Below are 53,527 nucleotides of genomic sequence, written 5' to 3' on the forward strand. Positions count from 1 at the left end.
GGCTGCTCGCCGAGACCCTCCCGCTGGACGCCGAGCGCCGGGAGGAGTCCGCGCTCTGGCTGTCCTTCGTCACCGCCGCCCGCACCCGGCCCGAGCTGCGGCCCCGCGCCGCCGAGCTGCAGGCCGGCCTCGACGACCTGGTCCGGCGCGTCCTCGTCGAGTCCGAGCGCTCCGGCCGCCTGGCCCCCGGGCTCGACCTCGCCGTCGAGACCCGCCGGCTCTCCGCCCTGCTGGACGGACTCACCCTCCAGGCCGTCCAGCACCCCGACCTGGTCGGGCCGGACGAGCTGCGCGCCGTGCTGCGCCGCCACCTCGACACCCTGGCCGCGCCGGCCTGCTGACACCGCGCCGACACGCCCGGCACAATGGCGCGATGACCCTCACCACCGCCGCGGCGGACCAGGTCCTCGCCGACCACTTCGCGCCCTGGGTGCAGGCCCTGGGCCTGTCGACCGTCGAGGCCGGCGAGCGCCACGCCGTCCTGCGGCTGCCCTGGTCCGACCGGCTCGCCCGCGAGGGCGGCGCCCTGTCCGGCCAGGCGCTGATGGCCGCCGCCGACACGGTTTGCGTGATCGCCGTCGCATCGGCCCGCGGCGGCTTCGGCCCGATGACCACCGTCCAGCAGTCCACCAGCTTCCAGCGCGCGGTCCTCGACCGGGACGTCCTGGTGCACGCCCGGATCACCAAGCTCGGCCGCCGGATCGCCTTCCTCGACGTCGCCCTCGCCCCCGAGGGCGACGAGGACCCCGCCGCCCACGCCACCGCCGTCTACGCCCTGGGGTGAGCCGGCCGGCCCCCGGCCTCCTCGTCCCGCCCCGGCCGCCCGACCGGCGCGGCCGCGGCCCCCGCCCGGTGCGGCGCCGGGGGCGGGGGCCGCGTGGGCACGGCGGGTTCAGCCCTGGGCCGCCCCCGCGGGCGCCTCCTCCGCACAGACCGCCGAGACGAACTCGGCGACCCGCGCCTGCGGCAGGCCGCGCGCGATGTCCGCCTCGCTGATCATGCCGACCAGCTTGTGCTCCGGGTGATTGATCACCGGCAGCCGGCGCACCTGGTACTGCTCCATCACCCGCAGCACCTGCTCGCAGTCCTCGTCCGCCTCCACCGTCATCGGCCGCCCCTGCGCCAGGTCGCCCGCCGTCACCGACGCCGGGTCACGGCCCTCGGCGACGCAGCGCAGCACGATGTCGCGGTCGGTCACGATGCCCACCAGCTTGTCGCCCGGCCCGCAGATGGGCAGCGCGCCCACATGCCGTTCCCGCATGATCCGGGCTGCGGCCGCGAGCGTCTCGTGCTCGCGGACGCACTCCGCGCCCGGGTGCATGATGTCGCTGGCTCTGGTCATGGTCCGCCTCCTGACCTGGCTTCCCTTCCCCTCGTCCATCCTGGTCCGGGCGGGGGGCCGACGCCACCGGGGCCCGGTCCGCTCACTCCCCCCCGGCCGGTCCGGTCCGGCCGTCGCGCTCCGGCCGGCCGTCCGGCGACTCCGGACGGTCCACCGGCAAGTGCTCCAACACCTCTTCCAGGGGCGGCAGTTCGTGCTTGGTATGGTCCGGTTCCAGCTCCTCCTCCGGGACCTCGCCGCTCTCCACCGCCTCCTCCGCGGCCTTCGCCCCGGCCGCGGCCGCCGCGGCCGTCAGCAGGTTCCGCTGCTGGACCTCCGTCGCGCTGTCCAGGAAGCGCAGCAGCTCCACCGGGAAGGGCAGCACCAGCGTCGAGTTCTTCTCCGCGGCCACCTCCACCACGGTCTGCAGCAGCCGCAGTTGGAGCGCGGCCGGGGTCGCGCTCATCACCGCCGCGGCCTCCGACAGCCGCTCCGAGGCCTGGTACTCGCCGTCCGCCGTGATGATCCGGGCCCGCCGCTCCCGCTCGGCCTCCGCCTGCCGGGCGATCGAGCGCTTCATCGACTCCGGCAGCGCGACGTCCTTGATCTCCACCCGGTCGATCTCGATGCCCCAGCCCAGCGCCGGGCTGTCGATCATCAACTCCAGCCCCTGGTTGATCGGTTCCCGGTTGGCCAGCAGGTCGTCCAGCTCGCTCTTGCCGATGATCGAGCGCAGCGAGGTCTGCGCGACCTGGGAGATCGCGAAGTTGTAGTCCTGGACGTTGACGGTGGCCTTCACCGGGTCCAGCACCCGGAAGTAGACCACCGCGTCCACCCGCACGGTCACGTTGTCCCGGGTGATGCCCTCCTGCGCCGGGATCGGCATCGTCACGATCTGCACGTTCACCTTGCGCAGCCGGTCCGCGATCGGCAGCAGCGCCACCAGCCCGGGATCGCGCACCTCGTCGCGCACCTTCCCGAAGCGGAACACCACGCCCTTCTGGAACTGCTGGACGACCCTGATGCTCATGCCCGCCCAGATCGCCCCCAGGCCGACGAGCCCTCCGACGGCACCCAGCACCGCATCGACGATCATCGCGGCCTCCTCGCGGCCTGCGCGCACACCGGCGCGTCCGGCCGCCGCCGACCCGGACCGGCCGGGGACCGCCGGAGCAACTGGTTCCACGCTACGCCTGCCCGGCCCGCCCCGGAACGTCCCCCGGCCCCCCGGGGCCCCGGCTGGTTAGGATCGGGGCCATGCCGACCGTGGCCGTGCCCTCCCCCTCCGACGAGCCCGCCGACGAACCCGCGGACGCAGCCGCGGACGGGCCCGCCGACGACCCCGACGACCCCCGCCACCCCGCCGCGGCCGCCGCCCGGGCCGGCGGAACCGCCGCGCTGGACCGCGTCGTCACCGGCTGCCGCGCCTGCCCCCGCCTGGTCGAGTGGCGCGAGGAGACCGCCCGGACCAAGCGCCGCGCCTACCTGGACTGGGACTACTGGGCCCGCCCCATCCCCGGCTTCGGCCCGCCGGACGCCCCGCTCGTCCTGGTCGGCCTCGCCCCCGCCGCCCACGGCGCCAACCGCACCGGCCGGATCTTCACCGGCGACCCCTCCGGCGACCTGCTCTACGCCTCCCTGTACGAGCTCGGGCTCGCCAACCGCCCCGAGTCCGTCCGCCACGGCGACGGCCTGGAGCTGTTCGGCGTGCGGATCACCGACCCGGTCCGCTGCGCCCCGCCCGACAACCGGCCCAGCACCGCCGAGCGCGACACCTGCCGGCCCTGGATAACCCGGGAACTGGAGCTGATGCGCCCCACGGTGCGCACCGTCGTCGCCCTCGGCGGCTTCGCCTGGCAGGCGATGCTGCCGGTGATCGCGGACGCCGGCTGGCAGGTCCCCCGTCCCCGCCCCGCCTTCGGCCACGCCGCCCTGGCCGCCTTCCCGGCCCGCGACGGCGGCCCGGAGCTGCGGATGTACGGCTGCTACCACGTGAGCCCGCGCAACACGAACACCGGCCGGCTGACCACCGCGATGCTCCGGGAGCTGCTGCGCGAGGCGGCCCGCTCGGCGGGACTCGACCCCCGCTGAGGCCCCGGTCAATCGAACCGGGCGAGCTTCCGTCCGGCCGCCCGCCGCCAGACGTCCGGCAGCCGTCGCCGGGCGGCCTCCGCGACGGCCAGCCGGCCGCCGTACAGGACGCCGTAGCCGAACGGCTCGCCGCCGTCGGCCGCGTGGGCGGCGAGGGTGCCCGCGGCGACCACGGCGTCCTGGTGTTCGCCCAGCACCTCCTGGACGGCCTTCATCCGCCGGACGTAGCGCTCGGCCCGGGCGCCGACCGCCGGGACGGCGGTCTCACCGGCGTAGCGGGCGCGCTTGGCCGCCTTGCGGGCCTGGTGGAGGGCGTGGTCCCGCTGCTCGGGGCCGGCGGCGAGGGCGGTGCGGACGCGTTCGGCGGTGCGGCGCTGCTCGCGGGCGGCGATCCGGGAGAGCTCCGGGCCGGCGTCGCGGGCGGCGCGCGGGCGCAGCGGCGGGTCGGCGAGCAGGACGGCAAGGGCCTCGCCGAGCGCCCGGCGGCGGGGGCTGTCGACGGCGGCGACCACCTCGGACCGGACCTCCCGGTACTCGGCCCGGCCCCACCGCTCCAGCGCGGCGGCGACCCGCCCCGGCTCGCAGGCGGCGGGCAGCCGGCGGGCCTCGGCGGCCAGCCGCTCGGCCAGCACCTCGTGGTCGCGGGCCCTGCCGAGCGCGCCGGCGAGCCAGCGCAGCTCGACCACCAGGTCCTCGGTGGCGCCGGGCACGAACAGCCGCCGGAAGGACCGCAGGGCGCTGCGCAGCCGCCGGCAGGCGACCCGCATCCGGTGCACGGCGTCCGGCTCGTCCGCCCGGACGGCGTCGTCCAGGCCGGCCAGCAGCACGGCCTGCGCCTCGATGCGGGCCATCAGCACCTGCCCGACCGTGGTCCCGGGTTTCGCCATCGGCGCTCGCTCCCCTCGTCGGGTCAGCGGGAACGCCTTCCAGGCTAGTCCGCGCACCGCCGCTGCCGCCCCCGCAGCGCTCGTCGGAAGCGGCCGGGCCGGCGGGCTCGCGGGCGACCTCGCAGGCTACTGAACGCGCGTCAGCCGGGCCAGGGACCTACGGGCCCTCGTGCCGGATGCGGGCGCCATGGCATACTCCGGAGCGTGACGACCTCCTCCAGTGCGACCAGGGCCCTGCGGGCCGCGGTGTTCACCGCGCTCGCCGTGCCGATGGCCGCGTTGGGCCAGGTGGTCATCACCGGCCGCCCGCTGCCGCTGTCGCTGGTGGCCACGGCCGGTGCCGTCGTCTTCCTGGTCGCGGCCGTGCTGGCCGGCGGGGAGCGGCGGCTGCTGCACATCTCCGGCGTGATGGTGCCGGTCGAGCTGCTGCTCAACACCACCTTCAACCTGGGCCAGGCTGGCTGTTCGCCGGTGCTGACCGGTCAGGTGCCCGCCCGCGGCGTGAACCTGCTGGTCTGTGGCGGCGGTTCGGTGGACGGCTCGCTGCTGAGCGGCCCGTTGGGCCACGCCGGGCAGTTGGCCCCCGCCGCGACCCAGCTGCTGCTCCTGCTGGTGCACCTGGTGATCGCCCTGGCCGCGTCGGCCTGGCTGCGGATGGGCGACGCCGCCCTGTCCTCCCTGGCCCGGGCGCTGCGCGCGCTGCGCGAGTCGCTGGCCGGCCCGCTGCGCGCCCTGGTCGTCCTGCTGCTCCCGGCTCCGGTGCGCCCGGTGCTGCGGGTGCCGCTGCCGGTGTCGGACCGTCCGCGGCCGCGCCGCGAGGACGTGGTGCTGAGCCCGGCGCCCCGGCGCGGCCCGCCCGCCCTCGCGCCTGCCTGCTGATCGCCCCTCCCGCTCGATCCTCCCGCGTGCCCGGCCGGACGGCCCGGTGCGCCCGCAGGCAGTGCGCACGACTCCCGCGTTCCCCGAACCCGCCGCACCAGGTGCGGCTTCCCGCGCGCACCCGCGCGCCGCGTACAGGAGTTGACTTCCCCATGGCTCAGGCCCCCAGCAAGCAGCAGGCCAAGCGCATCAGTGCCCGTGAGCGGATCCAGGAGGCGCAGCGCCGCGAGCAGCAGGCCGCCAAGCGCCGGCAGCGGATCGTGGTGACGGTCTCGGCCGTCGTCGTCCTGGCCCTCGCGGGCGGCGTCGCCCTCGCGGTCAACTCGGCCTCGGGCAAGGACGACAAGGCCTCCTCCGCCGCCGCCTCGGCGCCGCTGGTCGTGCCGGCCAACGCCTCCGGCCCGGACGGCACGGTGGTCACCTACGGCAAGGCCGACGCGCCGCACACCATGGCGATCTACGAGGACTTCCGCTGCCCGGTCTGCAAGCACTTCGAGGCGGCGAACGGCGAGACCGTCAGGAAGCTCACCGAGGACGGCCGGATCAAGGTGGAATTCCACCTGGCGGCGTTCCTGGACAAGAACCTCGGCGGCAAGGGTTCGCGCACCGCGCTGGCCGCCGTCGGCGCCGCGCTGAACGAGGGCGTGGACCAGTTCAAGGCGTTCCACGACGTGCTGTACGCCAACCAGCCGGACGAGCGCGAGGACGGCTTCGGCGACGTCGACCACCTCCTGGACCTGGCCGGCCAGGTGCCCGGTCTGAAGACGGACGCCTTCGTGAAGGCGGTGACCGACCGGACCTACGCCCCGTGGGCGGCCAAGGTCTCCGACGCGTTCAACGACAGCGGGGTGACCGGCACTCCGACCGTCAAGGTGGACGGCAAGCAGATCACCCTGTTCGCCGGCAACGCCGTGGTCCCGCCGGAGCAGTTCACCGCGCAGGTGAAGCAGGCGGCCGGCCTCCAGTAGGCCGCGTCCCGCACCCGTACCGGCACCACCCGGCCCGGCCGATCCCCGGCCGGGCCGGCTCCTCCAAGCCAGCCACCGGAGTGTGCTGCCATGACCGCCGCTACCCCCGTGCACCTGTCCCGCTCCGCCCCCGACGACGACGGCACCGGCCGGGCCCCGGTCGGCGCGAGCCGCGCCCTCGCCCTCCTGCTGTTCCTCGGCGGGCTGGTCGGGCTGGCCGCCTCGGCCGTCCTGACCTTCGACAAGCTCCGCATCCTGGAGAACCCCTCCTACGTCCCCAGCTGCAACATCAACCCGGTGATCAGCTGCGGCTCGGTGATGCGCACCGAGCAGGCCGAGGTCTTCGGCTTCCCGAACCCGCTGCTCGGGCTGGCCGCCTTCGGCGCGCTGACGGCGATCGGCGCGGGGCTGCTCGCCGGGGCCGCCTACCGGCGCTGGTTCTGGCTGGGGCTGAACGCGGGCACCGCGCTGGGCGTGGTGTTCGCGCACTGGCTGGTCTACCAGGCGCTGTACGACATCGGCGCGCTCTGCCCGTACTGCATGGTGGTGTGGGCGACGGTGGTCTCGCTGTTCTGGTACACCACGCTGCACAACCTGCGCTCGGGCGTCGTCCCGGTGGGCCCGCGGCTGCGGGTGGTCGTCCGGGAGGCGGCGCGGTACCACTGGGCGCTGCCGGTGCTGTGGGCCGCGGTGATCGCGCTGATGGTCCTCAACCGGTTCTGGTACTACTGGAGCACCCTCCTCTGACCTCCCGTCATCCGACGTACCCGGGCGAGTGCAGCAGTGCGGCGGCGCCGGTCCGCCGGGCCTCCAGGGCCCCGGTGAGCCGGCGCGCCGCACCCGGCTGCAGCAGGACGGCCGCCTGGGCCGGGGTGAAGTACCCGTGGTCGGCGACCTCCTCGGCCTGCGCCCGGACCACCGCCCCGGCCGCGACCGTCCCGCCGTCGAACATGAACTGCACGGCGGGGTGGGCGTGTTCGCCCTGGTCGGGGATCGCGTCGCGCCACTCCACCACCAGCAGCCGCAGCGGCCCGGCCGACAGGCCGGTCTCCTCGTACAGTTCGCGGGCCGCGCACTCGGCGGGCCCCTCCCCCGGGTCCATCCCGCCGCCGGGGAACTGCCACTGGTCGCGGTAACTGGCCTTCAGCAGCAGGATCCTGCCCGCCTCGTCGGTCAGCAGCACGCTGCACCCGACGTAGGCGCGCACCATGCCGGCGAGCCACTCCTCCTCCGAGAGTGCCCAGGTGTCCGTCATCGCGCCTCCTCCGCCGACCGCCGCCTCGGGGACAATCTGCCGCGGTCGCGGCCCGCGAAACGGCGGTTCGCGCCGAATCCACCCGAAGGAGTGCCGGGGGCCTATCCGAAGACGGCCCGCCGGAAGGCGTTGCGCAGCTCGGTCAGCCGCTGGACGCCCCGGTCGTAGTGCACCTTGTTGGTGAGCAGCAGCGCCCAGCGGCCGAGCCGCCGGGAGACCCAGAAGCCGGTGCCGGTGAAGCCGTAGTGGACGAAGGTGCCCTCGGCCGGGTCGGTGCCGGGGGCGCACAGCCAGGACAGGCCGCGGGCGGGGGCGAGGCCGCCGGTCTGCTCGCGCAGCGACTCCCCGATCCACGCGCCGCCCCAGGGCAGTGCGGGCGGCGGGGCGAGCAGCGCGGTGAGGAAGCGGGCGAGGTCGCGGGCGGTGGAGAAGGCCCCGGCGTTGCCGGAGACGCCGCCGAGCAGCCGGGCGGACGGGTCGTGGACGACGCCGCGCAGGTGGCCGCCGACGCCCTCGTCGTACTCGGTGGGCGCGGCCCGGCCGGCGGACGCGGCGTCGAGCGGGCCGTACCGGGTGTCGGCCATGCCGAGCGGCCGCCAGGCCCAGCGCGCGGCGAGCTCGTCCAGCGGGGCGCCGCCGAGGTCCTCGACCAGGTGGGTGAGCAGCACGGCGGCCCGGTCGGTGTACTCGACGGCCGTGCCCGGCGGGCGGTGCAGCGGGGCGGCGAGGACCCCGGCCCGGATCGCCGCGGGGTCGCGCCCGTAGAGCTCCTCGAAGCGGGTGTACGGGAGCATCCCGGCGGTGTGGGCGAGGAGTTGACGGGCCGTCACCTCGCCGGCGGGGAGGCCTGCGGCCGGCCGCCACCAGCGGCCGAGCGGCTCGTCCAGGGGCAGTCGGCCGGTCTGCCGCAGCACCCCGGCGCAGGGCCAGAGCGCGACGACCTTGGTGAGGCTGGCGAGGTCGTACGGGGTGTCCGGCCCGGGCCGCAGCCGCGCGTACGGCCCCTGCCCGAGCACGCCGTGGCTGCCGCCGCCGAGCGTGCCGTCGGCCTCGCCGACGGCCCAGACGGCGCCCGCCCCGAGGGTGCGCGCGCCGTCCCCGACGAGCCGGTCCAACTCCCCGCCGGGCGCGGCCAGGGTGGGGAGCCGGTCGGCTCCGGGTGCGCCGGGTCCGGCTTGCCGGTGACTCATCCGTCTCCCCCTTCGGGCCGACGGGAGCCTTCCCCGCGCGAGCGCGGGTCAGACCGCCGGAGCCAGTTCCTTGCCGAGGCAGATGCTCTGCGGGTGGTCCTTGTAGATGCCGAACTTCCGGATCGGGGCGTAGCCCTCGGACCGGTACAGCGCGACGGCCTCGGGCTGCTCGGTGCCGGTCTCCAGGACGACGCGGGTGCGCCCGGCCTCGGCCGCGGTCCGCTCCAGGCGGCCCAGCACCGCCCGGGCCAGGCCGCGGCCCCGGGCCTCGGGGACCACGAACATCCGCTTCAGCTCGACGTCACCGTCGCGCAGGTCGTCCGGGCCGGCCTGCTTGGCCCGCCAGCCGCCGCAGGCGACCGGCCGGCCGTCCAGGTAGGCGATCATGAACAGGCCGGCCGGCGCCTCGAAGTCCTCCGGGTGCATGACGGTCTCGTCCGGGTCGCCGTAGCGGCGCACGTACTCCTGCTGGACCTCCGCCGAGAGCGCCTGGGCGTCGGGGTGGGCGTAGCCGGTGATGCGGAACTCGACGGTGCCGGTTTCCTGGGCGGTGCTGGTGCTCATGTCGGAAGAGCCTACGGTCCCCGTTCAGCGGGCCTCGAACCGGGCGACCAGGTCGTCCTTGCCGAACATCCGGGCGGTGTCCACGGCGCTCGGGGCGCCGGCCCGCGGGTCGGCGCCGCCGGCCAGCAGCACGTCGAGCACGTCCGTGGCGCCCTTGAAGACGGCGCCGGCCAGCGGGGTCTGGCCGTGGTCGTTGACGAGGTTCGGGTCGGCGCCGTGCCGGAGCAGCTCCGCGACGGTGGCGGCGTGGCCGTGGTAGGCGGCGAGCATGATCAGGGTGTCGCCGCGGCCGTTGGTGAGGTCGGCCGGGGCGCCGGCGTCCAGGTAGCCGGACAGGGTGTCGGTCTCCCCGGCCCGGGCGGCGTCGAAGAGCTTCCCGGCGAGCGCGACCACCTCGGCGTCGGGGGCGTCGGCGGGCTGCTGGCTGGCGGCGTCGGTCATGGTGGGCGGCCTTTCCGGTCGGTCGTCGGGCGGTCTCGCGGCTGCGCCCAGGGCACGGTAGCGGCCGGCGCCGGAACGGGCCAGCGGGCCTCCGGAATCCGGATGACGGCCCGCGCCCGCGACGACACGCGGCCGCGCGCGCCGCGCAGCCATTCGAGGGAACTTCCCGGACCCCCCGGAAACTTCCCGCCCGCCGAGCGGGAATGCCTCGGCCCACCGAATCCCGCGACGCCAGGCCCCACCCCGGCCGGCGCGCCGACGCCACCCGGCCGACGGAACGGTCTCGAACGGCAGAACCACCCATTTGCGCCGTTCCATCATCTATTACTTTTTGTCACGATTAATGCGCTTACCGTAACACCCCTGCTTGTCCCCACCTTCCTGAGGAGCGGAACATGATCCTCTCGATTTCCGGCATCGTCCTGTTCGGCACCATCGCCTTCCTCTTCTTCCGCCGGGACGGACTGAAGGTCTCCCACGCCATCGTCTGCGCCCTGCTGGGCTTCTACATCGCCGGCTCCTCGATCGCACCGAGCATCACCGCGGGCGGCGCCAGCCTCGCCAGCCTGCTCAGCGGCATCAGGTTCTAGGTCCTGACTCCCACCCCCACCCCTCCCCGTACCGGCCCGGGCGCGGATCCCACCGCCCCCGGGCCCCGTCGTACCCCACCTCCGCCCCCTCCCGTCCCACCGCCCGGGGAGTCAAGGAATGCCGCTCCACCGCCACCTCAGCAAGGGCCGCGCGATCGCCCGGACCGCCGGGGACCACGCCTCCGACATGTTCGCCCCGCTCTCCGTCATCGGCCGCGGCCTGCGCCACCACGTCGACTGGGCCAGGTCCCGCTGGCAGGACACCCCGAAGGAGCGCCGCGGCCCGACGCTGTTCCTCACCGCCGCCCTGCTGATCGGCGTCTACCTGCTGCCGCACGGGCTGCTCTTCGCTCTGATCGCCCTGATGGCCAGCGCCGCCTGGGCCGGCCGGGCCCCCCGGGCGGCGCCCGCGCAGCCCGCCCCGGACGTCGCCGACGTCAAGCTCGGCGCCCTCTACGCGGCGCTCACCCCGTACCTGTGCGGGCCCGAGGACGCCAACCCGCTGTACCACTTCGAGGGCGGCTACAAGAACGCCTTCAGCGACTGGGAGTTCGACGGCGAGGGCCGGCTGTCCCGGCTGGAACTGACCTACCCCGCCTACTTCACCGACACCGAGCCGGCCGCCCGGGCCCGGATCGAGCAGGTGGTGCAGGGCAAGGCCGGCCGGGCCCGCGAGTACCGCTTCGACTGGGACGAGGAGTCCAACCGGCTGCGGATCGCCGCGCTCGCCCCGCTGCCCACCGACATCGTCGCCCAGCGCTTCGTGGCGGCCCCCGGCGAGGTCGTGCTGGGCTTCACCGACGAGGGCGGCACCGCCCGGACCATCCCGGTCACCCGGGGCGGCACGACCGTCCAGCAGCCGCCGGTGGTCTGGCGCACCGGCCCGCGCTCCGCCGAGCCGCACCTGCTGGTGCTCGGCGTCACCGGCTACGGCACCTCCAGCCTGCTGCGCTCGATCGCGCTCCAGGCCCTGCCGTACGGCGACCTGGTGGTGGTCGACGGCGCGGGCACCGGGGAGCACGCCTGCCTGGTCAACCGGCCCGGCGTGCACACCGTGGAGACCAGCCTGCACGGCGCGCTGGCCGCGCTGGAGTGGGCCGTCGGCGAGACCGAGCGCCGGCTCGCCGCGCTCAACGCCGCCCGGCACGCGGGCGGCGCCCCGCCGGAGGACGTCACCCGGCCGCTGTGGCTGCTGCTGGACCACCCGACCGAGCTGAGCGAGCTCGCCCAGGCCGAGGGCCGCCCGGACCCGCAGGACCTGCTGGAGCTCCCGCTGCGGCACGGCCGGGCCGCCCGGGTCACCGTGGTGGTCGCCGACGACCTGCAGGCCCGGCACCGGCTCACCGCCACCGTCCGCGCCACCACCCGGGCCCGCGTGGTGCTCGGCCCGGCCGGCCTGGACGAGGGGCACGACGCGCTCGGCGCGCCGCTGGACATCGTGCCCGCCGTCCACGCCCCGGTCGGCCGCGGCTACGCCCGGATCGGCAACGGCACCCCGGTGCGGCTCCAGGTGCCCACCACCGTCGACCCGCTCGACGACGAGGCCCCGGCCCCGCTGCGGGACGCGGTGATCGCCCTGCTGCCGCACCGGGACACCCGCACCGAGGCGGCCGCCCCCGCCGTGCCGCCCCGCCCGGACTGCCCGCCGGCCGTGCCCGCGGCCGATCCGGCCGCGCCGGCCCGCCCGGTCGACCTGGCCAAGGACGAGCCGATGATCCGCTCGCGTCCGATCTCCTGACGGCCGGACCGGCCCCGGTCGAGGGCCGGTTCCGCCGCCCTCGGCCGGGGTCGGCACCCGCTCCGGAATCCCGTCCCGGTACGCTCGTCACAGAAAGCCCGCACGATCACCAGATGTGAAATAGGTGACACCTGGGGTGATATCACCGGCCAGATGTGACAAATCGGGCGCAGGTGGGTACAAACAGGGGCGGCACTACAGACGACGCATGTCCCGGGACGGGAATCTTCGTCGGAAGCCGAGCGTTGACCGAACGACGAAGAACAGCGACCACTAGTCCTGTGGGCCATAAGCCCGGGAGGCACGATTCATGAGCGAGCGAGCTCTCCGCGGCACGCGACTCGGGGCCACTAGCTACGAGACCGACCGTGGTATCGATCTGGCTCCCCGCCAGACCGTCGAGTACGCATGTCAGAACGGACACCGTTTCGAGGTTCCTTTCTCGGTCGAGGCGGAGATCCCCGCGACCTGGGAATGCCGCTTCTGCGGCCAGGAGGCGGCACTTCTCGACGGCGACGAGCCGGAGGAGAAGAAGATCAAGCCGACGCGCACCCATTGGGACATGCTGATGGAGCGCCGGACGCGCGAGGAGCTGGAGGAGGTGCTGGCCGAGCGGCTGGCCGTGCTCCGCTCCGGTGGGATGAACCTCGCGGTGCACCCGCGGGACACCCGTAAGAGCGCCTGACACCTCGCTCCCGCCACGAGCGGGAGGACGCGAAAAGGGACCCTGGTCACCAGGGTCCCTTTCGCGTTCTCCGAGCTGTCCGTCGAAACCGCCCCGGTACGCCGGACCGCCCGGGACGGATGTGCCCCGGGCGGCCGGTGGAACGGTCGGGTCAGCCCCCGATCGGCGGCCGGTGGGTGGTGTCCGGCCCCTGCGGGCCGCGCGGGCCGGACTCCGGGTCCAGGACCTCGCCCTGGATCACCTTGCCGTCCGGGCGGTGGATGCGCAGCTGCTCCTGGAGCCGCATCGCGTCCGCGAGCGGATCGGTGCCGGCCACGGTGGCGCTGCGCAGCGCCTTGTCCGCGACCCGGCGCCCGACCGCCCGCCACAGCGCCCGGGTGGGCGGGAAGAGCAGGGTCAGGGCGACCAGGTCCGACAGGAAGCCGGGGACGATCAGCAGCAGGCCGGCCAGCACCGTCATGCTGGTGCCGGTCTGGGGCTGCTCGGACTGCGGGTTCCTGCTCTGCTCGATCGCCGCCGACAGGGCCTTCGCCCCGGCCCGCTTGATCAGCGAGCCGCCGATCAGGCCGCCCGCGACGAGCAGCAGCACGACGGTGAGACCGCCCAGCCACGAGCCGACCTGGACCAGCAGCCAGATCTCCAGCACCAGCCAGGCGGTCATCAGCAGCGGCAGCACCCGGCGGAGCCTGCTACGCGGGGCCGGACGGGTGGGGGTAGCTTGCTGGGTCACGGTACGAATCCACTCCATGCGGTGCTCTGCGTGCCGCACGGGAGGTCCGGGCCGGCTACGGCACCACCTGGTCCAACGATTCCGGCCCGGCCGGTGTTCCGGCCGGTGCCTTCCGGCGGCGTCCGACCAGCACCGCCGCGCCGCAGGCCAGCAGGCCGCCGACGGCCAGCGTCCACTCCGGGGCGGCGCCGACCCGGTCGGCCACCGTGGTGCCGTCGCGCAGCGGGACGGTGGCCGACAGCTCGGCCGCGGTCAGCTCCTCGGTGCGCTGCTGGACGCCGCCGTCCGGGCCGATCACCGCGCTGATGCCGCTGGTGGCGGCGATCAGCACCGCCCGGCCGTGCTCGACGGCCCGCAGCCGGCTCATCGCCAGCTGCTGCTCGGGCTGGCCGGTCCGGGCGTAGGTCGCGTTGTTGGTCTGGACGACCAGGACCCTCGCGCCGCTGTCCACGGTGTCGCGGACGATCTCGTCGTACGCGACCTCGAAGCAGATCACGTCGCCGATCCTGGCCGGGCCGAGCTGCATCACGCCGTTGTGGTCGCCGGGGTAGAAGTCCCGGGCGACCCTCTGCAGGCGGGTGATCACCTTCATCAGCTGGGCGCGGAAGGGGACGTACTCGCCGAACGGGACGGGGTGCTGCTTGGTGTAGGAGGCGCCGGGGCCGGTGGCCGGGTCCCAGACGATGCCCTCGTTCTGGACGTGCTGCGCGTCCGGGCCGTCCACCAGGGTGCCGACCAGGGTGGGCACGCCGATCGCCTTGACCGCCTGGTCGATCCGCCGGCGGGCCAGTGGGTCGCTGAACGGGTCCAGGTCGGAGGAGTTCTCCGGCCAGATCACGATGTCGGGGCGCTCGGCCCTGCCCGCCCCGATGTCGGCGGCGAGCCGCTCGGTGGCCGAGGCGTGGTTGTTGAGGACCATCATCGGACGGCCCAGGAAGTCCATGCCCGGGTTGGGCACGTTGCCCTGGACGATGGCGACCTTGACGGTGTCGGCGGCGGCCGTGGGCACCGGGACGAGGTAGCCCGCCAGCAGGGCGGCCACCGCGCCGAGCGCCGCCAGCGCGGCCGCGACCGGGGCCCTGCCGGGCCCGCGCAGCCGCAGCGCGGCCCAGGCCAGCAGGGTGCCGGAGAGGGCGACGGCGAAGGTCACCAGCGGCGCGCCGCCGAGCGCGGCCAGCGGGGTGTACGGGGTGGCGGTGTTGGCGAAGGCGAGCCGGCCCCAGGGGAAGCCGCCGAGCGGCAGCCGGTCGCGGGCCCACTCCTGGGTGATCCACAGGCAGGCCGCCCAGAGCGGCCAGCCGGGCAGCCGGGAGGTGACGGCCAGGGCGCCGCCGAGCACGGCCAGGAACAGCGCCTCCACGACGGACAGGCCGATCGTGGCGTCCCAGCCGACCACCCGCAGCCAGCTGAGCAGCATCAGGAAGAACGGCAGGCCGAAGGCGAAGCCCGTCCACAGGCCCTGGCGGAAGGTGCGGCCCCGGGTGAGCAGCGAGAGCGCGGCGACGCCGAGCAGCGACAGCGGCCACAGGTCGTACGGCGGGAAGGCGAGGGCGAGCAGCAGGCCGGCCAGGGCGGCGAGGCCGGTGCGGGGAAGCCCGGCGCGGACCTTGGCGAGCGCCCGGGCTCCGCGGCTCGGTCGGGGCGCCGGCTCCGGCGGCTCGGGGACGGCCTCGGGCCGTTCCTGGGTGACGGGAGTGGCCACCGGCGCACCATCTTCCTGGGGCTTGCTGTTCGGACGCTGTGCGAAGAAGGTACCCCGGAACGTCGGCGGCCCGTGAGGTCAGGGTGGTAGCGGGTCAGCGCGGGGCGTAGCGGACCTCCCGCAGGGGCCAGTGCCGGGCGAGCCAGTCGGAGACGGCGCGGTACAGCGGGGCGTCAAGGTGGGCCCGGTCGGCCCGGACCCAGGAGCTGACCGAGACCGCGGACGGGTCCTCGCGGTCCGGATAGATGTAGACGCAGCCGATCACCTCGTCGCGGTCCGGCTCCAGGACGGTGTAGGAGAAGCCGGTACGGGCCTCGAAGTCGGCGGCGTGGCGGCGCAGGTCGTCGCGGTTGCGCTCCAGGGGCATCCCGTCGAGGGGCGGCCAGTGGCGGCCGGCCCAGCCGGGGGTGGAGCGGATGTGGGCGATGCTGCGGGGGTTTCCGGTGGGGACCGCCGGATCAGGGTGCGGCGGTGGGGTGCGTGCATCGCAAGGCGGAGGAGGGAGCCACTGCGGTGGGGGCACCTCCCGGCCGGAGGCTGGGGGCCATTGGCGACCGACGACAACGCGGCGAGGTGCGTGCCCCGGCGTCGCGCCCCCGGTGCTCCCCGCCGGAGACCCCCATGTCCAGGCGGCGTGGTCGGAGGTGTTGTGCTGCTCGCCCAGGGGTTCGAGGCGGAACTCCGGGGCGAGCAGTTCGCGCGGGACGGTGAAGTCGGCGGGCACCAGTTCGGTCATGGTGGAGACCCTAGGGTCCGGCGGCCCGCCGTTCCACGGGGTTTCAGCGCTGGTAGACGGTGCGGCCGCGGACCACGGTGCGCAGGCAGGTCGGCAGCGGGTGGCCGGGGGTGAGGTCGGGCAGTCCGGGGGTGCCGGAGCGCGGGTCGGTGGACCAGCCGGCCACCCGGGAGTCGGGGGCCTGGACGACCAGGTCGCCGGCCGCCCAGATCGCGTAGCTGGCGACCGCGCCGGGGACCAGCACGCCGTCCTGGTCCCGGCCGACGGCGCGCCAGCCGCCGCGGGTGTGGGCGGTGAAGGCGGCCCGCACCGAGATCCGGTGGTCCAGGGTCCGGTGGAAGGCGGCCGCGCGGACGGTGCCCCAGGGGTCGAGCGGGGTGACCGGGGCGTCCGAGCCGAAGGCCAGCGGGACGCCGGCCCGCAGCAGCGCGGCGAAGGGGTTGAGGGCGGCCGCCCGCTCGGCGCCCAGGCGCTGGACGTACATGCCGTCCGGGCCGCCCCAGGCGGCGTCGAAGGCGGGCTGGACGGAGGCGGTCAGGCCGAGTTCGGCGAAGGCGGCGACGGCCTCGTCGTCCAGGGCCTCGGCGTGTTCGACGCGGTGGCGCAGGGCCTTGACCCGGTCGGCGCCGACCCGGGCGCCGGCCGCCCGGACACCGTCGAGGACCGCTGCGACGGCCGCGTCGCCGATGGCGTGGAACCCGGCCTGGAGCCCGGCCTCGGTGCAGGCGGCGACGTGGTCGGCGACCTGCTCGGCGGTCAGGTAGGCGGTGCCGGTGTGCTCGGCGTCGTCGTACGGGGCGTGCAGGCAGGCGGTGCGCGAGCCGAGCGCGCCGTCCACGAAGAGGTCCCCGCCGGCGCCCACCGCGCCGAGCCTGCGGGCGGTCTCGACACCGCCCAACTCGCCCCAGTAGCCGAAGACTTCGGGCCCCTCGCCGTCGGCGGCCAGGGCCAGCAGAGCGGCCAGGTCGGCCTCCGAGGAGATCTCGGGGCCGGCGCACTCGTGCAGGGCGCCGATGCCGAGCTCGGCGGCACGGGCGAGGGTGGCGCGCTGGGCGCGGCGGCGCTGCTCGGGGGTGAGCCGGGCCAGCGCGGTCTGCCGGACGGCGTGGTGGGCGTCCTTGGTGAGCGGGCCCTCGGGGTCGAAGCCGGGCGCCTCGGCCAGGCCCCCGGTGAGGGCGCGCAGCGCGGTGGTGGCGAGCGCGGAGTGCACGTCGGTGCGGGAGAGGTAGAGCGCGGCGCCGCGGGCGGCGGCGTCGAGTTCGGCGAGCGTGGGCGGGCGGCCCTCGGGCCAGCCGGTCTCGTCCCAGCCGTGGCCGATCAGCACCCCGCCGGGCTCGGGCCGGGCGTCGACGAAGGCGGTGACGGCGGCCAGGGCGGCGGCCAGCGAGGGGCTGCCGGTGAGGTCGAGGCCGGTGAGCGCCAGGCCGGTGGCGGTGGCATGCACGTGGGCGTCCACGAAGGCGGGGGTGACCAGGGCGCCGTCCAGCTCGACGACCTCGTCGGCGGTCGCGGCGTACGCCTCGGCGGCGCCGTCGCTGCCGACCCAGGCGACGTGCCCGCCTTCCACGAGCATCGCGGTGGCGAAGGGGTCGGCGGGGCTGTAGACGGCGCCGCCGCGCAGCAGGACGGTCCGGGGGGTGCGTTCGGTCATGCCGCCAAGTCTGCACGTCACCGGTCGCCCCGCGGCGACCGGCCCGCGGTTCAGAGCTTCGGGGGGCGCGCCTCGTAGGGGGTGGACAGGACGACGGTGGTGCGGGTGGAGACGCCGGCGGCGCTGCGGATGCGGGCGAGCAGGTCCTCCAGGTCGCCGGGGGCGCCGACCCGGACCTTGAGTATGTAGTTCTCGTCGCCGGCGACGCTGTGGCAGGCCTCGATCTCGGGCAGGCCGGCCAGCCGCTCCGGGGTGTCGTCCGGGGCGCTCGGGTCGAAGGGTTTGACCGAGATGAACGCGGTCAGCGCCAGGTCGACGGCGTCGGGGTCGATGATCGCGGTGTAGCCGCGGATCACCCCGCGCTGTTCGAGGCGGCGCACCCGCTGGTGCACCGCCGAGGTGGACAGGCCGGTGGCCTTGCCCAGGTCCGTGTAGCTCATCCGGCCGTCCTCGAGGAGCAGCTGGACGATGCGTTGGTCGAGATCCTCCACAGTGCGCAAACCTACCCGGTCGGGAGCACGGGGGGCGCACGCGGTGTCACGGCGAGGGACCGCAGGTGCCGGGCGGGCACATGCCGGGTGAATGTGGCATCCGGTGTGGCCAAGGACACACCCGGTGCATCACGGTGCACGTGACCGCAGGATTATGAGTCCGGATCGCAGGGAAGTGCTGGTTGTGGCCCTGGACGACCACGCCGGGCCCGATCCTAGGGGGATCCTCATGCCTGCTACTGACCAGCGTGTGCTGGGCTCCGACGAGACCGACGATCCGACCGGCCGCGAGGGCCTCGCGGTCGACCTCGTGCCGGGCAGCGACCCCGGCGAGGCGGAGAACTGGGACGTCTTCCGGGTCAACTGCCCCGAGTGCCGCCGTCCGATCGCCCTGGTGGCGGACGAGGACCGGCTGCCGCAGCACGCGCTGCTGCCGACCGCCTGGAACCCCTTCGCCCCCGCGCTCTGCCCGGGTTCGGGCGCGCCGACGGACGACCTGGCCGAGGTCGAGGCCCCGGAGGACGCCGAACCGGCCGGGTTCGCCACGCTGTTCAAGCTCCCGAGCGGGCTGGACTGGCGCACCCAGCCGTTCTCGCACGCCGTCGCGCACCGGCCGGTGCGGCTCGCCGCGGTCGCCGGGGCCGCCCCGGAGGCGCCCGCCGTACCGACGGTCACCGCGCTGCGGGCCGCCATCCCGGAGCAGCGCCGCCGTCGTGCGGCGCTGGCCACGCGTACCGCCAAGGCGAGCTGACAGCCCGCCGGGAACGCCTCCGGCCGTCACTCCGCACCCTGGAGTGACGGCCGGAGGCCGTGTGGGAGGAAGGCGTCAGGCCTTCGTGAGGTGGCGGCCGATCACCAGCCGCTGGATCTGGTTGGTGCCCTCGACGATCTGCAGGACCTTCGCCTCGCGCATGAAGCGCTCGGCCGGGAAGTCCTGGGTGTAGCCGTAGCCGCCGAGCACCTGGACGGCGTCGGTGGCCACCCGCATCACCGTGTCGGTGCAGAACAGCTTGGCCATCGCCGCCTCCTTGGAGAACGGCCGGCCGGCGTCCTTCAGGCGCGCGGCGGAGAGGTAGAGCGCGCGGCCGGCCTCGATCTGGGTGGCCATGTCGGCGAGCATGAAGGACAGGCCCTGGAACTCGGCGATCGGGCGGCCGAACTGGCGCCGGGTGCGCGCGTAGTCGACCGCGAGGTCGAGCGCGGCCTGGGCGACGCCGATCGCGCAGGCGGCGATCCCGAGGCGGCCGGAGTCCAGCGCGGCGAGCGCGATCTGGAAGCCCTGCCCCTCCTCGCCGATCAGCCGCTCGCGGGGCACCCGGGCGCCGTCGAAGTGCAGCTGGGCGGTCGGCGAGGAGCGCATGCCCATCTTGTGCTCCGGCGGGGCCGCGGACAGGCCCTGCTGGGTGCCGGGGACCAGCAGGCAGCTGATGCTCTTGGGGCCGTCGACGCCGGTGCGCACCAGGGCGCTGTAGAAGTCGGCCTGGCCGCCGTGGGTGATCCAGGCCTTGGTGCCGTTCACCACGTACGCCTCGCCGTCGAGGTCGGCGCGGGTGCGCAGCGCGGCCGCGTCGGAGCCGGACTGCGGCTCGGACAGGCAGTAGGCGCCGAGCTGCTCGCCGGAGAGCATGGCGGGCAGCCACTTCGCGCGCTGCTCGTCGGTGCCGAAGGTGGCCAGCGCGTGGCAGGACAGGGTGTGCACGCTGACGCCGAGGCCGACGGCCAGCCAGCCCGCCGCGAGCTCCTCCAGGACCTGGAGGTACACCTCGTAGGGCTGTTCGCCGCCGCCGTACTTCTCGTCGTACGGGAGGGAGAGCAGGCCGGCCTCGCCGAGGGTGCGGAAGACCTCCCGCGGGAAGCGGTCGGCGGCCTCGTCCTCCGCCGCCCTCGGCTGGAGCTCGCGCTGCACCAGGTCGCGGGTGAGGCTCAGCAGCTCGCGGGCCTCCTCGCTGGGCAACTGGCGCTCCACGGCTTTCACAGGGGAGGGGGTCATGGCGGTGGTCGCCTCCTCGATCGGGCGCCGGGCCGAGGTGTCGGCCGGTCCGGCGGGGTGTGGCTGGTCGGACCGACCGGCACCGGGTTGCGGTGAACGGCCGTTCACAGTCGTGGCGAAGGCGAGTATGCCCGAAACCCGGGCTGCCGTCACGACCTGCACAGATGAACTGTCCGCAGTGGCGGGCTACGGCACCGTAGGGTTGACGTTGTGGCTGCATCCGAACCCTTCCCACCCCTGTCCCGGCCCGATCCGGACACCCGGTTGACCGCGCTCGCGGCGGAGCTGCGCGCGCTGCCGCCGTCCTGCGGGCCGGTGCGGCTGGTCGCGGTGGACGGGCACGCCGGCTCCGGCAAGACCACCTTCGCCGGACGGCTGGCGGCGGCGCTCGGCGGCGCCCCGGTGGTCCACCTCGACGACCTGGCCACCCACCGCGAGCCGTTCGGCTGGACCGGACGGCTGCGCGAGCAGGTGCTGGAGCCGCTGGCGGCCGGCCGGGACGCCGAGTACCGGGTGTACGACTGGACGCTGCGCCGCTTCGCGGGGACGGCCGCGGTGCCGGCCGCCCCGGTGGTGCTGGTGGAGGGGGTCGGCTCCGGCCGGCGGGCGGTGCGGCCGTGGCTGGCCCGGGTGATCTGGATGGAGCTGGACGCCGCCTCGGCCCGGCGGCGCGGGGAGGAGCGGGACGGTCCGGAACTGGCCGAGTTCTGGGCGGGCTGGGCCCGGGCCGAATCGGCGCATTTCGCCGCCGATCCGAGCCGTCCGCATGCCGCGACGCTGGTCGACGGAGTGACCGGACGGATCGCCCCGGGCACCGTGGGTGAACTTTCAACCACCGCCTTGACCTGCGACATCGCCAGGATCTAGGTTCTCCTCAGCCGCCGGAACGAAAGGCTCCGGTCGCCTCGGACCCGGCGCCCCCGGCTTGTTCCCCCGTGAGCCGGGGGCGCCGCCCGGTCCCCTTCCGAAAGTCGCTCCCCCGCCGCCCGTTTCGTCCGCCCGGACGCTCAACGGCCGCTCGCGCGATCGCATTTGACCCCGTACGGCACCCTTCCGGATCAGCTCCGCGCCGGTACGATTCCTGGCAGGCGCAGACGCGCCGCAGGGGGTCGACGACCACAGGCCCTAGGCGCAGGCGACTCGCCGGCCGAGTCCCGGGCCGCACCGCGGGGGGCGTGAGTGACGACGGTGGACAGTTCCGACAGCACGGCGGGCGGGCCGGACCGGCACGCCGACCGCGCCTGGCTGCGCGCCATGGACGCCTACACGGCCGGTGCGTACAGCCGGGCCGAGGAGGAGTTCCGGGCCGCCGTCCGGCTGGATCCCGGCATGGCCGACGCCTGGCTCGGACTGCACGCGCTGCGCAGCGACACCTCGGCCGCGCTGCTCGCCATGTACCGCCACCAGAAGCGGTTCGGCGAGCAGCGGCGGCTGCACCGACGCCCGCTCAGTTCCTGGTACTGGCTGGGCTGGTGGGTGCAGCCGGTGCTGGAGGACGCCCGCGACCTCGCGCTGGCGCACGCCTCGCACTGGCTGGACGGCCGGCACCTGGCCGAGCTGGACCGGGCGTTGGAGCAGTGCCCGGCGCCCAGCGAGGACCCGTCCGCCCGCTTCCTGTACGCCTGCCGGTCCTACCTGCTCAAGGACTGGGAGCAGCTGATCCGGGACACCGACCGGCTGCTGGACGACCCGCTGCTCGGCATCGAGGCCGGGCTGTTCGCCGGCATGGCGCGGGTGCGCCTCGACATGTGCGCCCAGGCGCAGGCACCGCTGGCCGCCTCACTGGCCCGCTGCCGCTCCGAACAGCCCCAGCGCAAGGAGCTGCGGTACTGGCTGGCCCGGGCGTACGACGGGGCCGGGCGCAGCGCCGCGGCGCTGCCGCTCTACCGGGCGGTGCACCGGGCGGACCCGGCGTTCATGGACACCGCGGCCCGGCTGGCGGCCATCTCGGCCGAGGACGCTCTCGCGGACGGGCTCTCGGACGGACTCGCGGACGGGCTCTCGGACGGACTGCTGCCGGCGGGCGGGCGCCCGGGGGCGGCCGACGCCGCCGCACCGGGCGGGCCCGGTGTCGACGACGGCTACCCGGACGAGGCCGGGTTCACCGGAGTGCCCGGGTACGGCGAGGAGTTCGGGGACGCGGGCGGGCCCGGCGGCGCGACCGTCGCCGGTGACGGGGTCGCCGGCGGCGGGCTGCTCAGCGGCGGGCAGCTGCCCGGCGGGGCACCGAACGGCGGGCTGCTCAACGGCGGGGTGCCCCCGGGCGGCGGGCCCTCGGTGGACGCCGGGCTGGTGGACGGCCCCCCGGCGGACGGCGCCCTGACCGGCGGCTCCCTCCTGGACGGAACCGCGGCCGGCGGCGCCCTGCTGGACGGCGTCCGGCCCGACGGCGCACCGCAGGCCGCCGGGGAGCGCTCCGGCTCGGGCGCCCCGCCCGGCCCCGCCGTGCCGCCGCCGCTGCCCGCCCTCGGCCGGGCCCAGCCCCGGACCGCCGCCGGGCCCGAGCCCCGCTCCGGCGGCGACGAGCGGGAGCTGGACGCGGCCCTGGCCGAACTGTCGCTGATGGTCGGCCTGGAGCCGGTCAAGCGCCAGGTGCGGGCGCTGTCCGCCCAGTTGAGGATGTCACGGCTGCGGGCCGCCCAGGGCCTGCCCGTCCAGCCGCCGAAGCGCCACTTCGTCTTCTCCGGCCCCTCGGGCACCGGCAAGACCACCGTGGCCCGCATCCTCGGCCGGGTCTTCCACGCCCTCGGCCTGCTCTCCGGCGACCACCTGGTGGAGGCCCAACGCGCCGATCTGGTGGGCGAGTTCCTGGGCCAGACCGCCGTGAAGGCGAACGAGCTGATCGACTCCGCGCTGGACGGCGTGCTGTTCATCGACGAGGCGTACAGCCTCTCCAACTCCGGCTACACCAAGGGCGACGCGTACGGCGACGAGGCGCTGCAGGTGCTGCTCAAGCGCGCCGAGGACAACCGGGACCGGCTGGTGGTCATCCTGGCCGGCTACCCCGAGGGCATGAACCGGCTGCTCGCCACCAACCCCGGCCTCAACTCGCGCTTCACCACCAGGGTCGACTTCCCGAGCTACCGCCCCGGCGAGCTGACCGCGATCGGCGCCGCGCTGGCCGGCCGGGACGGCGACGGCTGGGACGAGGACGCCGCCGAGGAACTGGCCAGCATCTGCACCCACGTGGTGCGCGAGGGCTGGATCGACGAGCTGGGCAACGGCCGGTTCATCCGCACCCTGTACGAGAAGTCCTGCGCCTACCGGGACCTGCGGCTGTCACTGCTGCGCGAGCCGCCGGGCCGGGAGGACCTGGCCACCCTGCGGCTGCCGGACCTCGTGCAGGCGTACGGGGAGCTGATCGACGGCCGGGGCTGACCCCCGTGCAGCCCCGCGACCAGCTCTCCCGGTCCGTTCCGGCCGCCGACCGGGTCAGCCGTTCAGGACCGCGGTCTCCCGCTCCCGGTCCAGCCCGACGGTGACCCGGTCGGCCCGCTGGGGCGCGCTGCCGCCGATCGACCGCAGCCAGGCCCAGGTGTCCTCGACGGTCTCGGCGACCGGGCGGCAGCGCAGCCCGGCGCCGAGCGCGCGCTCGACCAGGCCGGTGTGCAGGAAGTCGTAGAGGTCGCCGGGCGCCAGCCAGATCGGCAGCTCGGTCCACGGCTCGATGCCCGCCGCGAGGATCCGCTCCGGGGCCGTCCAGCGCAGCTCGGCGTCCGAGCCGGTGGCCCGTACGCAGGCCTCCAGCAGCTCGCCCATGGTGGTGTGGCCGGACGGGCTGACCAGGTTGTACGGGCCGCCGAGGCGGGCCACCACGGCGTCCAGGGTCCAGGCCGCGAGGTCGCGCGCGTCGATGTACTGCAGCGGCAGGTCGCGGGGCCCGGGGGCGAGCACCGGGCCGCCCTCCGCGATCCGGTTGAGCCACCAGGGCAGTCGGCCGATGTTCTCGTGCGGGCCGATGATCAGCCCGGCGCGGGCCAGCAGCGCCTGCCCGCCGTACTCGGCCTCCAGCGCCAGTTCCGCACCGCGCTTGGCCTCGGCGTAGGGCACCTCGCCGGTGAGGTCCGGGGAGGAGTCGACCACCGGCGCGCTCTCGCCGGCCCCGGCCTCCAGCGGGTAGTCGTACACCGACCGGCTGGAGACGTACGCGTAGTGGCCGACCCGGCCGTTGAGGAACCGGGCGCTGTCGCGCACCGCCGCGGGGGCCCAGGACCAGGTGTCCACCACCGCGTCCCACTCCCCCGGACCGAGCGCCGCCAGGCCGTTCTCGGCGGTGCGGTCGCCCTTCAGCACCCGGACGCCCTCGGGCGCGGGCTGCGTGCCGCGGTTGAGGGCGGTCACCTCCCATCCCCTGGCCAGCGCCTCCTCGGCGACGACCCGTCCGACGAACTTGGTTCCACCCAGCACGAGAAGTCTCATGCCGACCACCCTGCTCCCCCGGGTGGCCGGCACGGAACTGCCGCATGCTCTGGGCAGAATCGCCCGCAGCGAACACACCGTCAGCGGAAGCCGGAGCTCTACGGACGGACCCGGACAAACCGGCGCCGACGAACCGGCGCCGGTTTGTCCGGGGTCAGGCCGTGGCCGGGTGGACCGGCGTCAGGCCGTGGCGCGGTGGTCCGGGTCGTGCATCTCGCCGACCAGCTCCTCCAGCACGTCCTCCAGCATGACCACGCCGAGCGTGCGCCCGTCCTGGTCCAGTACGGCGGCCAGGTGACAGGTCGCCCGGCGCATCGCCCCGAGCGCGTCGTCCAGCGGGAGGCCGCCGCGCAGCACCGTGATCGGCCGCCACAGGCGGGCCGGGACGGGCGCCGACGGGTCCTCCACGTCGAGGATGTCCTTGAGGTGGACGTAGCCGAGGTAGCCGTGGCCGGCCGGGTCGCCGTCGGTGACCGGGAAGCGCGAGAAGCCGGTGCGCAGCGCCAGCTCCTCGACCTCGGCGGCGGTCGCCTTGGTGTCCACGGTGACCAGCTGCTCGGGTTCCAGCAGCACCTCGGTGATCGGCCGGCGGCCGAGCTCCAGGGCGTCCTCCAGGCGCTCCTGGCGGCTCTCGTCGAGCAGCCCGGCGTCCCGGGAGTCCGCCAGCAGGTACATCAGCTGCTCGGTGGTGAAGACCGACTCCACCTCGTCCTTGGCGTCCACCCGGAACAGCTTCAGCACGCCGTTGGCGAAGGCGTTCAGCACCCGGATCACCGGGGCGAGCCAGCGGGCCAGCCGGTCCAGCGGCGGGCCGAGCCAGAGCGCGGCCCGCTCGGGGCCCGCCATGGCCATGTTCTTCGGCACCATCTCGCCCATCACCATGTGCAGGAAGACCACGACGGCGAGCGAGATCCCGTACGAGAGCGGGTGCATCAGGCCGGACGGGACGCCGATCGCGTGGAACGGGCCCTCCAGCAGGGAGGCGATGGTCGGCTCGGCGAGGGCACCGAGGCCCAGCGAGCAGACGGTGATGCCGAGCTGGGCGGCGGCGAGCATCGCGGAGACGTTGGACAGCGCGTGCAGCACGGTGCGGGCGCGCTTGTGCCCGGCCTCGGCGAGCGGCTCGATCTGGCTGCGGCGCACCGACACCACGGCGAACTCGGCGCCGACGAAGAAGGCGTTGCCGAGCAGGAGCAGCAGCGCGACGGCCAGTTGCAGGGCGGTCATCGGCCGTCCTCCCGGTCCTCGTCGAACTGCGCGGGCGCGGTGGTGCGCTCCACCCGGACCCCGGTGGTGCGGTGGCGGTCGACACCGGTCACGGTGAAGCGCCAGCCGGGCAGCTCGGCCTGCTCCCCCACCTCGGGGAGCTTGCCGAGCAGGTCGGAGACCAGCCCGGCGAGGGTCTCGTACGGGCCGTCCGGGGCGTTCAGGCCGATCCGCTCCAGCTGGTCGATCCGGGCGCGGCCGTCGGCCTCCCAGACCGGCAGGCCGTCGACCGGCGGCAGCGGGAGCAGCTCGGGGTGGTCGTCGGGGTCGTGCTCGTCCTGCACCTCGCCGACGATCTCCTCGACGATGTCCTCGACGGTGACGACGCCGGCGGTGCCGCCGTACTCGTCGACCACGATGGCCATCGGCTGGAGGCGGCGCAGCCGGTCGAGCAGCCGCTCGGCGGGCAGCGTCTCGGGCACCAGCAGCGGCGGCGAGGCCAGCTCGCCGACCCGCACCAGGCCGCGCCGGACGGCCGGGACGGCCAGGGCGTCCTTGAGCGTGACGATGCCGGTGACCTCGTCCAGGCTGTCGGTGTAGACCGGGAAGCGGGACAGGCCGGTGGCCCGGGTCAGGTTGATCACGTCGGAGGCGGTGGCGTCGCGCTGGAGCGCGGCCACGTCTATCCGCGGGGTCATCACGGACTCGGCGGTCAGCTCGCTCAGGCCCAGGGTGCGGACGAACAGGGTCGCCGACTCCTCGTCTATCGCGCCGGCCCGGGCCGAGTGGCGGGCCAGCGAGACCAGCTCGTCCGGGGTGCGGGCGTGGCCCAGCTCCTCCTGCGGCTCGATGCCGAAGGCCCGGACGGTCCGGTCGGCGGCGCCGTTCAGGAAGCTGATCAGCGGGCGGCAGGCGAAGGAGAACGCCATGTGCGGCGCGGCGACCGCGCGGGCCACCTGGAGCGGGCGGGAGATCGCCCAGTTCTTCGGCACCAGCTCGCCGATCACCATCTGGACGACGGTGGCCAGCACCATGCCGACGATCACGGCGACGCCGCGGGCGGCCGAGTCGGGCACGCCGATGCCGGACATGACGGGCGCGAGCAGCGTGGACAGGGCCGGCTCGGCGAGCATGCCGACCACCAGCGAGGTGACGGTGATGCCGAGCTGGGCGCCGGACAGCTCGAAGGAGAGGTGCCGCAGGGCCCCGGCGACGCGGCGGGACTTGGCGTCGCCCGCCTCGGCGGCGCGCTCCACCTCCCCGCGCTCGACGGTCACGAAGGCGAACTCGGCGGCCACGAACAGGCCGTTGGCGAGGATCAGGAGAACGGCCGCGAACAACAGCAGCCAGGCGGTGATCACAGTGCCGCCTGCCTTCCGGGGGTCGGAAGCGAGGCGGCGCAGGTACTACCGGACGGATCGTCCATCGAGGGGGAGTGTCACTCCTCAGGTCGTTCGGGCACTCGATCGGGGGCAGGGCGGACTTTGCCCCGCTTTTACCAGCGTAGACCATACCGGGACGGCGGTACGAGGCCCGGTCGGCCCGCCGGGAGCGGGGAACCCCAGGTGGGAGCGGGTCCGGGCTCAGGCCCGGGCGTGCTGCTCGACCAGGTCGCGCAGCGCGCGGGCGTCCGCGATCGCCCGGTCCTTGCCGACGCCGGACTGGATGCCGACCGCGGCGAGCGAGGTGCCGTCGGCGAGGTCCAGGGTGGCCCACGGGTCGCCCTGGCGGAAGTTGACCCGGACGATCTCGGCCCAGGCGAGCCGGCGACGGCGGACGAAGTTGACCACCGTCACGCCCTCCGCGTCGGCGCTCACCCGGGGGCGGGCCAGCATCAGGCCGACGGCGGCGAACAGGACCCCGCTGGCGACCATCATGATCCGGTCGTTGAGCTGCCAGTTCTCCGGGAGCAGCACCGCCATCGCGGAGAACAGCGCCACCAGCAGCACGCAGACCGGCAGGAGCACGGCGCGGGTGCGGCGCGGCGCCCAGGTGACGGGGAACTGGACGGGCGGCGTGGACACGTGGGGTCTCCGGGGTGGTTCTGGTGGCGGCAGCACGACGGGGCGGGGACGCGGTCGGCGTCCCCGCCCCATTGAACCGTTCCTTACTCGTGGACCGGTGCGCAGGTCACCCGGGCGCGCCGGTCGTCCGGGCGTCCGGGCCGACCGGGCGTCCGAGTCGTCCGGCCGGTCGCACGGGTCAGAGGCGGCAGGCGTGGATGTTGGTGACCAGGATGGCCCGGGCGCCGATGCCCCACAGGTCGTCCATGATCTGCTGGGCCTCCTTGCGGAGCACCATCGAACGCACCGCGACCCAGCCCTCGGTGTGCAGCGGCGAGACGGTCGGCGACTCCAGGCCCGGGGTGAGCGCGACGGCCGCGCCGACCTTCTCGGCGCGGATGTCGTAGTCCATCAGCACGTAGCGGCGGGCCACCAGCACGCCCTGGAGGCGGCGCAGGAACTGCTCCACCCGCGCGTCCTCGCCCGAACCCTTCGGCCGGATCACCACGGCGTCGGAGACCAGGATCGGCTCGCCGAACACCTCCAGGCCGGCGTTGCGCAGGCTGGTGCCGGTCTCCACCACGTCGGCGATCACATCGGCGACGCCCAGCTGCACCGCGGTCTCGACCGCGCCGTCCAGCTTGGTGACCGTCGCCTTCACACCGTGGTCGGCCAGGTGCTGCTCGACCAGGCCGGTGTACGAGGTGGCGATCCGCAGGCCCTCCAGGCCCTTGACGTCCTCGACGTCCACGCCCTCGGGGCGGGCGAAGCGGAAGGTCGACCCGGCGAAGCCGAGGGCGAGCACCTCCTCGGCGTTGGAGTGCGAGTCCAGCAGCAGGTCGCGGCCGGTGATGCCGACGTCGAGGCGGCCGGAGCCGACGTACACGGCGATGTCCCGCGGGCGGAGGAAGAAGAACTCCACCTCGTTGTTCGGGTCGACGAGGACGAGCTCCTTGGGGTCCTTCCGCTGGCGGTAGCCGGCCTCATGGAGCATCTCCGCCGCGGGACCCGAGAGAGAACCCTTGTTGGGGACGGCGATGCGCAGCATGGGAGGTTGCTTCCTTACCTGTTGGGAGGATGGGTGTGCTCGGCGGAGCGGGGGGTCTAGAGGTACTTGTAGACGTCGTCGAGCGTCAGTCCACGGGCGATCATCATCACCTGAAGGTGGTAGAGGAGCTGCGAGATCTCCTCCGCCGTCTGCTCGTCCGACTGGAACTCGGCGGCCATCCAGACCTCGGCGGCCTCCTCGACGACCTTCTTGCCGATCGCATGGACGCCCTGCTGGACGAGCTGCGCGGTACGGGAGGACGAGGGGTCGCCGGTGGCGGCCTTCTGCTGGAGCTCGGCGTAGAGCTCCTCGAATGTCTTCGAAGCCATGATGGGCCCACCTTACGGCGTACCGGCGAACGGACGGTAAACGGTCCCGGAGCGTGGACAGTCCGGTGGACGTCCGCGCTCCGGGACCGGGCGGGCCGTGCTCAGAGCGCGGCGCGCAGCACCGCGGCGGTGGCGACGGCCGCGGTGACGGCCTCGTGGCCCTTGTCCTCGGCGGAGCCGGGAAGGCCCGCGCGGTCGAGCGCCTGCTCCTCGTTGTCGCAGGTCAGCACGCCGAAGCCGACCGGGACGCCGGTGTCGACGCTGACCTGGGTGAGGCCGGCGGTGGCGGCCTGGCAGACGTAGTCGAAGTGCGGGGTGCCGCCGCGGATCACCACGCCGAGCGCCACCACGGCGTCGTAGCCGCGCTCGGCGAGGCGCTTGGCGGCGACCGGCAGCTCGAAGGTGCCGGGCACCCGCAGCACGGTCGGCTCGGTGACGCCCAGCTCCGTGAGCGCGCGGTGGGCGCCGTCCAGCAGGCCGTTCATCACCTGGTCGTGCCACTGGGCGGCGACGACGGCGACCTTGAGGTCGGCGGCGCCGTCGATGGTCAGCTCGGGGGCTCCGTGGCCGCTCATGTTCGTTCTCTTCCGTTCGCTGGGGCGGGACGTGCGGGGGTCGCGCGGGGGTCGCGCGGGTTCAGGAGCCGAGGCCGGGCAGGTGGTGGCCCATCCGGTCGCGCTTGGTGCGCAGGTAGCCCAGGTTGTGCTCGCCGGGCGCGATCTCGACCGCTTCGCGCCCCTTGACCTTGAGCCCGTGCTCGGTGAGCGCGGTCAGCTTCTGCGGGTTGTTGGTGAGCAGGGTGAGCGAGCGGACGCCGAGGTCCACCAGCATCTGGGCCGCGATGCTGTAGTCGCGCGCGTCGGCGGGCAGGCCGAGGTCCAGATTGGCGTCGACGGTGTCCCGCCCCCGCTCCTGGAGCTCGTACGCGCGCAGCTTGTGGGCCAGGCCGATCCCGCGCCCCTCGTGGCCGCGCAGGTACAGCACCACACCGCGCCCGGCCTCGGCGACCCGCCGCAGCGAGGCCTCCAGCTGCGGGCCGCAGTCGCAGCGCAGCGAGCCGAAGACGTCACCGGTCAGGCACTCGGAGTGGACCCGCACCAGGACGTCCTCGCTGTCCGGCAGCCGGCCCTCCGCGTCGAGGCCGCCGGCCACCAGCGCGAGGTGCTCGACCCCGTCGATGGTGCCCCGGTAGCCGACGGCGGTGAACTCCCCGTGCGCGGTGGGCAGGGCGGTGACGGCGGCCCGGTCGACGTGCAGCTCGGTGCGGCGGCGATAGGCGATCAGGTCCTCGATGGAGATGATCGCCAGGCCGTGCTGGCGGGCGAAGGCGACCAGCTCGGGCAGCCGGGCCATGCTGCCGTCGTCGTTGACCACCTCGGCGATCGCGCCGGCCGGCGGCAGCCCGGCCAGCCGGGCCAGGTCGACGGCGGCCTCGGTGTGGCCGGGGCGGACCAGCACGCCGCCCTCGACGGCGCGCAGCGGGAAGACGTGCCCGGGGCGGGTGAGGTCGCCGGGTTCGGTGCCGGGCGAGGAGAGCAGCCGTACGGTGCGGGCGCGGTCGGCGGCGGAGATGCCGGTGTCGACCCCCTCCCGGGCGTCCACCGAGACGGTGTACGCGGTGCCCTTGCGGTCCTCGTTGACCTGGGTCATCGGCGGGAGCTTGAGGCGGTCCAGCTCCTCGCCGGTCATCGGGGCGCAGATCACGCCGGAGCTGTAGCGGATGGTGAAGGCCATCAGCTCGGGGGTCGCGGCGGACGCCGCGAAGACGATGTCGCCCTCGTTCTCGCGGTCCTCGTCGTCGACCACGACCACGGCGCGGCCGAGGGCGATGTCGGCGATCGCCCGCTCGACCGGGTCGAGGACGAGCTCGGGCCCGGGTGCGGACCCGGTGGCGCCGGTGCTGGACTGGTTCTCGCTCATCTCGGTCATGCCGTGGCTCCCTGCGGGACGGTGGCGGACGTGGCGCGCGGCTCACGGGTGCTCAGCCACCAGGACCGCAGGCCGAGCAGCACCAGGACGAAGTAGACGGAGTAGGTGAGACCGGAGAAGGTGTAGCCGCTGTTGAAGGCGAACGGCACGCCGACCGCGTCGACCGCGATCCAGGCGAACCAGAACTCCACCCAGCCGCGGGCCTGGGCGATCATCGCGGCCAGCGTGCCGACGAAGATGTAGGCGTCCGACCAGGGGCTCCAGGACAGGCTGGGGAAGGACGTGAACAGCAGGGCGAGCGCCACGGTGACGGCCGCGGTGCCCGCCGCCAGCACGAGCCGCTCGGGCCAGCTGGCGAACCGGACGGCGATCGCGCCGCCGTCGCGGCGGCCCCGCCGCCACTGCGCCCAGCCCCAGGAGGCGGTGGCGATCACGATCAGCTGCTTGCCGATCAGCCCGGGGACGTGACCGCCCAGGTAGGCGGCGATCAGCACCGCGCCGGACAGCAGCTGGACCGGCCAGCTCCAGACCGAGCGGCGCCAGCCGAGCGCGAGCCCGCCGAAGCCGAGGATGTTGCCGATCATGTCGGCCCACTTGACGTGTTCGCCGAGGACGGTGAACGCCTCGCCGCTGAGCCAGCTCACTTGGACTCCCCCGGGGTTCCGTCGACCGGCAGGTCGGACGGGTCGGAAACGTTGGAAAGGTTGGAAAGGCCGGAAGGGCTGGAAGGATCCGACAGGCCCGGGAGGTTCGGGAGGGTGCGGGATTCCAGGAGCCGCTCGACGTACTTCGCCAGCACGTCCACCTCCAGGTTGACGCCCTCCCCGACGGACTTGGCGCCCAGCGTGGTCAGCGCGAGGGTGGTCGGGATGAGGCTGACGGTGAAGCTGTCCCGGGCGGCCTCCACCACGGTGAGGCTGACGCCGTCGACCGTGATCGAGCCCTTCTCCACCAGGTAGCGGGAGATGGTGTCGGGCAGCGAGAACCGCAGCACCTCCCAGCGCAGCTCGCCGGCCGCGTCGCGCTCGCCGGGCTCGCGGCTCAACAGCCGCCCGGTGGCGTCGACATGACCCTGGACGAGGTGGCCGCCCAGACGGGCGCCGAGCGCCATGGCGCGCTCCAGGTTGACCCGGGAGCCGGGCTTCAACTCGCCGAGGCTGGACCGGTGCAGCGTCTCGGCCATCACGTCGGCGCTGAACTCACCGGTGCCGGCGGCCAGTTCCGCCGGGCTGTCGACGACGGTCAGGCACACGCCGTTGACCGCGATGGAGTCGCCGTGCCGGGCACCCGTACAGACCACCGGGCCGCGCAGGCGGATCCGCGAGGAGTCGCCGATCTCCTCGATCGACACGACCTCGCCGAGCTCTTCGATGATGCCGGTGAACACCCGGGTTCTCCTCGCGCTTGGGGCGCGGACTCCGGGGCGGCATGGGAGATGACACGGACGGGCACCGGTGCACGGGCCCGGGGCAGACCCTTCTCCGGGGTTGCCGAGGCCACCGGGAGATCACTCGCCCGGCCCGGGAGACACCGCTCCCGTCGTTCACCTGACCGGGGTCCGGAGGCCGGCTGTCGCCTGCCGATGGACCACGGGCACTGCTCTTCGTCCGCCCGCGCACGCCTCCCATCCGGACTTTAACCGTCGGTCCAGGAATTTCACCTGGTCAACCGGCCGCTGGCTGCGGACGGGTCGCGGACTGTAACCGCCGGTTCGGATTTTCACCGACCCCGGAGTGCGCTGAACGTCACTGCTTTGATGCCGTCATTGTGCCACGGACGGCGCAACGGCAGGGAGACCCCTGCGCTGTGGTCTGTTTCACGGGCTTGCGGGGAATGCGCGGTGCGGTGGCGTCCCGGTGGCGACCCGGTGGCATCCCGCTGCGGGCACGGTGGCGGAGCCGGGCGGCGGGGGCGAGGCTGGTAGACGGGGCCCTGCCGGTGACGCACCGAAGCTACGGAGGCGAGGGCGATGGCGAAGTTCATGGACGTCCACCACGGGATGGCCGGGATCACGGTCGAACAGCTCAGGCAGGCCCACGCGGCCGACCTGGCGATCGAGGGCGAGGAGGGCGTCCACTTCGAGCAGGCGTGGGCGGACCCGGAGTCGGGCACGGTGTACTGCCTCTCCGACGCGCCGTCCAGGGAGGCCGTGCAGCGGGTCCACAGCCGCACCGGGCACCCGGCGGACGAGATCCACCCGGTGCCGCTGTCGGTCTGAGCGCCGTAGTCGGTCCGCGGGCCGTCGTCGGCCTGATGCCGTCGTCGGCCCTCGGACCGTCGTCGGCCTGACGGCCGCTGCCGGTGTGAGGCCGGCGGTTCAGAGCGTGGCGGGGGCGCTGACCTGCAGGAAGTGGGTGACCTCCGGAGGGTGGGCGAGGTAGCTCAGCTCGCCCTCCGACCAGACCGGCCGGATCCGCCACATCGGCCCCGCGTAGCCGCGCAGGGCCTCCTCGTCGCGCCAGCGGCTCAGCACCAGCACCCGGTGCCCGTCCTCGGACACCGAGCGCAGCAGCTCGCCGCCGAGGCAGCCGTCGGTCCGCCCGAGTTCCGGGATCACCTGGGCGGCCAGGTGCGCGCAGAACTCCTCGCAGCGACCGGCCAGGACCTGCCCGGCCCAGATTCTGACGATCACGACCACCACCTCCGGCTGGAGTCCCTGGCCCCATTATCAGCGGAAAACCGCTGGTCGCCAGGGGTACGGCCGGTCCGGTACCGGGGGCTCCGAGGCCATCGGCCGGGGGGTGCGCCGAACGGCCTCGGCTACATTCCCGGTATGACGACCACACCGGAAACTGTCGCTTCGTCAACCGCCGCGCCCAACCGGCCGGGCAGTCTGTTCGACGCCCTCCGCGCGGGCGCGCTCAGCGACCCCGCCCAGCTGCGCGAGGTTTACGAGCAGCCCGGCGACCACGCCCGCCGCAAGCAGGTCGACCACCTGCACGAGGTCGCCCAGCGCCTGATCGCCTGCTCCCCGCTGGTGTTCGTGGCCAGCGCGGACGCCGCCGGGCGCTGCGACGTCTCCCCGCGCGGCGGGCCGGCCGGGCTGGTCTCGGTGCTCGACGAGCACACCCTGGCCGTTCCGGACGCCACCGGCAACAAGCGCCTGGACACCCTGCACAACATCCTGGAGACCGGCCGGGTCGGGCTGCTCTTCGTCGTCCCGGGCCGGGAAACCACGCTGCGGGTCAACGGGCGGGCCTGCGTCTCGACCGACCCGGAGTTGCTGCGGCAGCTGACCGCCGTCGGCAAGCCGCCGCGCAGCGCGATCGTGGTCGCCGTCGAGGAGGTGTACGGGCACTGCCCGAAGGCCTTCCTGCGCTCCTCGGCGTGGAAGCCGGAGAACTGGCTCGCCGCGGACGCGCAGCCGAGCTCCGCGGAGGTCACGCTCTCGCACCTGCGGGACGAGTCGCTGACGGTGGAGGTCATCGAGCAGCACGAGCGGGAGTCGCTGCTGTACCGGTACGAGTGAGGGGGCGGGCCCGGATGCCCGGCACCCGGGCCGCCGCACCCGGACGGCGGCCGGTCGGGTGACGGCGGGTCCGCCGGGCGTGCCGGGGCGGCCGCCGGTGGTTTGAATGGACGGATGGACTGCGTCTTCTGTGCGGTGGCGGCGGGCGAGGAGCCGGCGCACCGGGTGCTGGACGACGAGGTGGCGGTGGCCTTCCTGGACCGTCGGCCGCTGTTCCCCGGGCACGTGCTGGTCGTGCCGCGCGCCCACCACCCGACGCTGGCCGACCTGCCGGCCGGCGCGGTGGGGCCGTTCTTCCTGCGGGTGCAGCGGGTGGCGAAGGCCGTCGAGCGCGGGATGGGCGCGGCGGGCAGCTTCGTGGCGGCGAACAACCGGATCAGCCAGTCGGTGCCGCACCTGCACGTCCACGTGGTGCCGCGCAATCCGAGGGACGGGCTGCGCGGGTTCTTCTGGCCGCGGCGGCGGTACCCGGACGAGGCGGAGGCGGCGCAGGTCGCGGTCCGGCTGCGGGAGGCGCTGGAGGGCTGAGCGAGGCGCCCACTGCTCCGCGCTCGCCGGGTACCGCTCAGGGCGCAGCGGGCCGTACCCCCGTGGGAGCATCGGCGGGGGTCGATCTCCTTTTCCGGGGGGACGATCACGTCGGCGGGGGCGCCTAGGCTCGCGAGCATGAACGAACTCGCCTGCCTCGTGCAGCAGACGGCCGACCGGCTCGCGGGCCGACACGTCGGCGCGGTGGTCGCCGGGCTGGCCGGCGGCGCCGTGGAGATCCGCGGTGCCGGGCGGACCGGTCCGGGCGGCGGGGTGCCCGGGCCCCGCACCCTGTTCGACATAGGCTCCGTCACCAAGGTGTTCACCTCGCTCGCGCTCGCGCGGCTGGCCCTCGGCGGCACGGTCCGGCTGGACGATCCGCTGGCCGAGGTGCTCACCGGGGCCTCGGGCGGTCGCGCGACCGTCCCGGCCAGGGGTCCGGAGCCGGTCACCCTGCGGCACCTCGCCACCCACACCTCGGGGCTCCCCCGGCTGCCCCGGGGCATGGCCGTGCAGGCGCTGCTGTCCCCCAACAAGCCCGATCCGTACGCCGACTGCACCGCCGAGCGGGTGCTCGACGGGCTCGCCCGGACGCGGCTGCGGGCCGTGCCCGGGCGGAGCTTCCGCTACTCCAACCTGGGCGCGGGGCTGCTCGGTCTGGCCCTCGCGCAGCGGTCCGGCGTCGGGTACGAGGAGTTGGTGGCGCGCGAGGTCTGCGCGCCGCTGGGGCTGGTGGACACCTGTGTGCGGCCGGACGAGGAGCAGGCCGCGCGGCTGGCGCACGGGCACACGCCGGGCGGCCGGCCGGTGCCGTACTGGAGCTTCGCGGCGCTGCCCGGGATGGGCGGGCTCCGGTCGACCGCCGCCGACCTGGTGGTGTTCCTGCGGGCCCAACTGGCCGCCGGGCGGGAGCCGGACGCGGCGCTGTCGCCGGCGATCGCCCTCACCCGGGAGACCCGGCACCGGGTCAATCCGTTCGCCTGGGTGCACCTGGGCTGGCTCGGGCACCGGCTGCACACCCAGCAGGGCGGGCACCTCCAGATCTGGCACAACGGGGGCACCGGCGGGTTCAGCTCCTTCGTGGCCTTCGACCCGGAGAAGCAGGTGGGCGTGGTGGTGCTGGCCAACACCCGCCGGTCGGCCGATCCGGCGGGCACGGCGCTGCTGCGCGGCCTGCAGAACGGGTTCGCGACGGTGGCGTGAGGGCGGGCACCGTCCGGCCCGGGAGGCGGCAGTCCGGTTCGTACCCACCCCCGGTGCGGGCGGCCCCGGCCGGGGCGCGATGATGGCGAGGGCGTTTCGGGCCAAATGGTGCCGATTGGCACTGTCGCCGGGAGCGGCGAGCAGATGATGCTGGGGATCGAGCGGTCGCGGTTCCGATGGGGAAGTCCGCCGAGTGGAAGGGGGCCGACATGGCGGTGACGTGGTCGCCGACCCGGGTGCGGTCGACCGGTTCTACCGGCTCGGCCGGTTCGGTCGGTTCGGTCGGTTCGGTGGGTCCGGCCGGTGCGGCCGGCCGGCTCGGCGCGGTGGTGCGGGTGTACCGGCGGTACCGGCCGCTGTCCTGGTCGGCGCGGGTGTGGTTGCACCTCTGCGGGGTGGCCGTCTCCGTGGTGGTCTGCCTGGTGCTCGGCGGGTGGTGGCCGGCACCCGTGCTGGCGGCCGCCGCGGTGGTGGCGGTGAGCGGGTACGAGCGGCTGCGGTCGGCGCCCGGGCTGCGGTCCGTACGCGTCCACGAGGGCGGGCTGGTGCTGGTCGCGGCGGACGGTCGCGAGGAGCCGCTGCCCTGGAGCGCCGTGGAGGCCACCGAGTACTCCCCCGGCGGGCCGCGCGGGGAGCACGAGCACGGGCGAATATGGCCGGCGGGCGCGGACGAGCCGCTGGTGCTGGCGCACCTGCGCGGGCTGGGCGGGCTGTTCCGGGAGCTGGAGGAGCGCCTCTCCCCCGGGCTCCGGGCCGCGCTGCACGAGACGCTGCGCACCGAGGGGAGCGTCCGCTTCGCGCGGGGGCGACTCACGGTGACGGCCTGCGGGCTGGTGCACCGGCCGGCGCACCCGCTCGCCGCGACGGAGGCCCACCGCTGGACGGAGGTGCTCTCGGCCCGGGCGTCCGCCCTCGGCGAGTTGGAGATCCGGACGCACTCGGCCGGCCTCCCGCTCACCTTCCCGGTGCCCAACGCCCGGGCGGCCGCGGGCTTCCTGGAGGACCTCCGGACGGCTGCCGCCGGGTGACCAGCGCCGGGCGGCCGCCCGGCGTGCGGGCCCGGGGCCGACCCCTAAGGGGCGGCGCGGGCTCTTCCCGGAAGGGATCAGTACGCCGCTGAGTGGACGTCAGCCCCCGTGCCCGCGGCCTACGGTCGCTCGCATGAGCCGACTCCGCACGACCGCCGCCACGGCAGCCCTGCTGCTGGCGCTCCCGCTGTCCGTCGCCGCTGCCGCACCGGCCCTGGCCGCGCCGCCCGGCCCCGCCGCCGCCACGGGCGGCCCGACCACCCGGGCCGCCACCCCGGCCACCCGGGTCGAACTCCCCCGGCCGACCGGGCCGTACGCGGTCGGGCAGGAGGTCCTGCACCTGGTGGACGGCGACCGTCCGGACCCGTGGGTGCCCGCCGACGGTCCGCGTCAGCTGATGGTCTCGATGTCCTACCCCGCGCACGCGGGGACGGGCACCCCCGCCCCGTACCTGACCTCCGCCGCCGCCCGGGCGCTGCTGGACGGGAAGCTGCCGGGCAACACCGTCCCGACCGAGGCGGTGTCCGGCACCCGGACCTGGGCGGAGTCCGGAGCGCGTCCGCGGGGCGGCCACTACCCGCTGGTGGTCCTGTCCCCCGGCTTCACCATGCCGCGTGCGATGCTCAGCGGCCTCGCCGAGGACCTGACCAGCCACGGCTACGTCGTCGCGGTCGTCGACCACACCTACGAGAACACCGGGACCACCCTCCCGGACGGACGGACGCTCCCCTGCGCCGCGTGCGGCTCGGTCGACAGCGAAGAGGCGGCGGCGCGCCTGGAGGCGGGCCGGGCGAAGGACGTGTCCTTCGTCATCGACCGGCTGACCGACCGCCCGCACCCGGCCTGGCGCCACGCCCGGCTGATCGACCGCGACCGGATCGGCATGGCCGGGCACTCCGCCGGTGGCGCCTCCACCGTCCCGGCCCTGCTCACCGACGACCGGATCCGCGCCGGGGTGAACCTGGACGGCACCATGCACTACCGGGTGCCCGAGTCCGGCCTCCGGGGCAAGCCGTACCTGATGTTCGGCCACCCGCTCCCCGGCGGCGCCCAGGACCCGACCTGGGTCACCAGCTGGGCCCGGCTGGACGGCTGGAAGCGCCTGCTGACCCTCGACGGCTCCGACCACGGCAGTTTCACCGACCTCCCGCTCTTCATCGACGGGCTCGGCGTCCCCAGGGGCCCGTACACCACCATCGGGAGCCTGCGCGCCACCGCCCTCACCCGGCAGTACGTCGGGGCCTTCTTCGACCTCCACCTGAAGGGCGTCCCGCAACCGCTGCTCGACGGACCGAGCGCCGCCAACCCGGAGGTGCGCTTCACCCCCTGAAACCCGCCTGAGGCCCGCCCCCCGGGTCGGGCCGTCGGCAGGCCGACCCGGGGCGGAACGGGCGGCCCGACCGGGCTGAGCGGGGCGGCTGCGCCGGGTGGGGGTGCGTGCGAAGATGGCAGGGCTGGTGGGAACGATCTCCGGACGGTTTCTGGGACGGTTCTCTGGCCATGGTGGACGAATACGCGCAGCGCCCGGGGCAGCCGCGGCAGGACGCCCTGCTGATGGTGCCGATCGCCACGGCGCTGATCGACGCCGACGGGCGGATCCTGCACTGGAGCAGTGACGCGGAGGCGTTGCTCGGACACCCCGCGCGGGAGGCGCTGGGCGCGCGGGCCGCGACGCTGCTGACCTCCGACGAACTCCGGCCGGAGGTGCTCCAGCTGTTCCGGCAGATCCTGGCGGGCCGGTCCTGGTCCGGGGTGTTCCCGGTCCGGCACCGGGACGGGCACCTGGTGGACCTGGAGTTCCGCACCCACCCGGTCCGCGGCCCCGGCGGCGCCCCGATGGTGCTGGCGGTGGCCTCCGAGGTGACCACGCTGCACCGGCTCCAGGCGGACCTGGCCCTCCTCGACGGGTTCTTCACCCAGTCCCCGGTCGGCATGGCGGTCTTCGACACCGACCTGCGCTTCGTCCGGCTGAACGAGGCGCTGGCGAACGCGAACGGCCTGGCCGTCGGGGATCCGCTGGGCCGGCGGCTCACCGAGGTGCTGCCCAGGATCAACAGCGCCGAGGTGGAGGCGGTGATGCGCCGGGTGCTGGCGAGCGGCGAACCGGTGGTGGACGACCTCGCGCACGGCCGCACCCCGGGCGACCCGAACCACGACCACGCCTGGTCGACCTCCTACTTCCGGCTGACGGACCGCGGCGGCCGGGTGCTCGGGGTGTGCGCCACGGTCATCGACGTCACCGAACGGTTCCACGCCGACGCCCGGGCGGCGCGCGCCCAGGAGCGGCTGTCCCTGCTGGTCGACGCGACCGCCTCGATCGGCACCACGCTGGACCTGCGGCAGACCGCCCGGGAGCTGGTCGACGCGATGGTGCCCAGGGTCGCCGACATCAGCGCGGTGTTCGGGCTGGAGGAGCTGGTGGCCGGCCGGAACGTGGAACCGCCCGCGCCGGACGCCCCGCTGCTGGTGCGCCGCCTCGCGATCTCCACGACGGACTCGCTCTACCCGGCCGAGGCGCTGCCGGTGGACGCCGTGCACGAGCTGCCGCCGGACTCCCCCTACGCCCGGGCGCTGACCAGCGGGCGCACCATGGTGGTGCCGTCCTGGGAGCTGCCGATGCTGAGCGAGGGCATCAACGAGAGCCGCCGCCAGGCCTACCTCGGCGAACGGCCGCGCTCGGTGCGGATCACCCCGCTGGTGGCGCGCGGCACGACGCTCGGCATGGTGGTGTACTCGCGGCGCGGTGCCCGGGAGTCCTTCGCGGCGGCCGACATCACGCTCGGCGACGAGCTGGCCTCGCGGGCGGCCGTCGCGCTCGACAACGCCCGGCTGTACCTGCGCCAGCACCAGACCGTGCTGGCGCGGCAGCAGGCGCTGCGCGAGGCGAAGGCCGCGCAGGAGCGTCTCGCGCTGGTCAACGCGGCCTCCGCCCGGATCGGCACCACGCTCGATCTGGCCCAGACCGCCCAGGAGTTGGCCGAGGTGGCGACGCCCCGGCTGGCCGACACGGTGGTGGTGGAGGTGCTGGAGGAGCTGGTCCGCGGCGAGCGCGCGGCGACCGCCCCGGTGGACGGCTCGGCGCTGCTGCGGCGGATGGCCTTCCACTCGGTGCGCGGCTCGACCCTGGCCCCGATCTCCCGCACCGGCAACGTGCACCGCTTCGTGCCCGGTTCGCCGTACGCGTGGAGCCTGGCGCACCGCGAGCCGGTGCTGGTGCCGCGGATGGACGAGGAGGGCATGGCCTGGTTCGCCGACGACCCGGTGCGCCAGGCCGCCGTACGGGAGCAGCACGTGCTGTCGTTCATGGTGGTGCCGCTGATCGCGCGCGGCACCCCGATCGGTGTGGCGGGCTTCTACCGCACCCTGGTCGAGCGCCCGTACGACGAGGACGACGTGGCGCTGGCCGGGGAGCTGGCGGTGCGGGCCGCCGTCTCGATCGACAACGCGCTGCTGTTCACCCGCGAGCGCGACGCGGCCGCCGCCCGGCAGCGGGCGCTGGACGAGGCCTGGGCCGCCCAGCAGCGGCTGTCGCTGCTGAACGAGGCCAGTAACCGGATCGGCACCACGCTCGATCTGCACCGCACGGCACGGGAGTTGGTGGAGGTGGTGATCCCGCGGTTCGCCGACTTCGTCACCGTGGACCTGCGCGAGGCGGTGCTCAGCGGCGAGGAGCCCGGGGCGGTCCCGCCGGAGGGCCCGGTGCTGATGCGGGCGGTGGCGGTGGGCGAGGCCGGCCCGGACGGCCGCATGCACGAGGCGGCCGACCAGGTGGGCGAGACCTCGCAGTCGGCCAGGCTGTACGCGCAGAGCCTGCGCACCCGGCGCTCGATCCTGGTCGCCGAGGTGACCGAGGAGGAGCTGCGCCGGATCGTCGCCTCGCCCGACCGGGTGCAGCCCAGCCTGGACGCCGGGGTGCACTCGTACCTGATGGTGCCGCTGATGGCGCGCGGGCACGTGCTGGGCGGCGCGGAGTTCGTCCGCACCGGCAACCCGGCGCCGTTCGGCCCGGCGGACCGTTCGCTGGCCGAGGAGCTGGCCGCCCGCACCGCGCTGGCGATCGACAACGGCCGGCTCTACCGCCGCGAGCGGGACACCGCGCTCACCCTCCAGCGCAGTCTGCTCCCCCAGGAGGTGCACCGCGCCCTCGGCCTGGACCTCGCCTACCGCTACCTGCCCAGCAGCGTGGTCAGCGAGGTCGGCGGCGACTGGTTCGACGTGGTGCCGCTGTCCTCCGGGCGGGTCGCGCTGATCGTCGGCGACGTGATGGGCCACGGCATCCGGGCCGCCGCGACCATGGGGCAACTCCGCACGGTCGCCCGGACGTTGATCACCCTTGAGCTGGATCCGGCGCGGGTGCTGTACCGGCTGGACGAGGCGACCGCGACGGTCGGCGAGGGCCAGTTCGCCACCTGCGTCTGCGTGGTGTACGACCCGGTGGGCCGCCGCTGCACCGCGGCCAGCGCCGGGCACCTGCCGCCGGTGGTCGCCGACGCCGAGGGGCGGGCGCACCTGGTCGAGCTGCCGTCCGGCACCCCGCTGGGCGTCGGCGGAGTCGCCTTCGAGAGCGCCGAGTTCACCCTCCCCGAGGAGGGCATCCTGACACTCTACACGGACGGGCTGGTCGAGCGCCGGGGCCAGGACCTGGACGAGGGGCTGCAGTTGCTGTGCCGGACCGTCGCCGACCGGCGCGGCTCGCTGGAGCAGACCTGCGACGCCGTGCTGAACCGGCTCACCGAGCGCACCAGCGAGGACGACATCGCCGTCATCATGGCGCAGGTCCGCCCCCGGGGCACGGACCGGATCGCCACCCTGCCGCTCACCGGCGACCGCGCGATGGTCGCCCACTCACGCCGCTTCACCCGCGAGACGCTGGCCGCCTGGGGGCTCGGCGCGCTCGCCGACTGGGCCGAGCTGCTCACCAGCGAGCTGATCACCAACGCCCTGGTGCACGCCGGTTCGCCCACCCAGCTGCGGCTGTACTGCGACCGGGTGCTCACCGTCGAGGTAGCCGACCGGGAGCCCGAGGTGCCGCGGATCCGCCGCGCCCGCGGAGAGGACGAGGGCGGCCGGGGCATCCACCTGGTCAACGAGCTCGCGCACCGCTGGGGCAGCCGCCGCACCCAGGACGGCAAGGTGGTCTGGTTCGAGCTGGAGCTGCCCCCGGGGGCCTCGCCGCCTGCCTGAACAACGGACGGTTGTCGGTCCGGCGCCGCGGTTGTCGGCCCGGCGGCCCGCCGCGGCGGTTGTCTGGTGCCACGGCGGGACGGCCCCGCCCGGACGGACCCCAGGAGCCCACCGTGCAGCACCCCGACGCCCGCACCGTCGTCACCGACTACGTCACCCTCATCGCGGCGGGCGAACGCGAGGCCGCGATCGCCCTGTTCGCCGAGGACGCCACCTGGAGCTATCCGGGCAGCCTCGCGCTCTCCCGCACCTGGCGGGGCAGGCAGGAGATCTTCGGCGACTTCCTCGGCCAGGTCGGCACCCTCTTCGCCCCCGACGGCCTGCCGGCCATCACCCTCACCCACGTCCTCGCCGACGGCCCGCAGGCGGTGGCCGAGTGGACCACCGTCGGCACCGCCGCCAACGGCGCCGCGTACGAGAACCACTGCCTGGGGGTGTTCACGGTGACGGACGGCCTGATCACCTCCGTCCGCGAGTACCTGGACACCGACCACGTGGCGCGGACCCTGCTGGCCTGAACGGCGCCCGCGAGGAGCGCCGGCCGCCCGCCGCCGACCGGCCGGGGTCAGTCCGGCAGCAGCAGGTTGACGTCGCCGAACTCGTGCCACAGGTAGCGGTGCCGCACCGCCTCCCGGTAGCAGGCCGCCAGCAGCGGACGGCCCGCGACGGCGGCGAGCATCAGCAGGTGGGAGGCCCGGGGCTCGTGCCAGCCGGTGAGCAGCCCGTCCACGGCCCGCACCCCGCGCTCCGGGGTGACGACCAGCTCCGTCCAGCCGTCGGCCTCCTGGACGGTGCCGTCCGCAGCGGCCGACTCCAGAGCCCGGACCACGGTGGTGCCGACGGCGATCACCCGGCCGCCCCCGGCCCGGACGTGGCCGACCAGCCGGGCGGTGGCGGCCGGGACGTGGAAGCGCTCGGCGTACGGGGCCTCGTGGACCTCGGGCGACGCCACCCCGGTGTGCAGGGTGACCGGCGCGAGGAGCACCCCGCGACCGGCCAGCCGCGCCACCACCTCGGGGCTGAACGGACGGGCCGCGCTGGGCATCTCGCTGCTGCCGGGGACGGTCGCGAAGACCGTCCGGTAGGCCTCGATCGGCCAGTCGCGGTCCACGTAGCCGTACCGGATCGCCCGGCCGTGCCGCTCCAGGTACGGCAACAGCGGCTCCGGCAGGGCGAGTTCGGCGTACCAGAGTCGGGCGGTCAGCGGCCGGGTCAGCACCGCCGCGCCGGCCGCGGGCAGCGAGACGCGCAGGCCCGGGCGGGCCGGGGACTCCTCCGGCGGGTAGTGGGCCGCCGCCCGGGCCGGCACCACCCGGCGCAACTCGACCAGGTGGGCGCCCGATCCGTCCGGCTGGGCGGAGGAGAGGTGCAGCGCGACCGGGGTGCCGTCCGGCAGCCGGCCGGGCAGCGCGGCGGGGACGGTGGCCGAGTTGTTGACCACCAGCAGGTCCCCCGGGCGCAGCACCTCGGGCAGGTCGGTGAAGCGGCGGTGCTCGACCGCGCCCGTGGCGCGCCGGCCGACCAGCATCCGGACGCCGTCCCGGGCCGTGCCGCGCGCCTCCGCCGGTGCGCGGGCGGAGAGTTCGGGCGGGACGGTGACGTCGAGGCCGAGGGGTCCGAGGCCGAGGGGCGCCGCACCGGCGGGGTCGGGGCCGGTGAGGGGGGAGGCGGTGAGGCGGGAGGCGGTGCGGTCGGGGCCGGTCGGATCGGGGCCGGTGAGATCGGGGTCGGTGGATGCCGTCATCGCCCGCCCCGGTCGGCGGCCGCGGCGGCCATGTCCTCGGCGCGGTAGCGCCCGGAGGGCCGGCGGTCGCGGAGCAGGCCGAGCAGGACCGGCGCCACCTGCTCGGGCAGCGGCTCGCCGGAGATGTCCTCGCCGGGGCTGGCCTCCTGGAGCATCCGGGTGCGCATGCTGCCCGGGTCCACCGCCCAGACCCGCAACCGCGGCTCCTCCCGGGCGAGTACGCCGCTGGCGAGGTCCAGGGCGGCCTTGCTGGCGCCGTAGCCGCCCCAGCCGTGATACGGCACCACGGCGGCGTCGGAGCTCACGTTGAGGACGGCGCCGGCGTGGGCGCGCAGCTGGGGCAGCACGAGCTGGGTGAGGGCGATCGGGGCGAGCACGTTGACCTCGAAGGTCTCCAGCAGGTCCGGCAGCGGGAAGTCGGCCAGCCGGGGCAGCGGCTCCCCGCCGGGGCCGGGCGCGCCGTTGAGCGTTCCGGCGTTGTTGACCAGCAGGCTCGCACCGCCGAGGCGCTCGGCGGCCTCGGCCAGGTGGGCGCGGTGGTCGTCGTCGACGACGGAGCCGGCCAGGGCGACGACCCGGGTGACGGCGGCCAGGTCGGCCGCGGCGGCGGCGAGTTCGGCCGCGCCCCGGGCGGTGACGACCAGGTGCCAGCCCTCGGCGGCGAGGGCGTGCGCGAGGGCCAGGCCGAGGCCGCGGGAGGCTCCGGTGACCAGCGCGACGGGGGCGGGATCCGGGCCGCCGGTCGGCGATGCGGCGGTGTGCTGCGTGGCGGTGTGCTGCGCCGCGTCGTCGCCCGCGTCCATGTCCGCGCCGGTGCCCGCGTCGCTGCCTGCGTTGTTGTCTGCGTCGATGCCTGCGTTCATGCCGCAACCATCCCGCCGGCGGGCCCGGCGGCGGATCGGCCGCCGGGCCCGGGACCGGCCGGACGTTGGCCCTAGACCGTCCGGAGGGCCGTCCTAGGACCTGCTCCCGACTCCGTCGGACCAGCCCCGCGGGTCGGTCCAGGCGGCCAGCGTGCGGCGGGTCTCGAAGCGGCGCTCGTGGCCGGACAGCGGATCGGTGAACTCGACCGTCGAGGCGAGCAGCTGCAGCGGGCGGCGGAAGTCGTCCGGGGCCGGTTCGGGCAGCACCACCGGGTAGACCGGGTCCCCGAGGATCGGCAGTCCGAGGCCGCTCATGTGCAGCCGCAGCTGGTGGGTGCGCCCGCTCAGCGGCCGCAGCCGGTAGCGCGCCAGGCCGTCGCGGCGTTCCAGCAGGTCGATCCGGCTCTCGCTGTTCGGCGGCGCGTCGATCTCCTGGGCGGCGATCACCCCGCGCTCCTTGACGATGTGGCTGCGCACGGTGCGCGGCAGGCTCAGCTCCGGGTCGTACCCGGCTACCGCCTGGTACTCCTTGCGCACCAGGCGGTCCCGGAACAGCGTCTGGTAGGCGCCGCGGTCCTCCGGGCGGACGACGAACATGGCCAGGCCGGCGGTGAGCCGGTCCAGGCGGTGCGCGGGGCTGAGCGCGGGCAGGTCGAGGGTGTGCCGCAGCCGGGACAGCGCGGTCTCGGTGACGTGCCGGCCGCGCGGCGTGGTGGCCAGGAAGTGCGGCTTGTCGACCACCACCAGGTGCTCGTCGCGGTGCAGCACGACCAGCTCGAACGGGACGGGCACCTCCTCCGGCAGGTCCCGGTAGAACCACAGGTGCGCGCCGGGGCGGAACGGTTCCGCCGGGGCGACCGGGCCGTGCTCGCCGACGATCTCGCCGTCCCGCAGCGCCGCGTCGATCCGTTCGGCCGGGACGGCGGGCAGCCGGTCCACCAGGTGGTCCCGCACCGTCGGCCAGGGGCCTTCGAGCGGCAGCCGGAGGTGCACCGGGTCCACGCCGCGGCGCTGCGGGAGGGGGGAGGTCGGGCGGCGGCTCTTGCGTCTCATCTCCCGGCCCAGCGTAGTGCGCGCCGGCGCACGACCCGCCGCCGAGGTGCTGACCCGGGGCCGGGCAGGGAGAGTGGACCGGAGGCCCTCGTTCCGCCGGGGGCCTCCCGGCCGTCCGCCGGGCGGCCCGGCGGGCCGGTGTCCGGCCCACCGGCCCGGCCGACGGGCCGGGACTGCCGACCGGGCCGACCCGCCGGGCCGCAGACCGACAACCGATCGACCCGCCGGACCGCCCGGCAGCACTGGAGGACGCGTGACCGCCGACGGCCCGGACGGGGTGCCGCCGCTGCACCTGCCGAGGCGGACCCGGCTGCTGCTCTACGGCGCGCTCCTGCTGCTGGTCGCCGCCGTGGTGGCCGCACTGGCGATCGGCCCCGGAACCACCCTGGCCCCGCTGCTGGCGGTGGCCCCGGTGCTGGCCGGCGCGACCACCCGGCAGGCCCGGGTGCCGCTGCTGGTCGGCGCGGCGGCGCTGCTCGCCGTCGGGATGCTGGAGTCGGCCAACGCGCAGCTGCCGCTCTCGGTGCGGATCAGCGTGCCGGTCACCGTCCTGGCCTCGACCCTGGCCAGCGCCGCCAGCGTCGTCCTGGTGGCGGCCCGCGAGCGGGAGCTGTTCCAGGTCCGGACGGTCGCCGAGGCGGCCCAGCGGGCCCTGCTGCGGCCGCCGCCGGAGCGGATCGGACCGCTGCGCGTGGCGGTGCGGTACGTGGCGGCGGCCGCCGAGGCCCGGATCGGCGGCGACCTGTACGCCGTGGTGGAGACCCGCTTCGGGGTGCGGATCCTGCTCGGGGACGTCCAGGGGCACGGCCTTCCGGCGGTGGAGACGGCGGCGGACGTCCTCGGGGTGTTCCGGGAGGCCGCGCGGACCGAGCCCGACCCCGGGCGGCTCGCCGAACGGCTGGACGCGGCGCTCGCCGCCCGGCAGTCGGACGAGGGCCGGTTCGCCACCGCGCTGCTGCTCGACGTGGCGCCGGACCGGGGGCCGGTGCGGCTGGTGAACTGCGGCCACCCGCCGCCGCTGCTGCGCCGGGCGGGCCGGGTGAGCGAGCTGGAGCCGCCGTCCCCGGCGCCGCCGCTGGGGCTGCTCGGGCTCACCGGCGACTCGTACCGGGACCGGCGGTTCGACCCGGAGCCGGGCGACGTGCTGCTCCTGCACACCGACGGCGTGTCGGAGGCCCGGGACGCCGAGGGCCGGTTCTACCCGATCGCGGAGCGGCTGCCCGGCCTGCACGGCGGCACCCCGGCGGACCTGCTGGACGACGTGCTGACGGACGTCGGCGGCTGGGTCGGGGACGCCGGGCTGGCCGACGACGCGGCGGTGCTGGCGATCCGCTGGGAGCCGTGACCGGGCCGCGGGCGGCCGGCTCGGACGCGGTTGTCAGGGGTGTGTGCAAGGCTCGGTTCGCGGTCGGCGGGGAGCCGGCCGCCGGGTGGTCGACGATCGACCGACGAGGGGACGGTGCCATGGGGAGCAGGGCCGGCGGGTCGTTCGAGCTCACCGCGTTCGAACCGGTGGAGACGGAGGAGCTGGCGGGCGCGGCCTTCGGGCGGGTCCGGATCGCCAAGACCTTCACGGGCGGGCTGAGCGGGGCGAGCGAGGTGCGGATGCTCTCCGTCGGGGGCCCCGACGGCGGCCCGGCCTCGTACGTCGCGGTGGAGCACGTCACGGGCGAGCTGGACGGGCGCAGGGGCTCGTTCGTGCTCCAGCACGCGGCCTGGGACACCAGCGGCACGACGATACGCGTGGTGCCGGGCACCGGGACGGGCGAGCTGACCGGGATCACCGGGGAGTTCCAGCTGACCGTCGACGCGTCCGGCACCCACACCTACGTGCTGGAGTACGAGCTGGGCTGACGCCGGCCGCGGCGCGCGCAGTCGGCCGCCCGAGCGGTCAGTGGACGGTCGGCCCGGCCTCCGGCCGCCCGACCGCCGTCCGGACGGCGGTCGGGTAGCTCCGGAACGGCGGCAGGGTGTCGGTCGCCCGCTCGGCCCGGGCGTTCCTGCCGGGGCCGAGGCACCCGTTCGAGATCACCTGCCGTGCACCCCGTCACCGGTCTCCGCGGCAAGGGCTCCGGGCCGGGCCGGCGGCAGCAGGCCGCTGCGAGCGGCGATGACGCCGGCCTGGAAGCGGCTGCGCGCGCCGAGCCGCTCCAGCAGCTCGGCGATGTGCTGGCGGCAGGATCGGACGGAGAGCCCGGCACGCTTGGCGATCACATCGTCCTTGAGGCCGGCCCCGAGCAGGGTGGTGATCAGCCGCTTGATGTCCTCGGCGCTCTCGTGGGCCGCCAGCGGACCGGTGCGGTACTCCGAGGCAGTGGCCCAGGCCTGCTCGAAGCTCTGGCAGAGGTGGGCCACGATCGACTCCTCGCGGACGATCACCGCACCGCCGGGCTGGCGGAGATGAGGCAGGAAGGCCACCTGACGGTCGAAGATGAGCATCCGGCCGGGGAGTTCGACGAGTGTGCGGATCTCCGACCCGGCTTCGACGACCGCCTCCACATAGGCTTGGGTGGGGGCGTGGAAGCGCGCGGTGTGCTGGTAGAGGCTGCGGATCCGGACCCCGCGTTCGAGCATCGCCAGGTCCCTGGGCAGTGCGTCCGCCAGGGCGGCGGGCGGACGGCCGCCGCCCGGCTGACACGCCATCAGTTCGACACGACAGTTGGCGCCGAGCTCGGCGAGCAGGGTCCGGACCGCGAACTTGTCGGCGAGGCTGTCCACCGCCTCGTCGTGGTTGCGCTGCCGACGGGCCTCGAAGTAGACGGCGGAGAGCGCGGACAGCGCACTGCGGACCTGTTCGGTGTTGCGCCGCCGTCGACTCAACTCCGTTTCGGCCCTGCGTAATTCGTCTTCGGTGGGGCCGAGCAGTGCCGCTATCGCCGCGTCGGGGCCGTTCGGCAGCAGCACGGAGCTGCCGGCCATCGGAGTCAGCAGGTGGAGTGCGTTCAGAGTGTCGACGGATGCGGTCAACTCAGCGGCTGTCACGCCGAGTTCATCGGCGCAGCGGTCCGGGTCAGCGGCGTCCAGTCCGCCGTTCCGCACCGCCCACTGGTAGGCGGCGACCCCGATCTCGTCGAGAACAGGCGAGTCCGCAGCGCCGATGTGCGCGGATTTGTCCATGAGTGTCATCCCTCATTTCGTTCCCGCGGAGCAGATGAGCCATCCAACACATGTCACGTGCCGGGTGTCCACCGGCACTCTGGAGTCAGCCGAGGGGGCGGCCCCCGCGGCGGAGAGAAGTCCCGACCACAAGGGGGATGGCTCGATGCGAAGGAAGCTCCTGAAGTCCTGTCTGGGCGTCGCCTCGGCAGCCGCGGTGTTCGCGGCGGTGCCGGCGGTGGCCGAGACCGTGGCGAGCCGGCAGCCGGTCACCGTGCTGCGGGCGGACAGCGGGTGGGGCGACGGTCCCCACACGGGGAGTCACATCGGTCCGTCCTCCAGGCCGCCCGGTCAGGCCGGGTGAGGTGAGACGGCAGCCGCCTGCTGCCGCCGGGTGGGAGGCGGGACCTTTCACCCGAACCGACCGGAAGGCGGTCGAACCGCCTGCGCGTGCGTCCATCGGCACACCTTGGAGAACAGTCACCACCGGAGAAGAAGGAGATCGAGATGTTCAGGAAGCTTGAGCGACTCGGCGGAAGCCTGCTGGAGCGTTTCGTGCCCACGGCCGATGCCCAGGCCTGCGGCTGGTACAGCTGGTCGCAGTGCTGGCAGTGCGCCGGCTCGCCGTGCAGCGTCAACACCTGCAACGGCCAGCTGGTCTGCAAGTAGCCCTTCCGGGGCGGCGTCCGAGGTCTACGCGAGCAGGGCGGGGGCGCCGGTGGTCGAGCCTGGCTCGACCACCGGCGCCCCCGCCGCGCCCGGGCCCGGTACACCCGCCGCGCTGCGCGCCGGTCGCGCCCCGCGCCGGTCACGCCTCAGAACCCCCACCAGGAGGGTGTGATGCACAGTCTCGTCGTCTGCGTCCGGGCACTGCTCGGCGCGGTCTTCCTGGCCTCGTCCATCGGCAAGCTCGTCGGCCGCAACCGGCTCACCTCCTTCGCGCAGTCGGTCGAGGGCCTGGGGCTGCTGCCCGCGTGGCTGGTCCGTCCGGTCGCCCTGGCCGTTCCCGTGGTCGAACTGGCCGATGCGGCCCTGCTCGCGATGCCGGTCCGCGTCCTCTGGTCGGCCGGGCTGTTGGTGGCGACCGGGCTGCTGCTGGTCTTCGCGATCGGCATCGTGCCGGCCCTGCGGCACGGTGCCCGGGTGCCCTGCCGCTGCTTCGGCGGGTCCACCGCCCCGCTCGGGGCCCGACAGCTGGCCCGCAACCTGCTGCTGTCGGCGGCCGCGCTGGCGGCCGCCGCCGTGTCCGGCCCCGGGGCGTCGACCACGGGCACCGTCGGGACCGCTCTCGCGGTGGCCGCCGGCCTGCTGCTCGGTGTGCTGGTCGTCGCGCTCGACGACCTGATCGAACTCTTCCGAACCACCCGACCCGAGGAGGTCGTCGATGTCCGTCCTGATTCCGCTCCTGCTCCTCGTCGGGGCGCTCTGCGTCCTGGACCTGCTGCTCACTCTCGGAGTGATCAGGCGGCTGCGTGAGCACTCCGACCTGCTGGCAGCCCCCGGCGGTCCGGGCGCGGTGCCCGTGGCACCCGAAGTGGGGACGCCGATCGGCGAGTTCAGCGTCGAGACGACCACCGGCGAGCGGTTGACGGACGCGGATCTGGCGGAGGGCACCCTGGTGGCCTTCTTCTCACCGACCTGCGGTCCGTGCCGGACGAAGCTGCCGAAGTTCGTCGAGCACGTCGCCGCGCTGCCGCGGGGGAGGAACGGCGCACTGGCCGTGGTGGTCGGCGAGCCCGAGGAGTCCGCGGACTTCGTCCGCCGGCTCTCGGCGGTGACCCGTACGCTCCGCGAGAGCAGCGGCGGCGCGCTGGCAGGGGCCTTCCAGGCACAGGCCTTCCCCACCCTGCTCACGGTGGGCCGTCCCGCGGGCCGACTGGCGGTCACCGCCAACGACGTGGCGCTGGCCCCCTCGGTTCCGGTGGCGGCGTGAACGGCGCCGGATCCGGCCCGGCGCGGCGCCCGGCCCGGGGCGGTCCGGCGAAGCACCCGGCCGGCGACGGTTGCGTCCAGGCCTCCCCTGTGGCGGGCCGGCTGGACGGGAAGCAGGAGGCGCCGACCTGGAAACAGGACCGCCTGAACGCGGAACCGGACCGGCTGGACGGGAAGCAGGAGGCGCCGACCGGGAAGCACGACCGGCTGAGCTGGAGGCTCGTACGCTCCTGCCTGCGGCTCGCCGCCGAAGCGGCGCCCGGCGCCCTCGCGGGCTACGCCGCCTGCTCGCTGGCCGCGGCCGCACTGCCGGTCGTTCTCGCCTGGCTCACCAGGTCACTGCTGGACGCCCTGACCGGTCACGGCGGCCCCGCCATGCCAGCCGTCCTCGGCGGCGGGCTGGTCGCCGCCGGTGTGGTCACCACCCTGCTGCCGCAACTCACCCGCTATCTCGCGGCGCAGGTCCAGCGCCGCACCGGCCTGCTGGCACAGGAGCAGCTGTTCACCGCCGTCGACGGCTTCACCGGCCTGGCCCGGTTCGAGGATCCGCGCTTCCTGGACCGGCTCAGGCTCGCCCAGCAGGCCGGCCGGACCGCCGTCGGCCAGGCGCTGGAGGGGCTGCTGGGCACCGCGCGGTCCGTGCTGGTCGTGGTCGGCTTCCTGGGCTCCCTGCTGGTGGTCGGTCCCGCGCTGGCCGCTGTGGTGCTGCTCGCCGGAGCTCCCGTGCTGGCGGCCGAGTTGACGCTCGGACGGCGCCGGGTCCGGCTGCTCTGGGACATCGGACCGACGGAGCGGCGCGAGTTGTTCTACAGCGAGCTGCTGACCAGCGTCGCGGCGGCCAAGGAGGTCCGGTTGTTCGGCACCGGCGCCTTCCTGCGCGGCCGGATGCTGGCCGAGCGACGGACGGCCGACACCGCCCGCCGGCTGCTGGACCGGCGCGAGGTGAGGGTGCAGTCCGCGCTGGGAGTACTCGCGGCCCTGGTCTCCGGCTGCGGCCTGCTCTGGGCGGTGGAGCTGGCCCGTACCGGTGTCATCACCCCGGGCGGGGTCACCATGTTCGTCGCCGCGGTGGCGGGCGTGCAGGGCGCGCTCGCCGGGCTGGCGGCCACGACGGCCGTCGCCCAGCAGGCCCTGCTGCTCTTCGCCCACCACCTGGCCGTACTGGACTCCGGACCGGACGTGCGGCTCCCGCGGACGTTCCGCACCCTGCCGCCACTGCGCGAGGGCATCGAGCTGCGGGACGTCTGGTTCCGCTACTCTCCCGACCACCCCTGGGTGCTGCGGGGTGTCGACCTCTTCATCCCCTGCGGTGCTTCGGTGGCCCTGGTGGGGCTGAACGGTGCCGGGAAGTCCACCCTGGTGAAGCTGCTCTGCCGGTTGTACGACCCGACCTGCGGGGTCATCCTCTGGGACGGGGTGGACCTGCGGGAGATCGACCCGGCCCAGCTGCGGGCCAGGATCGGCGCGGTCTTCCAGGACTTCATGCACTACGACCTGACGGCCGCCGAGAACATCGCCCTGGGGGACCTGGCGGCACTGGACGACCGGCCGAGGATCGAGGCCGCCGCCGAACGCGCCGGGGTGCACCGGGCCGTCGCCGCGCTGCCCGGCGGCTACGACACCCTGCTCTCCCGGACGTTCCTGCCGCCCGGTGCCCGGGCGGACCGGACCACCGGCCTCGTGCTCTCCGGGGGGCAGTGGCAGCGCCTGGCCCTGGCACGGGCACTGCTGCGCGAGCGGCGGGACCTGATGATCCTCGACGAACCCTCGGCCGGTCTGGACGCCGAGGCCGAGTACGAGGTGCACCAGTCGCTGCGGCAGGCCCGGTCCGGGCGGACCAGTCTGCTGATCTCGCACCGGCTCGGCGCGGTCCGGGAGGCGGACCGGATCGTGGTGCTGCGCGAGGGCCGGGTGGTCGAGTCCGGCGGACACGACCAGCTGATGGCCGCGGCCGGCGCCTACCAGCGGCTGTTCGCGCTGCAGAGCCGGGGCTACCGGACGGCGGAGGCGGCCTCGTGAAGCTGCCGTGGATCGCAGCGGTCCCGGCAGTGGTGACGGCGCTGGTGGCCGTCCGACTGGTGCGCCTGGCGCTGGTGGTGGTGACGGTCCGGGGGGAGAGCATGCTCCCGGCGCTCCGCGACGGTGACCGGGTCCTCGTGCTGAGAGCCTCCGGCCCGGCGGTCGGTCAGGTCGTCGTGATCGAGCACGCGGACGCCCACGGGTGTTGGCCGGACCGTCCGCTGCGGCGCCTCGGGCCCGTCGGCGCGGGCGGAGGCCCGGCCGGACGGCGGTGGGCGATCAAGCGCGTGGCGGCACTCCCCGGGGATCCCGTACCGGCCGCGGCCCGCTCGGGACCGGCGGGCGACGGCCCGGTCCCGCCGGGCGCACTGGTACTGCTGGGCGACAATCCGGCGGCCAGCGTCGACTCCCGGCAGGCCGGCTGCTTCCCCCTCGACCGCGTCCTCGGCCGCGTGCTCCGGCGCCTCCCGGCCTCCCGCGCCGCCGGTCGAGGGGGCGGCACGGCGGCGCCTGCCCACCGCCAGGTCCAGGGCCACCGCGGGTAGCGGCTGCCGTGGTCCGCTCC

At 75.0% G+C, this 53,527-nt stretch carries 57 protein-coding genes and 1 riboswitch (1 of these 58 only partly in view); of the genes, 28 read left to right on the forward strand and 29 right to left on the reverse strand.

Translation table 11 applies throughout. From position 1 onward, the window contains the following. Together ACZ5GH_RS04860 and ACZ5GH_RS04865 are read left to right on the forward strand one after the other, a co-directional pair. On the forward strand, positions 1-341 hold the 3' portion of the coding sequence (locus ACZ5GH_RS04860) for a TetR/AcrR family transcriptional regulator (protein ID WP_464333533.1). 280 nt of this gene lie to the left of the window's left edge; only the last 341 of its 621 coding nucleotides appear in the window; its start codon lies off the left edge, out of view; it ends in the stop codon at positions 339-341. Between the two features lie 32 nt (positions 342-373). Then, positions 374-784, forward strand: a complete 411-nt coding sequence (locus tag ACZ5GH_RS04865; protein WP_464333534.1) for a PaaI family thioesterase — start codon at positions 374-376, stop codon at positions 782-784. Positions 785-892: 108 nt separating this feature from the next. Here ACZ5GH_RS04865 and ACZ5GH_RS04870 read toward each other — a convergent pair whose 3' ends face one another. Together ACZ5GH_RS04870 and ACZ5GH_RS04875 are read right to left on the reverse strand one after the other, a co-directional pair. Then, positions 893-1,342 (reverse strand): CBS domain-containing protein, encoded by a 450-nt coding sequence (locus tag ACZ5GH_RS04870; RefSeq protein ID WP_387751838.1) that lies wholly within the window; start codon positions 1,340-1,342, stop codon positions 893-895. 82 nt (positions 1,343-1,424) lie between these two features. After that, the gene (locus ACZ5GH_RS04875) at positions 1,425-2,417 is read right to left on the reverse strand and encodes a slipin family protein (protein WP_464333535.1); all 993 of its coding nucleotides are present in this window, start codon (positions 2,415-2,417) and stop codon (positions 1,425-1,427) included. 161 nt (positions 2,418-2,578) lie between these two features. On the opposite strand from ACZ5GH_RS04875, the gene ACZ5GH_RS04880 reads away from it, so the two are divergent. Then, entirely contained in the window at positions 2,579-3,412 is an 834-nt protein-coding gene (locus ACZ5GH_RS04880; RefSeq protein ID WP_464333536.1) for a uracil-DNA glycosylase, read from the forward strand. A gap of 8 nt (positions 3,413-3,420) precedes the next feature. Here the strand turns inward: ACZ5GH_RS04880 and ACZ5GH_RS04885 are convergent, their stop codons facing one another. Beyond that, positions 3,421-4,299 carry a CHAD domain-containing protein gene (locus tag ACZ5GH_RS04885; protein ID WP_464333537.1) on the reverse strand — a complete coding sequence of 293 codons (879 nt, stop codon included), beginning with the start codon at positions 4,297-4,299 and terminating at the stop codon, positions 3,421-3,423. Positions 4,300-4,503: 204 nt separating this feature from the next. Here ACZ5GH_RS04885 and ACZ5GH_RS04890 point away from each other — a divergent pair, with 204 nt between their 5' ends. The 3 genes from ACZ5GH_RS04890 (at position 4,504) to ACZ5GH_RS04900 (ending at position 6,893) form a co-directional block, all read left to right on the forward strand. Beyond that, positions 4,504-5,178 carry a hypothetical protein gene (locus tag ACZ5GH_RS04890; RefSeq protein WP_387751830.1) on the forward strand — a complete coding sequence of 225 codons (675 nt, stop codon included), beginning with the start codon at positions 4,504-4,506 and terminating at the stop codon, positions 5,176-5,178. 152 nt (positions 5,179-5,330) lie between these two features. Beyond that, a complete protein-coding gene (locus tag ACZ5GH_RS04895) occupies positions 5,331-6,146 on the forward strand; it encodes a DsbA family protein (RefSeq protein WP_464333538.1) in 816 nt (271 codons plus the stop codon). 90 nt (positions 6,147-6,236) lie between these two features. Then, a complete protein-coding gene (locus ACZ5GH_RS04900; protein WP_464333539.1) occupies positions 6,237-6,893 on the forward strand; it encodes a vitamin K epoxide reductase family protein in 657 nt (218 codons plus the stop codon). Between the two features lie 7 nt (positions 6,894-6,900). Here the strand turns inward: ACZ5GH_RS04900 and ACZ5GH_RS04905 are convergent, their stop codons facing one another. From ACZ5GH_RS04905 to ACZ5GH_RS04920, 4 genes are all read right to left on the reverse strand, one after another. Next, entirely contained in the window at positions 6,901-7,401 is a 501-nt protein-coding gene (locus tag ACZ5GH_RS04905) for an NUDIX domain-containing protein (protein WP_387751825.1), read from the reverse strand. 101 nt (positions 7,402-7,502) lie between these two features. Continuing rightward, complete coding sequence (locus ACZ5GH_RS04910; protein ID WP_464333540.1) at positions 7,503-8,591, reverse strand: serine hydrolase domain-containing protein; 1,089 nt, start codon at positions 8,589-8,591, stop codon at positions 7,503-7,505. A 48-nt stretch (positions 8,592-8,639) separates the two neighbouring features. Continuing rightward, complete coding sequence (locus ACZ5GH_RS04915) at positions 8,640-9,155, reverse strand: GNAT family N-acetyltransferase (RefSeq protein WP_387751821.1); 516 nt, start codon at positions 9,153-9,155, stop codon at positions 8,640-8,642. 24 nt (positions 9,156-9,179) lie between these two features. Then, entirely contained in the window at positions 9,180-9,596 is a 417-nt protein-coding gene (locus tag ACZ5GH_RS04920; protein ID WP_387751819.1) for an ankyrin repeat domain-containing protein, read from the reverse strand. A 395-nt stretch (positions 9,597-9,991) separates the two neighbouring features. Between ACZ5GH_RS04920 and ACZ5GH_RS04925 the strand changes: the two genes are divergently transcribed. From ACZ5GH_RS04925 to ACZ5GH_RS04935, 3 genes are all read left to right on the forward strand, one after another. Beyond that, positions 9,992-10,186, forward strand: coding sequence for a hypothetical protein (locus tag ACZ5GH_RS04925; RefSeq protein WP_188300502.1), 195 nt, complete (start codon positions 9,992-9,994; stop codon positions 10,184-10,186). 118 nt (positions 10,187-10,304) lie between these two features. Further along, on the forward strand, positions 10,305-11,924 hold the full coding sequence (locus ACZ5GH_RS04930) for a P-loop NTPase family protein (RefSeq protein ID WP_464333541.1): 1,620 nt from the start codon (positions 10,305-10,307) through the stop codon (positions 11,922-11,924). A gap of 310 nt (positions 11,925-12,234) precedes the next feature. After that, positions 12,235-12,609, forward strand: a complete 375-nt coding sequence (locus tag ACZ5GH_RS04935) for an RNA polymerase-binding protein RbpA (RefSeq protein WP_049655293.1) — start codon at positions 12,235-12,237, stop codon at positions 12,607-12,609. 151 nt (positions 12,610-12,760) lie between these two features. On the opposite strand, the gene fxsA is transcribed toward ACZ5GH_RS04935, so the two are convergent. The 5 genes from fxsA to ACZ5GH_RS04960 form a co-directional block, all read right to left on the reverse strand. Continuing rightward, positions 12,761-13,339: an FxsA family membrane protein gene (fxsA, locus tag ACZ5GH_RS04940; RefSeq protein WP_387751813.1), complete on the reverse strand. Its 579-nt coding sequence runs from the start codon at positions 13,337-13,339 to the stop codon at positions 12,761-12,763. Between the two features lie 55 nt (positions 13,340-13,394). Then, the gene (lnt, locus tag ACZ5GH_RS04945; protein ID WP_387751811.1) at positions 13,395-15,041 is read right to left on the reverse strand and encodes an apolipoprotein N-acyltransferase; all 1,647 of its coding nucleotides are present in this window, start codon (positions 15,039-15,041) and stop codon (positions 13,395-13,397) included. A 94-nt stretch (positions 15,042-15,135) separates the two neighbouring features. Continuing rightward, positions 15,136-15,777 carry a GNAT family N-acetyltransferase gene (locus tag ACZ5GH_RS04950; protein WP_464333542.1) on the reverse strand — a complete coding sequence of 214 codons (642 nt, stop codon included), beginning with the start codon at positions 15,775-15,777 and terminating at the stop codon, positions 15,136-15,138. Between the two features lie 43 nt (positions 15,778-15,820). Next, complete coding sequence (locus ACZ5GH_RS04955; RefSeq protein WP_464333543.1) at positions 15,821-17,428, reverse strand: amidohydrolase; 1,608 nt, start codon at positions 17,426-17,428, stop codon at positions 15,821-15,823. 50 nt (positions 17,429-17,478) lie between these two features. After that, positions 17,479-17,919 (reverse strand): Lrp/AsnC family transcriptional regulator, encoded by a 441-nt coding sequence (locus tag ACZ5GH_RS04960; protein ID WP_045694655.1) that lies wholly within the window; start codon positions 17,917-17,919, stop codon positions 17,479-17,481. 229 nt (positions 17,920-18,148) lie between these two features. Here ACZ5GH_RS04960 and ACZ5GH_RS04965 point away from each other — a divergent pair, with 229 nt between their 5' ends. Continuing rightward, positions 18,149-18,670 (forward strand): hypothetical protein, encoded by a 522-nt coding sequence (locus tag ACZ5GH_RS04965; protein ID WP_464333544.1) that lies wholly within the window; start codon positions 18,149-18,151, stop codon positions 18,668-18,670. Positions 18,671-18,745: 75 nt separating this feature from the next. On the opposite strand, the gene ACZ5GH_RS04970 is transcribed toward ACZ5GH_RS04965, so the two are convergent. After that, positions 18,746-19,909 (reverse strand): acyl-CoA dehydrogenase family protein, encoded by a 1,164-nt coding sequence (locus ACZ5GH_RS04970; protein ID WP_464333545.1) that lies wholly within the window; start codon positions 19,907-19,909, stop codon positions 18,746-18,748. Positions 19,910-20,119: 210 nt separating this feature from the next. On the opposite strand from ACZ5GH_RS04970, the gene ACZ5GH_RS04975 reads away from it, so the two are divergent. Together ACZ5GH_RS04975 and ACZ5GH_RS04980 are read left to right on the forward strand one after the other, a co-directional pair. Then, entirely contained in the window at positions 20,120-20,776 is a 657-nt protein-coding gene (locus tag ACZ5GH_RS04975; RefSeq protein ID WP_464333546.1) for a uridine kinase family protein, read from the forward strand. Positions 20,777-21,163: 387 nt separating this feature from the next. Beyond that, positions 21,164-23,287, forward strand: coding sequence for an AAA family ATPase (locus ACZ5GH_RS04980; RefSeq protein WP_464336798.1), 2,124 nt, complete (start codon positions 21,164-21,166; stop codon positions 23,285-23,287). Positions 23,288-23,341: 54 nt separating this feature from the next. Here ACZ5GH_RS04980 and ACZ5GH_RS04985 read toward each other — a convergent pair whose 3' ends face one another. From ACZ5GH_RS04985 to ACZ5GH_RS05030, 10 genes are all read right to left on the reverse strand, one after another. Beyond that, on the reverse strand, positions 23,342-24,328 hold the full coding sequence (locus tag ACZ5GH_RS04985; RefSeq protein ID WP_464333547.1) for an NAD-dependent epimerase/dehydratase family protein: 987 nt from the start codon (positions 24,326-24,328) through the stop codon (positions 23,342-23,344). Between the two features lie 180 nt (positions 24,329-24,508). Next, a complete protein-coding gene (locus tag ACZ5GH_RS04990; RefSeq protein ID WP_387751792.1) occupies positions 24,509-25,555 on the reverse strand; it encodes a hemolysin family protein in 1,047 nt (348 codons plus the stop codon). Continuing rightward, a complete protein-coding gene (locus ACZ5GH_RS04995) occupies positions 25,552-26,895 on the reverse strand; it encodes a hemolysin family protein (protein ID WP_387751789.1) in 1,344 nt (447 codons plus the stop codon). Before ACZ5GH_RS04995 ends, ACZ5GH_RS04990 begins: the two co-directional genes overlap by 4 nt. Positions 26,896-27,117: 222 nt before the next feature. Then, positions 27,118-27,558, reverse strand: a complete 441-nt coding sequence (locus ACZ5GH_RS05000) for a PH domain-containing protein (RefSeq protein ID WP_387751787.1) — start codon at positions 27,556-27,558, stop codon at positions 27,118-27,120. Positions 27,559-27,736: 178 nt separating this feature from the next. Then, positions 27,737-28,585 (reverse strand): ATP phosphoribosyltransferase, encoded by an 849-nt coding sequence (hisG, locus tag ACZ5GH_RS05005; protein WP_387751784.1) that lies wholly within the window; start codon positions 28,583-28,585, stop codon positions 27,737-27,739. Positions 28,586-28,641: 56 nt separating this feature from the next. Further along, positions 28,642-28,914: a phosphoribosyl-ATP diphosphatase gene (locus tag ACZ5GH_RS05010; RefSeq protein WP_387751781.1), complete on the reverse strand. Its 273-nt coding sequence runs from the start codon at positions 28,912-28,914 to the stop codon at positions 28,642-28,644. 101 nt (positions 28,915-29,015) lie between these two features. Next, the gene (ribH, locus tag ACZ5GH_RS05015) at positions 29,016-29,489 is read right to left on the reverse strand and encodes a 6,7-dimethyl-8-ribityllumazine synthase (protein WP_387751778.1); all 474 of its coding nucleotides are present in this window, start codon (positions 29,487-29,489) and stop codon (positions 29,016-29,018) included. A 61-nt stretch (positions 29,490-29,550) separates the two neighbouring features. Then, positions 29,551-30,834, reverse strand: coding sequence for a bifunctional 3,4-dihydroxy-2-butanone-4-phosphate synthase/GTP cyclohydrolase II (locus ACZ5GH_RS05020; RefSeq protein ID WP_387751932.1), 1,284 nt, complete (start codon positions 30,832-30,834; stop codon positions 29,551-29,553). A gap of 5 nt (positions 30,835-30,839) precedes the next feature. Then, entirely contained in the window at positions 30,840-31,487 is a 648-nt protein-coding gene (locus ACZ5GH_RS05025) for a nicotinamide mononucleotide transporter family protein (protein ID WP_387751775.1), read from the reverse strand. After that, positions 31,484-32,230: a riboflavin synthase gene (locus ACZ5GH_RS05030; protein WP_387751772.1), complete on the reverse strand. Its 747-nt coding sequence runs from the start codon at positions 32,228-32,230 to the stop codon at positions 31,484-31,486. The genes ACZ5GH_RS05025 and ACZ5GH_RS05030 overlap by 4 nt, the downstream gene beginning before the upstream one ends. 225 nt (positions 32,231-32,455) lie before the next feature. Then, positions 32,456-32,583, reverse strand: a riboswitch (FMN riboswitch). Between the two features lie 229 nt (positions 32,584-32,812). On the opposite strand from ACZ5GH_RS05030, the gene ACZ5GH_RS05035 reads away from it, so the two are divergent. Further along, positions 32,813-33,061 carry an SCO4226 family nickel-binding protein gene (locus tag ACZ5GH_RS05035; RefSeq protein WP_387751769.1) on the forward strand — a complete coding sequence of 83 codons (249 nt, stop codon included), beginning with the start codon at positions 32,813-32,815 and terminating at the stop codon, positions 33,059-33,061. Positions 33,062-33,160: 99 nt separating this feature from the next. Here the strand turns inward: ACZ5GH_RS05035 and ACZ5GH_RS05040 are convergent, their stop codons facing one another. Further along, on the reverse strand, positions 33,161-33,475 hold the full coding sequence (locus ACZ5GH_RS05040) for an antibiotic biosynthesis monooxygenase family protein (RefSeq protein WP_387751766.1): 315 nt from the start codon (positions 33,473-33,475) through the stop codon (positions 33,161-33,163). Between the two features lie 141 nt (positions 33,476-33,616). Here ACZ5GH_RS05040 and ACZ5GH_RS05045 point away from each other — a divergent pair, with 141 nt between their 5' ends. The 7 genes from ACZ5GH_RS05045 (at position 33,617) to ACZ5GH_RS05075 (ending at position 42,773) form a co-directional block, all read left to right on the forward strand. Further along, a complete protein-coding gene (locus ACZ5GH_RS05045; protein WP_387751763.1) occupies positions 33,617-34,312 on the forward strand; it encodes an MSMEG_1061 family FMN-dependent PPOX-type flavoprotein in 696 nt (231 codons plus the stop codon). Positions 34,313-34,426: 114 nt separating this feature from the next. After that, positions 34,427-34,840, forward strand: a complete 414-nt coding sequence (locus ACZ5GH_RS05050; protein ID WP_387751761.1) for an HIT family protein — start codon at positions 34,427-34,429, stop codon at positions 34,838-34,840. 138 nt (positions 34,841-34,978) lie between these two features. After that, positions 34,979-36,043, forward strand: coding sequence for a serine hydrolase domain-containing protein (locus ACZ5GH_RS05055; protein WP_387751758.1), 1,065 nt, complete (start codon positions 34,979-34,981; stop codon positions 36,041-36,043). 209 nt (positions 36,044-36,252) lie between these two features. Then, the gene (locus ACZ5GH_RS05060) at positions 36,253-37,071 is read left to right on the forward strand and encodes a hypothetical protein (RefSeq protein ID WP_464333548.1); all 819 of its coding nucleotides are present in this window, start codon (positions 36,253-36,255) and stop codon (positions 37,069-37,071) included. Between the two features lie 133 nt (positions 37,072-37,204). Beyond that, complete coding sequence (locus ACZ5GH_RS05065) at positions 37,205-38,401, forward strand: alpha/beta hydrolase family protein (RefSeq protein ID WP_464333549.1); 1,197 nt, start codon at positions 37,205-37,207, stop codon at positions 38,399-38,401. A gap of 170 nt (positions 38,402-38,571) precedes the next feature. Next, on the forward strand, positions 38,572-42,255 hold the full coding sequence (locus tag ACZ5GH_RS05070; protein WP_464333550.1) for a SpoIIE family protein phosphatase: 3,684 nt from the start codon (positions 38,572-38,574) through the stop codon (positions 42,253-42,255). A 113-nt stretch (positions 42,256-42,368) separates the two neighbouring features. Continuing rightward, positions 42,369-42,773: a nuclear transport factor 2 family protein gene (locus ACZ5GH_RS05075; RefSeq protein ID WP_464333551.1), complete on the forward strand. Its 405-nt coding sequence runs from the start codon at positions 42,369-42,371 to the stop codon at positions 42,771-42,773. Between the two features lie 47 nt (positions 42,774-42,820). Here the strand turns inward: ACZ5GH_RS05075 and ACZ5GH_RS05080 are convergent, their stop codons facing one another. From ACZ5GH_RS05080 to ACZ5GH_RS05090, 3 genes are all read right to left on the reverse strand, one after another. Next, complete coding sequence (locus ACZ5GH_RS05080) at positions 42,821-43,999, reverse strand: S-adenosylmethionine:tRNA ribosyltransferase-isomerase (RefSeq protein WP_464333552.1); 1,179 nt, start codon at positions 43,997-43,999, stop codon at positions 42,821-42,823. Then, the gene (locus tag ACZ5GH_RS05085) at positions 43,996-44,862 is read right to left on the reverse strand and encodes an SDR family NAD(P)-dependent oxidoreductase (RefSeq protein ID WP_464333553.1); all 867 of its coding nucleotides are present in this window, start codon (positions 44,860-44,862) and stop codon (positions 43,996-43,998) included. The genes ACZ5GH_RS05080 and ACZ5GH_RS05085 overlap by 4 nt, the downstream gene beginning before the upstream one ends. A gap of 93 nt (positions 44,863-44,955) precedes the next feature. Further along, positions 44,956-45,915, reverse strand: coding sequence for a pseudouridine synthase (locus ACZ5GH_RS05090; RefSeq protein ID WP_387751738.1), 960 nt, complete (start codon positions 45,913-45,915; stop codon positions 44,956-44,958). 253 nt (positions 45,916-46,168) lie between these two features. Here ACZ5GH_RS05090 and ACZ5GH_RS05095 point away from each other — a divergent pair, with 253 nt between their 5' ends. Beyond that, entirely contained in the window at positions 46,169-47,260 is a 1,092-nt protein-coding gene (locus ACZ5GH_RS05095) for a PP2C family protein-serine/threonine phosphatase (protein WP_387751735.1), read from the forward strand. 119 nt (positions 47,261-47,379) lie between these two features. After that, entirely contained in the window at positions 47,380-47,769 is a 390-nt protein-coding gene (locus ACZ5GH_RS05100) for a DUF3224 domain-containing protein (protein WP_464333554.1), read from the forward strand. Positions 47,770-47,806: 37 nt separating this feature from the next. On the opposite strand, the gene ACZ5GH_RS05105 is transcribed toward ACZ5GH_RS05100, so the two are convergent. Both ACZ5GH_RS05105 and ACZ5GH_RS05110 read right to left on the reverse strand, forming a co-directional pair. Then, a complete protein-coding gene (locus ACZ5GH_RS05105) occupies positions 47,807-47,947 on the reverse strand; it encodes a hypothetical protein (RefSeq protein WP_464333555.1) in 141 nt (46 codons plus the stop codon). Then, on the reverse strand, positions 47,944-49,032 hold the full coding sequence (locus ACZ5GH_RS05110) for a hypothetical protein (protein ID WP_464333556.1): 1,089 nt from the start codon (positions 49,030-49,032) through the stop codon (positions 47,944-47,946). Before ACZ5GH_RS05110 ends, ACZ5GH_RS05105 begins: the two co-directional genes overlap by 4 nt. Before the next feature lie 145 nt (positions 49,033-49,177). Between ACZ5GH_RS05110 and ACZ5GH_RS05115 the strand changes: the two genes are divergently transcribed. From ACZ5GH_RS05115 to ACZ5GH_RS05140, 6 genes are all read left to right on the forward strand, one after another. Continuing rightward, positions 49,178-49,375 carry a hypothetical protein gene (locus ACZ5GH_RS05115; protein WP_387751723.1) on the forward strand — a complete coding sequence of 66 codons (198 nt, stop codon included), beginning with the start codon at positions 49,178-49,180 and terminating at the stop codon, positions 49,373-49,375. Between the two features lie 143 nt (positions 49,376-49,518). After that, on the forward strand, positions 49,519-49,680 hold the full coding sequence (locus ACZ5GH_RS05120) for a hypothetical protein (RefSeq protein WP_464333557.1): 162 nt from the start codon (positions 49,519-49,521) through the stop codon (positions 49,678-49,680). A gap of 171 nt (positions 49,681-49,851) precedes the next feature. Next, positions 49,852-50,487, forward strand: a complete 636-nt coding sequence (locus tag ACZ5GH_RS05125; protein ID WP_464333558.1) for a MauE/DoxX family redox-associated membrane protein — start codon at positions 49,852-49,854, stop codon at positions 50,485-50,487. Further along, positions 50,396-50,944, forward strand: a complete 549-nt coding sequence (locus tag ACZ5GH_RS05130) for a TlpA family protein disulfide reductase (RefSeq protein ID WP_464333559.1) — start codon at positions 50,396-50,398, stop codon at positions 50,942-50,944. Before ACZ5GH_RS05125 ends, ACZ5GH_RS05130 begins: the two co-directional genes overlap by 92 nt. Next, entirely contained in the window at positions 50,941-52,962 is a 2,022-nt protein-coding gene (locus ACZ5GH_RS05135) for an ABC transporter ATP-binding protein (RefSeq protein ID WP_464333560.1), read from the forward strand. The genes ACZ5GH_RS05130 and ACZ5GH_RS05135 overlap by 4 nt, the downstream gene beginning before the upstream one ends. Continuing rightward, a complete protein-coding gene (locus ACZ5GH_RS05140; protein ID WP_464333561.1) occupies positions 52,959-53,507 on the forward strand; it encodes a S26 family signal peptidase in 549 nt (182 codons plus the stop codon). The genes ACZ5GH_RS05135 and ACZ5GH_RS05140 overlap by 4 nt, the downstream gene beginning before the upstream one ends. Positions 53,508-53,527 lie beyond the last annotated feature (20 nt).

Source organism: Kitasatospora sp. Xyl93 (genome assembly GCF_055383135.1).

Coding starts and splice junctions, on each gene's coding strand:
- ACZ5GH_RS04865 (WP_464333534.1), top strand. CDS start 374: ATGACCCTCACCACCGCCGCGGCGGACCAGGTCCTCGCCGACCACTTC.
- ACZ5GH_RS04910 (WP_464333540.1), bottom strand. CDS start 8,591: ATGAGTCACCGGCAAGCCGGACCCGGCGCACCCGGAGCCGACCGGCTC.
- ACZ5GH_RS05020 (WP_387751932.1), bottom strand. CDS start 30,834: ATGAGCGAGAACCAGTCCAGCACCGGCGCCACCGGGTCCGCACCCGGG.
- ACZ5GH_RS04965 (WP_464333544.1), top strand. CDS start 18,149: ATGCCTGCTACTGACCAGCGTGTGCTGGGCTCCGACGAGACCGACGAT.
- ACZ5GH_RS04905 (WP_387751825.1), bottom strand. CDS start 7,401: ATGACGGACACCTGGGCACTCTCGGAGGAGGAGTGGCTCGCCGGCATG.
- ACZ5GH_RS04895 (WP_464333538.1), top strand. CDS start 5,331: ATGGCTCAGGCCCCCAGCAAGCAGCAGGCCAAGCGCATCAGTGCCCGT.
- ACZ5GH_RS05045 (WP_387751763.1), top strand. CDS start 33,617: ATGACGACCACACCGGAAACTGTCGCTTCGTCAACCGCCGCGCCCAAC.
- hisG (WP_387751784.1), bottom strand. CDS start 28,585: ATGCTGCGCATCGCCGTCCCCAACAAGGGTTCTCTCTCGGGTCCCGCG.
- ACZ5GH_RS04970 (WP_464333545.1), bottom strand. CDS start 19,909: ATGACCCCCTCCCCTGTGAAAGCCGTGGAGCGCCAGTTGCCCAGCGAG.
- ACZ5GH_RS05130 (WP_464333559.1), top strand. CDS start 50,396: ATGTCCGTCCTGATTCCGCTCCTGCTCCTCGTCGGGGCGCTCTGCGTC.
- ACZ5GH_RS04915 (WP_387751821.1), bottom strand. CDS start 9,155: ATGAGCACCAGCACCGCCCAGGAAACCGGCACCGTCGAGTTCCGCATC.
- ACZ5GH_RS05125 (WP_464333558.1), top strand. CDS start 49,852: ATGCACAGTCTCGTCGTCTGCGTCCGGGCACTGCTCGGCGCGGTCTTC.
- ACZ5GH_RS05120 (WP_464333557.1), top strand. CDS start 49,519: ATGTTCAGGAAGCTTGAGCGACTCGGCGGAAGCCTGCTGGAGCGTTTC.
- ACZ5GH_RS04900 (WP_464333539.1), top strand. CDS start 6,237: ATGACCGCCGCTACCCCCGTGCACCTGTCCCGCTCCGCCCCCGACGAC.
- ACZ5GH_RS04950 (WP_464333542.1), bottom strand. CDS start 15,777: ATGACCGAACTGGTGCCCGCCGACTTCACCGTCCCGCGCGAACTGCTC.
- ACZ5GH_RS04955 (WP_464333543.1), bottom strand. CDS start 17,428: ATGACCGAACGCACCCCCCGGACCGTCCTGCTGCGCGGCGGCGCCGTC.
- ACZ5GH_RS05010 (WP_387751781.1), bottom strand. CDS start 28,914: ATGGCTTCGAAGACATTCGAGGAGCTCTACGCCGAGCTCCAGCAGAAG.
- ACZ5GH_RS05070 (WP_464333550.1), top strand. CDS start 38,572: ATGGTGGACGAATACGCGCAGCGCCCGGGGCAGCCGCGGCAGGACGCC.
- ACZ5GH_RS04870 (WP_387751838.1), bottom strand. CDS start 1,342: ATGACCAGAGCCAGCGACATCATGCACCCGGGCGCGGAGTGCGTCCGC.
- ACZ5GH_RS04980 (WP_464336798.1), top strand. CDS start 21,164: ATGGACGCCTACACGGCCGGTGCGTACAGCCGGGCCGAGGAGGAGTTC.
- ACZ5GH_RS04885 (WP_464333537.1), bottom strand. CDS start 4,299: ATGGCGAAACCCGGGACCACGGTCGGGCAGGTGCTGATGGCCCGCATC.
- ACZ5GH_RS04930 (WP_464333541.1), top strand. CDS start 10,305: ATGCCGCTCCACCGCCACCTCAGCAAGGGCCGCGCGATCGCCCGGACC.
- ACZ5GH_RS05090 (WP_387751738.1), bottom strand. CDS start 45,915: ATGAGACGCAAGAGCCGCCGCCCGACCTCCCCCCTCCCGCAGCGCCGC.
- ACZ5GH_RS04920 (WP_387751819.1), bottom strand. CDS start 9,596: ATGACCGACGCCGCCAGCCAGCAGCCCGCCGACGCCCCCGACGCCGAG.
- ACZ5GH_RS04880 (WP_464333536.1), top strand. CDS start 2,579: ATGCCGACCGTGGCCGTGCCCTCCCCCTCCGACGAGCCCGCCGACGAA.
- ACZ5GH_RS05115 (WP_387751723.1), top strand. CDS start 49,178: ATGCGAAGGAAGCTCCTGAAGTCCTGTCTGGGCGTCGCCTCGGCAGCC.
- ACZ5GH_RS05050 (WP_387751761.1), top strand. CDS start 34,427: ATGGACTGCGTCTTCTGTGCGGTGGCGGCGGGCGAGGAGCCGGCGCAC.
- ACZ5GH_RS04990 (WP_387751792.1), bottom strand. CDS start 25,555: ATGACCGCCCTGCAACTGGCCGTCGCGCTGCTGCTCCTGCTCGGCAAC.
- ACZ5GH_RS05080 (WP_464333552.1), bottom strand. CDS start 43,999: ATGACGGCATCCACCGACCCCGATCTCACCGGCCCCGATCCGACCGGC.
- ACZ5GH_RS05035 (WP_387751769.1), top strand. CDS start 32,813: ATGGCGAAGTTCATGGACGTCCACCACGGGATGGCCGGGATCACGGTC.
- ACZ5GH_RS04925 (WP_188300502.1), top strand. CDS start 9,992: ATGATCCTCTCGATTTCCGGCATCGTCCTGTTCGGCACCATCGCCTTC.
- ribH (WP_387751778.1), bottom strand. CDS start 29,489: ATGAGCGGCCACGGAGCCCCCGAGCTGACCATCGACGGCGCCGCCGAC.
- ACZ5GH_RS04875 (WP_464333535.1), bottom strand. CDS start 2,417: ATGATCGTCGATGCGGTGCTGGGTGCCGTCGGAGGGCTCGTCGGCCTG.
- ACZ5GH_RS05085 (WP_464333553.1), bottom strand. CDS start 44,862: ATGAACGCAGGCATCGACGCAGACAACAACGCAGGCAGCGACGCGGGC.
- ACZ5GH_RS05060 (WP_464333548.1), top strand. CDS start 36,253: ATGGCGGTGACGTGGTCGCCGACCCGGGTGCGGTCGACCGGTTCTACC.
- ACZ5GH_RS05065 (WP_464333549.1), top strand. CDS start 37,205: ATGAGCCGACTCCGCACGACCGCCGCCACGGCAGCCCTGCTGCTGGCG.
- ACZ5GH_RS05110 (WP_464333556.1), bottom strand. CDS start 49,032: ATGGACAAATCCGCGCACATCGGCGCTGCGGACTCGCCTGTTCTCGAC.
- ACZ5GH_RS04935 (WP_049655293.1), top strand. CDS start 12,235: ATGAGCGAGCGAGCTCTCCGCGGCACGCGACTCGGGGCCACTAGCTAC.
- ACZ5GH_RS05100 (WP_464333554.1), top strand. CDS start 47,380: ATGGGGAGCAGGGCCGGCGGGTCGTTCGAGCTCACCGCGTTCGAACCG.
- ACZ5GH_RS04985 (WP_464333547.1), bottom strand. CDS start 24,328: ATGAGACTTCTCGTGCTGGGTGGAACCAAGTTCGTCGGACGGGTCGTC.
- ACZ5GH_RS05055 (WP_387751758.1), top strand. CDS start 34,979: ATGAACGAACTCGCCTGCCTCGTGCAGCAGACGGCCGACCGGCTCGCG.